Source organism: Allobosea sp. (genome assembly GCF_036675845.1).
In the GTDB taxonomy this organism is placed as follows: Bacteria; Pseudomonadota; Alphaproteobacteria; order Rhizobiales; family Beijerinckiaceae; genus Allobosea.
On the sequence record NZ_JAKFED010000025.1, the window covers coordinates 1 to 55,345 of the forward strand.

General features: G+C 68.1%; 56 protein-coding genes (1 of these 56 cut by a window edge). 40 read left to right on the forward strand and 16 right to left on the reverse strand.

All coding sequences use genetic code 11. The features are described 5' to 3' along the window. The 6 genes from V6M56_RS01405 to V6M56_RS01430 form a co-directional block, all read left to right on the forward strand. The coding region (locus tag V6M56_RS01405) for an anhydro-N-acetylmuramic acid kinase (RefSeq protein ID WP_332680780.1) at positions 1-219 on the forward strand (219 nt) is incomplete at its 5' end. A gap of 32 nt (positions 220-251) precedes the next feature. Then, on the forward strand, positions 252-830 hold the full coding sequence (gene rfbC / locus V6M56_RS01410) for a dTDP-4-dehydrorhamnose 3,5-epimerase (protein WP_332680781.1): 579 nt from the start codon (positions 252-254) through the stop codon (positions 828-830). After that, entirely contained in the window at positions 827-1,882 is a 1,056-nt protein-coding gene (gene rfbB, locus V6M56_RS01415; RefSeq protein ID WP_332680782.1) for a dTDP-glucose 4,6-dehydratase, read from the forward strand. The genes rfbC and rfbB overlap by 4 nt, the downstream gene beginning before the upstream one ends. Before the next feature lie 81 nt (positions 1,883-1,963). Beyond that, positions 1,964-4,129: a protein-disulfide reductase DsbD family protein gene (locus tag V6M56_RS01420; RefSeq protein ID WP_332680783.1), complete on the forward strand. Its 2,166-nt coding sequence runs from the start codon at positions 1,964-1,966 to the stop codon at positions 4,127-4,129. Positions 4,130-4,176: 47 nt separating this feature from the next. After that, positions 4,177-4,815 (forward strand): redoxin domain-containing protein, encoded by a 639-nt coding sequence (locus tag V6M56_RS01425; RefSeq protein ID WP_332680784.1) that lies wholly within the window; start codon positions 4,177-4,179, stop codon positions 4,813-4,815. A 149-nt stretch (positions 4,816-4,964) separates the two neighbouring features. Beyond that, a complete protein-coding gene (locus tag V6M56_RS01430) occupies positions 4,965-5,792 on the forward strand; it encodes a phosphogluconate dehydrogenase C-terminal domain-containing protein (RefSeq protein ID WP_332680785.1) in 828 nt (275 codons plus the stop codon). 183 nt (positions 5,793-5,975) lie between these two features. Here the strand turns inward: V6M56_RS01430 and ubiB are convergent, their stop codons facing one another. Both ubiB and ubiE read right to left on the reverse strand, forming a co-directional pair. After that, positions 5,976-7,532 (reverse strand): 2-polyprenylphenol 6-hydroxylase, encoded by a 1,557-nt coding sequence (ubiB, locus tag V6M56_RS01435; RefSeq protein ID WP_332680786.1) that lies wholly within the window; start codon positions 7,530-7,532, stop codon positions 5,976-5,978. 109 nt (positions 7,533-7,641) lie between these two features. Beyond that, positions 7,642-8,403 (reverse strand): bifunctional demethylmenaquinone methyltransferase/2-methoxy-6-polyprenyl-1,4-benzoquinol methylase UbiE, encoded by a 762-nt coding sequence (ubiE, locus tag V6M56_RS01440; RefSeq protein WP_332680787.1) that lies wholly within the window; start codon positions 8,401-8,403, stop codon positions 7,642-7,644. 127 nt (positions 8,404-8,530) lie between these two features. Between ubiE and V6M56_RS01445 the strand changes: the two genes are divergently transcribed. The 3 genes from V6M56_RS01445 to mutM are packed head-to-tail and all read left to right on the forward strand — an operon-like array spanning position 8,531 to position 10,535. After that, a complete protein-coding gene (locus tag V6M56_RS01445; protein WP_332680788.1) occupies positions 8,531-9,226 on the forward strand; it encodes a hypothetical protein in 696 nt (231 codons plus the stop codon). Continuing rightward, positions 9,223-9,645, forward strand: coding sequence for a PIN-like domain-containing protein (locus tag V6M56_RS22635; protein ID WP_442881053.1), 423 nt, complete (start codon positions 9,223-9,225; stop codon positions 9,643-9,645). Before V6M56_RS01445 ends, V6M56_RS22635 begins: the two co-directional genes overlap by 4 nt. Continuing rightward, positions 9,645-10,535, forward strand: a complete 891-nt coding sequence (gene mutM / locus V6M56_RS01450) for a bifunctional DNA-formamidopyrimidine glycosylase/DNA-(apurinic or apyrimidinic site) lyase (protein ID WP_332680789.1) — start codon at positions 9,645-9,647, stop codon at positions 10,533-10,535. The genes V6M56_RS22635 and mutM overlap by 1 nt, the downstream gene beginning before the upstream one ends. Before the next feature lie 72 nt (positions 10,536-10,607). Here mutM and V6M56_RS01455 read toward each other — a convergent pair whose 3' ends face one another. Continuing rightward, entirely contained in the window at positions 10,608-11,267 is a 660-nt protein-coding gene (locus V6M56_RS01455) for an SRPBCC family protein (RefSeq protein WP_332680790.1), read from the reverse strand. On the opposite strand from V6M56_RS01455, the gene V6M56_RS01460 reads away from it, so the two are divergent. The 9 genes from V6M56_RS01460 (at position 11,266) to V6M56_RS01500 (ending at position 20,036) form a co-directional block, all read left to right on the forward strand. Then, positions 11,266-12,039 (forward strand): enoyl-CoA hydratase, encoded by a 774-nt coding sequence (locus V6M56_RS01460; protein ID WP_332680791.1) that lies wholly within the window; start codon positions 11,266-11,268, stop codon positions 12,037-12,039. The genes V6M56_RS01455 and V6M56_RS01460 overlap by 2 nt on opposite strands. A 192-nt stretch (positions 12,040-12,231) precedes the next feature. Beyond that, positions 12,232-13,233: a threo-3-hydroxy-L-aspartate ammonia-lyase gene (locus V6M56_RS01465; protein ID WP_332680792.1), complete on the forward strand. Its 1,002-nt coding sequence runs from the start codon at positions 12,232-12,234 to the stop codon at positions 13,231-13,233. Beyond that, on the forward strand, positions 13,230-13,625 hold the full coding sequence (locus V6M56_RS01470) for a RidA family protein (protein ID WP_332680793.1): 396 nt from the start codon (positions 13,230-13,232) through the stop codon (positions 13,623-13,625). Before V6M56_RS01465 ends, V6M56_RS01470 begins: the two co-directional genes overlap by 4 nt. 173 nt (positions 13,626-13,798) lie before the next feature. After that, positions 13,799-14,065: a 30S ribosomal protein S20 gene (gene rpsT / locus V6M56_RS01475; protein ID WP_332680794.1), complete on the forward strand. Its 267-nt coding sequence runs from the start codon at positions 13,799-13,801 to the stop codon at positions 14,063-14,065. A gap of 784 nt (positions 14,066-14,849) precedes the next feature. Beyond that, positions 14,850-16,367 (forward strand): chromosomal replication initiator protein DnaA, encoded by a 1,518-nt coding sequence (gene dnaA / locus V6M56_RS01480; RefSeq protein WP_332680795.1) that lies wholly within the window; start codon positions 14,850-14,852, stop codon positions 16,365-16,367. Positions 16,368-16,526: 159 nt separating this feature from the next. Next, on the forward strand, positions 16,527-17,645 hold the full coding sequence (gene dnaN, locus V6M56_RS01485; RefSeq protein ID WP_332680796.1) for a DNA polymerase III subunit beta: 1,119 nt from the start codon (positions 16,527-16,529) through the stop codon (positions 17,643-17,645). A 169-nt stretch (positions 17,646-17,814) separates the two neighbouring features. After that, a complete protein-coding gene (gene recF / locus V6M56_RS01490) occupies positions 17,815-18,942 on the forward strand; it encodes a DNA replication/repair protein RecF (RefSeq protein ID WP_332680797.1) in 1,128 nt (375 codons plus the stop codon). A gap of 123 nt (positions 18,943-19,065) precedes the next feature. Further along, positions 19,066-19,680 (forward strand): LysE family translocator, encoded by a 615-nt coding sequence (locus V6M56_RS01495; protein WP_332680798.1) that lies wholly within the window; start codon positions 19,066-19,068, stop codon positions 19,678-19,680. A 17-nt stretch (positions 19,681-19,697) separates the two neighbouring features. After that, positions 19,698-20,036, forward strand: coding sequence for a cupin domain-containing protein (locus tag V6M56_RS01500; RefSeq protein WP_332680799.1), 339 nt, complete (start codon positions 19,698-19,700; stop codon positions 20,034-20,036). A gap of 6 nt (positions 20,037-20,042) precedes the next feature. On the opposite strand, the gene V6M56_RS01505 is transcribed toward V6M56_RS01500, so the two are convergent. Both V6M56_RS01505 and hrcA read right to left on the reverse strand, forming a co-directional pair. Continuing rightward, positions 20,043-20,651, reverse strand: a complete 609-nt coding sequence (locus V6M56_RS01505; protein WP_332680800.1) for an ankyrin repeat domain-containing protein — start codon at positions 20,649-20,651, stop codon at positions 20,043-20,045. 47 nt (positions 20,652-20,698) lie between these two features. Next, entirely contained in the window at positions 20,699-21,781 is a 1,083-nt protein-coding gene (hrcA, locus tag V6M56_RS01510; RefSeq protein WP_332680801.1) for a heat-inducible transcriptional repressor HrcA, read from the reverse strand. 140 nt (positions 21,782-21,921) lie between these two features. Between hrcA and rph the strand changes: the two genes are divergently transcribed. The 4 genes from rph to V6M56_RS01530 all read left to right on the forward strand — a co-directional run bounded on the left by rph (position 21,922) and on the right by V6M56_RS01530 (position 26,024). Next, positions 21,922-22,638 (forward strand): ribonuclease PH, encoded by a 717-nt coding sequence (rph, locus tag V6M56_RS01515; protein ID WP_332680802.1) that lies wholly within the window; start codon positions 21,922-21,924, stop codon positions 22,636-22,638. 151 nt (positions 22,639-22,789) lie between these two features. Further along, positions 22,790-23,437, forward strand: a complete 648-nt coding sequence (gene rdgB / locus V6M56_RS01520; RefSeq protein ID WP_332680803.1) for an RdgB/HAM1 family non-canonical purine NTP pyrophosphatase — start codon at positions 22,790-22,792, stop codon at positions 23,435-23,437. After that, the gene (gene hemW / locus V6M56_RS01525; protein ID WP_332680804.1) at positions 23,434-24,636 is read left to right on the forward strand and encodes a radical SAM family heme chaperone HemW; all 1,203 of its coding nucleotides are present in this window, start codon (positions 23,434-23,436) and stop codon (positions 24,634-24,636) included. Before rdgB ends, hemW begins: the two co-directional genes overlap by 4 nt. Before the next feature lie 161 nt (positions 24,637-24,797). Next, positions 24,798-26,024 (forward strand): SMP-30/gluconolactonase/LRE family protein, encoded by a 1,227-nt coding sequence (locus tag V6M56_RS01530; protein ID WP_332680805.1) that lies wholly within the window; start codon positions 24,798-24,800, stop codon positions 26,022-26,024. Positions 26,025-26,163: 139 nt separating this feature from the next. On the opposite strand, the gene V6M56_RS01535 is transcribed toward V6M56_RS01530, so the two are convergent. Continuing rightward, complete coding sequence (locus V6M56_RS01535) at positions 26,164-26,829, reverse strand: nitroreductase family protein (RefSeq protein ID WP_332680806.1); 666 nt, start codon at positions 26,827-26,829, stop codon at positions 26,164-26,166. Positions 26,830-26,970: 141 nt separating this feature from the next. Here V6M56_RS01535 and polA point away from each other — a divergent pair, with 141 nt between their 5' ends. The 5 genes from polA (at position 26,971) to V6M56_RS01560 (ending at position 33,816) form a co-directional block, all read left to right on the forward strand. Further along, the gene (gene polA / locus V6M56_RS01540) at positions 26,971-30,003 is read left to right on the forward strand and encodes a DNA polymerase I (RefSeq protein WP_332680807.1); all 3,033 of its coding nucleotides are present in this window, start codon (positions 26,971-26,973) and stop codon (positions 30,001-30,003) included. A 240-nt stretch (positions 30,004-30,243) separates the two neighbouring features. Further along, positions 30,244-31,425, forward strand: coding sequence for an AI-2E family transporter (locus V6M56_RS01545; RefSeq protein ID WP_332680808.1), 1,182 nt, complete (start codon positions 30,244-30,246; stop codon positions 31,423-31,425). An 87-nt stretch (positions 31,426-31,512) separates the two neighbouring features. Next, positions 31,513-31,875: a glycine zipper domain-containing protein gene (locus V6M56_RS01550; RefSeq protein ID WP_332680809.1), complete on the forward strand. Its 363-nt coding sequence runs from the start codon at positions 31,513-31,515 to the stop codon at positions 31,873-31,875. A 52-nt stretch (positions 31,876-31,927) separates the two neighbouring features. After that, complete coding sequence (locus V6M56_RS01555; protein ID WP_332680810.1) at positions 31,928-32,302, forward strand: hypothetical protein; 375 nt, start codon at positions 31,928-31,930, stop codon at positions 32,300-32,302. A 134-nt stretch (positions 32,303-32,436) separates the two neighbouring features. Then, positions 32,437-33,816 (forward strand): sensor histidine kinase, encoded by a 1,380-nt coding sequence (locus V6M56_RS01560; protein WP_332680811.1) that lies wholly within the window; start codon positions 32,437-32,439, stop codon positions 33,814-33,816. Positions 33,817-33,845: 29 nt separating this feature from the next. Here V6M56_RS01560 and V6M56_RS01565 read toward each other — a convergent pair whose 3' ends face one another. Both V6M56_RS01565 and V6M56_RS01570 read right to left on the reverse strand, forming a co-directional pair. Continuing rightward, positions 33,846-34,232 (reverse strand): response regulator, encoded by a 387-nt coding sequence (locus V6M56_RS01565; protein ID WP_332680812.1) that lies wholly within the window; start codon positions 34,230-34,232, stop codon positions 33,846-33,848. Between the two features lie 154 nt (positions 34,233-34,386). After that, positions 34,387-34,860, reverse strand: coding sequence for a DUF992 domain-containing protein (locus V6M56_RS01570; protein WP_332680813.1), 474 nt, complete (start codon positions 34,858-34,860; stop codon positions 34,387-34,389). A gap of 106 nt (positions 34,861-34,966) precedes the next feature. On the opposite strand from V6M56_RS01570, the gene V6M56_RS01575 reads away from it, so the two are divergent. Continuing rightward, positions 34,967-35,218 (forward strand): hypothetical protein, encoded by a 252-nt coding sequence (locus V6M56_RS01575; protein WP_332680814.1) that lies wholly within the window; start codon positions 34,967-34,969, stop codon positions 35,216-35,218. A gap of 7 nt (positions 35,219-35,225) precedes the next feature. Here V6M56_RS01575 and V6M56_RS01580 read toward each other — a convergent pair whose 3' ends face one another. Continuing rightward, entirely contained in the window at positions 35,226-36,056 is an 831-nt protein-coding gene (locus V6M56_RS01580) for an extensin-like domain-containing protein (RefSeq protein ID WP_332680815.1), read from the reverse strand. 199 nt (positions 36,057-36,255) lie between these two features. After that, positions 36,256-37,050 carry a response regulator gene (locus V6M56_RS01585; protein WP_332680816.1) on the reverse strand — a complete coding sequence of 265 codons (795 nt, stop codon included), beginning with the start codon at positions 37,048-37,050 and terminating at the stop codon, positions 36,256-36,258. 219 nt (positions 37,051-37,269) lie between these two features. Between V6M56_RS01585 and V6M56_RS01590 the strand changes: the two genes are divergently transcribed. From V6M56_RS01590 to V6M56_RS01600, 3 genes are read left to right on the forward strand one after another with little or no spacing between them, the layout of a single operon-like run. Beyond that, positions 37,270-37,485 (forward strand): NepR family anti-sigma factor, encoded by a 216-nt coding sequence (locus V6M56_RS01590; protein ID WP_332680817.1) that lies wholly within the window; start codon positions 37,270-37,272, stop codon positions 37,483-37,485. Continuing rightward, entirely contained in the window at positions 37,472-38,032 is a 561-nt protein-coding gene (locus tag V6M56_RS01595) for a sigma-70 family RNA polymerase sigma factor (protein WP_332680818.1), read from the forward strand. Before V6M56_RS01590 ends, V6M56_RS01595 begins: the two co-directional genes overlap by 14 nt. Position 38,033: 1 nt before the next feature. Continuing rightward, entirely contained in the window at positions 38,034-39,683 is a 1,650-nt protein-coding gene (locus V6M56_RS01600; protein WP_332680819.1) for a histidine kinase dimerization/phosphoacceptor domain -containing protein, read from the forward strand. A gap of 12 nt (positions 39,684-39,695) precedes the next feature. On the opposite strand, the gene V6M56_RS01605 is transcribed toward V6M56_RS01600, so the two are convergent. From V6M56_RS01605 to V6M56_RS01615, 3 genes are all read right to left on the reverse strand, one after another. Next, the gene (locus V6M56_RS01605; protein ID WP_332680820.1) at positions 39,696-40,580 is read right to left on the reverse strand and encodes a transglutaminase family protein; all 885 of its coding nucleotides are present in this window, start codon (positions 40,578-40,580) and stop codon (positions 39,696-39,698) included. A gap of 150 nt (positions 40,581-40,730) precedes the next feature. Then, positions 40,731-41,006, reverse strand: coding sequence for a hypothetical protein (locus V6M56_RS01610; protein ID WP_332680821.1), 276 nt, complete (start codon positions 41,004-41,006; stop codon positions 40,731-40,733). A 98-nt stretch (positions 41,007-41,104) separates the two neighbouring features. Beyond that, the gene (locus V6M56_RS01615) at positions 41,105-42,925 is read right to left on the reverse strand and encodes an ABC transporter ATP-binding protein/permease (protein ID WP_332680822.1); all 1,821 of its coding nucleotides are present in this window, start codon (positions 42,923-42,925) and stop codon (positions 41,105-41,107) included. A 253-nt stretch (positions 42,926-43,178) separates the two neighbouring features. Between V6M56_RS01615 and V6M56_RS01620 the strand changes: the two genes are divergently transcribed. The 3 genes from V6M56_RS01620 to V6M56_RS01630 all read left to right on the forward strand — a co-directional run bounded on the left by V6M56_RS01620 (position 43,179) and on the right by V6M56_RS01630 (position 45,562). Next, the gene (locus V6M56_RS01620; protein ID WP_332680823.1) at positions 43,179-43,940 is read left to right on the forward strand and encodes a Crp/Fnr family transcriptional regulator; all 762 of its coding nucleotides are present in this window, start codon (positions 43,179-43,181) and stop codon (positions 43,938-43,940) included. A 129-nt stretch (positions 43,941-44,069) separates the two neighbouring features. After that, positions 44,070-44,882, forward strand: a complete 813-nt coding sequence (locus V6M56_RS01625) for a class I SAM-dependent methyltransferase (RefSeq protein WP_332680824.1) — start codon at positions 44,070-44,072, stop codon at positions 44,880-44,882. Positions 44,883-45,001: 119 nt separating this feature from the next. Continuing rightward, complete coding sequence (locus V6M56_RS01630) at positions 45,002-45,562, forward strand: NADPH-dependent FMN reductase (RefSeq protein WP_332680825.1); 561 nt, start codon at positions 45,002-45,004, stop codon at positions 45,560-45,562. A 105-nt stretch (positions 45,563-45,667) separates the two neighbouring features. On the opposite strand, the gene V6M56_RS01635 is transcribed toward V6M56_RS01630, so the two are convergent. Then, positions 45,668-46,183 carry a hypothetical protein gene (locus V6M56_RS01635; protein ID WP_332680826.1) on the reverse strand — a complete coding sequence of 172 codons (516 nt, stop codon included), beginning with the start codon at positions 46,181-46,183 and terminating at the stop codon, positions 45,668-45,670. 132 nt (positions 46,184-46,315) lie between these two features. Between V6M56_RS01635 and recQ the strand changes: the two genes are divergently transcribed. The 3 genes from recQ (at position 46,316) to V6M56_RS01650 (ending at position 51,002) form a co-directional block, all read left to right on the forward strand. Further along, positions 46,316-48,154 carry a DNA helicase RecQ gene (gene recQ / locus V6M56_RS01640; protein ID WP_332680827.1) on the forward strand — a complete coding sequence of 613 codons (1,839 nt, stop codon included), beginning with the start codon at positions 46,316-46,318 and terminating at the stop codon, positions 48,152-48,154. 118 nt (positions 48,155-48,272) lie between these two features. Beyond that, positions 48,273-50,696, forward strand: a complete 2,424-nt coding sequence (gene gyrB / locus V6M56_RS01645; protein ID WP_332680828.1) for a DNA topoisomerase (ATP-hydrolyzing) subunit B — start codon at positions 48,273-48,275, stop codon at positions 50,694-50,696. 63 nt (positions 50,697-50,759) lie between these two features. Then, positions 50,760-51,002: a DUF3297 family protein gene (locus V6M56_RS01650; protein WP_332680846.1), complete on the forward strand. Its 243-nt coding sequence runs from the start codon at positions 50,760-50,762 to the stop codon at positions 51,000-51,002. Between the two features lie 12 nt (positions 51,003-51,014). Here the strand turns inward: V6M56_RS01650 and V6M56_RS01655 are convergent, their stop codons facing one another. Next, positions 51,015-51,497 (reverse strand): anthrone oxygenase family protein, encoded by a 483-nt coding sequence (locus tag V6M56_RS01655; protein ID WP_332680829.1) that lies wholly within the window; start codon positions 51,495-51,497, stop codon positions 51,015-51,017. Positions 51,498-51,581: 84 nt separating this feature from the next. On the opposite strand from V6M56_RS01655, the gene V6M56_RS01660 reads away from it, so the two are divergent. Beyond that, positions 51,582-52,025: a MarR family winged helix-turn-helix transcriptional regulator gene (locus V6M56_RS01660; RefSeq protein ID WP_332680830.1), complete on the forward strand. Its 444-nt coding sequence runs from the start codon at positions 51,582-51,584 to the stop codon at positions 52,023-52,025. Here the strand turns inward: V6M56_RS01660 and V6M56_RS01665 are convergent. After that, positions 52,022-52,555 carry a GNAT family N-acetyltransferase gene (locus tag V6M56_RS01665; RefSeq protein ID WP_332680831.1) on the reverse strand — a complete coding sequence of 178 codons (534 nt, stop codon included), beginning with the start codon at positions 52,553-52,555 and terminating at the stop codon, positions 52,022-52,024. The genes V6M56_RS01660 and V6M56_RS01665 overlap by 4 nt on opposite strands. Positions 52,556-52,793: 238 nt before the next feature. Here V6M56_RS01665 and V6M56_RS01670 point away from each other — a divergent pair, with 238 nt between their 5' ends. After that, entirely contained in the window at positions 52,794-53,561 is a 768-nt protein-coding gene (locus V6M56_RS01670; RefSeq protein WP_332680832.1) for a C40 family peptidase, read from the forward strand. A gap of 166 nt (positions 53,562-53,727) precedes the next feature. Further along, positions 53,728-55,345 carry the 5' portion of a translation elongation factor 4 gene (lepA, locus tag V6M56_RS01675; RefSeq protein WP_332680833.1) on the forward strand. Its footprint extends 188 nt past the window's final position, so only the first 1,618 of its 1,806 coding nucleotides appear in the window; the start codon lies at positions 53,728-53,730; the stop codon falls past the right edge of the window.

The window sequence follows — 55,345 nt, forward strand, 5'->3', positions numbered from 1 at the left end:
GGCGGCCGCCGCAACCCGGCGATCATGGCGGCCCTGAATGCCCGCAGCGGTGCGCAGGCGATTCCCGCCGAGGCCGTCGGCTGGCGCGGCGACGCGATCGAGGCCGAATTGTTCGCCTTCCTCGCCATGCGGGCCAAGGCCGGCCTGCCGATCAGCTTTCCGCTGACCACGGGCGTGCCTGAGCCTATGAGCGGCGGGCGGATCGCGGCGGGGCGTTGACAGCGGCGGCGCGGCGGGGCTGAACGACTGCCATGAACAAATTCGCCTTCGAGCCCCTCGCCATCCCGGCGGTCGTGCTGGTCAGGCCGAAGAAATTCGGCGATGCGCGCGGCTACTTCATGGAAACCTGGAGCGCCGAGGCTTTTGCCGCGGCCGGGATCAACGCCGTCTTCGTGCAGGACAACCAGTCGCTCTCGGCAACGCGCGGCGTGGTGCGCGGCCTGCACTTCCAGGCGCCGCCGGTGCCGCAGGCCAAGCTGATCAGGGTGCTGAAGGGCGCGGTCTTCGATGTCGCGGTCGATCTGCGCGCCGGCTCGCCGAGCTATGGCCAATGGTGCGCCGCGACGCTGACGGCCGAGGGCGCCGAGCAGCTTTTCGTGCCGCATGGCTTCGCCCATGGCTTCTGCACGCTCGAGCCCGGCACCGAGGTCGCCTACAAGGTCGACGGCCCCTATGCGCCGGAATGCGAAGGCGGCCTTGCCTGGAACGACCCGGCGCTCGCCATCGACTGGCCGGTGACGGCCGGGGAGGCGCAGCTCTCGGGCAAGGATGCGGCGCTGCCCGGTTTCGCCGGGTTCGCCAGTCCCTTCCGCTCCGAGGCAGCCCCGTGAAGCGCTATCTCGTCACCGGCGGGGCCGGCTTCATCGGTTCGGCCGTGGTGCGCCATTTGATCGGGCAGACTCCGCATCAGGTGCTGGTCGTCGACAAGCTGACCTATGCAGGCAATCGCGACAATCTCGGGCCCGTCGCCAACGATCCGCGCCTGTCCTTCCTGCAGGCCGATATCGGCGATGCCGAGGCGATGCGCAAAGCCTTCAGCGAATTCCGGCCGCAGATCGTCATGCATCTGGCGGCAGAGAGCCATGTCGACCGCTCGATCGACGGGCCGGCGGCCTTCATCGCGACCAATATCGTCGGCTCCTTCGTGCTGCTGCAGGAGGCGCTGCTGCATTATCGTGGGCTGCCGCCGGCGGAACAGGCGCAGTTCCGCTTCCACCAGATCTCGACCGACGAGGTCTTCGGCTCGCTCGGCGCGGAGGGGCTGTTCAGCGAGACCTCGCCCTATCAGCCGACCTCGCCCTATTCGGCCTCGAAGGCGGCGTCCGACCATCTGGCGCGGGCCTGGCACCACACCTATGGCCTGCCGGTGGTGCTCTCGAACTGCTCGAACAATTACGGGCCGTATCACTTCCCCGAGAAGCTGATCCCGCTGATGATCCTCAACGCGCTCGAGGGCAAGGAACTGCCGGTCTATGGCGCCGGCGCCAATGTCCGCGACTGGCTGCATGTCGAGGACCATGCCAGGGCGCTCGCGCTGATCGCCGAGCGTGGCCGGCTTGGGGAGAGCTACAATGTCGGCGGCTCGGCCGAGCGCAGCAATCTTCAGGTGGTGAAGGCGATCTGCGGGCTGATGGACGAACTCGCGCCGGATGCCGCGATCGGCCCGCGCGGGAAGCTGATCCGCTTCGTCGCCGACCGGCCCGGCCATGATCTGCGCTATGCCATCGACGCCGGCAAGATCGAGCGCGAGCTCGGCTGGCGGCCGCAGGAGAGCTTCGAGAGCGGCCTTGCGAAGACCGTGCGCTGGTATCTCGACAACCGCGACTGGTGGAGCCGCATCCGCAGCGGCGTCTATCGCGGCGAGCGGCTGGGGGCGGGCTGAAGGGGCGCGAGGCTGCGACCTCGCGCCGCTTTCACCGGCTTGTCATTGGCAATCCCGCGCGAAAGCGGGCATCAAACCGGCATGTCTACGCTCAAGATGACCGCCCATACCGGGCTTACGCTCGCCAGGCGCGCCGCGCTCGCCCTCGCCTTGCTGATCCCGGCTGCGGCGCTTGCCGCGGAATCGACTGCGGTCACCTCGCCGCGGGTCGTCGCCACGCTGCTGTCGAGCCGTGACGCCGTCGCGCCCGGCGAGCGGTTCCAGCTGGCGCTGGTCCAGAAGATCGCGCCGGGCTGGCATACCTACTGGCAGAACCCCGGCGATTCCGGCGAGCCGACGAAAATCGACTGGACGCTGCCGGATGGCGCCAAGGCCGGGCCGATCCAGTGGCCGGCGCCGAGCGCCCTGCCGGTCGAGCCGCTGCTCAATTTCGGCTTCGAGGGCACGGTCGTGCTGCCGGTCGAGATCAGCGTGCCTGCGCAGGCGAAGCCGGGCGAGCGCTTCACGATCACCGCCAACGCGACCTGGCTGGTCTGCGAGAAGATCTGCATTCCCGAGGAGGGCGTGCTGAAGCTCGACCTGCCGGTCGAAGCGGCCGGGATCGTCGATGCGGCGGCGCAAGGCCGGATCGACCAGGCGCTGGCCGATCTCCCGAAGCCGGCCGGCTTCAAGGCCAAGCTCACCGCCAATGGCGCCGACAAGCTCGCGCTCGCCCTGCCCGGTCTGCCCGCCGGCGCCAGCGAGCTGCGCTATTTCCCGCTCTCCGACACGCTGATCGAGCACGCCGCCGCCCAGCCGAGCGAAGGTGGCTCGCTCACCCTGACGCGATCGAGCGCCTTCCGGATCGCGGAGCCGACCGTCGAGGGCGTCGTCACCTTCCGCGAGGGCGGCGCGCGCCGGGCGCTCTTGCTCAGCGCCGAGGTCGAGCCCGGCCTGATCCAGCAGGCGAGCGCGCCGGCCCGGCCACCCGCCGCCGTCACCCTGCCCGCTCTGCCGGCCCTGCCGGCCGAGGACCTGACCATCTGGCTGGCGCTGGCCTTCGCCTTCGCCGGCGGCCTGATCCTCAACCTGATGCCCTGCGTGCTGCCGGTGCTGTTCATCAAGGCGCTCGGCTTCGCGCAGGCGGCGCGGGCGAGCCGCAGCCAGGTGCGCCAGCAGGGGCTGCTCTTCCTTTCCGGCGTGGTCGCGACCTTCATGGTGCTGGCCGGGCTGGCGATCGCGCTCGGCGCCGGCTGGGGCTTCCAGCTGCAATCGCCGCCGCTGGTCATCCTGCTCGCCGTGCTGATGAGCCTCATCGGCTTCAACCTGATCGGCGCCTTCGAGATCGGCGGCAGGGTCCAGGGGCTCGGCGACGGGCTTGCCAGCCGCAGCGGCCCGCTCGGCGCCTTCATGACCGGCGCGCTCGCCGTCGTCGTCGCGACGCCCTGCACGGCGCCCTTCATGGGCGCGGCGATGGGCTATGCGCTGACGCAGCCGCCGGCGGCTGCACTCTCGATCTTCCTCGCTCTGGCGCTCGGCTTCGCCGCACCGGTGGTGGCGCTGTCCTTCGCGCCCGGCCTGCAGCGGCTCCTGCCCAAGCCGGGACCGTGGATGGTGGTGCTGAAGCAGGCCTTCGCCTTCCCGATGTTCGCGACCGCGATCTGGCTGATCTGGGTCGCGACGATGCAGGCCGGCGCGAACGGGGCGCTCGCCGCGCTCGTAGCCATCCTCGTTGCAAGCTTTTCGCTCTGGCTCATCGGCGTGACGCGGCGTTCCGGCCTGGTCCTACGCGCCATCGCCGCCGCCGCGGCCCTGCTGCTGGTCGGAGCGACCTCGGCCTTCGTGATCGAGAGCGCCGCACCGACGCCGCCCTCGCAGGCGCGCGCCGAAGCAAGCGATGCCTGGTCGCCGGCGCGGGTCGCCGAATTGCAGGCGCAAGGCAAGCCGGTCTTCGTCAACTTCACCGCGGCCTGGTGCATCACCTGCCTCGCCAATGAGCGGGTCGCGCTGTCGCGCCAAGAGGTGAAGGACGCCTTCGCCAAGCTCGGCGTCGCCACTCTCAAGGCCGACTGGACCAATCGTAACGCGGTGATCGCAGCGACGCTGGCCGAACATGGCCGGGCCGGCGTACCGCTCTACCTGTTCTATCCGGCGAGCAAGGGCGCCCAGGCGGAAATCCTGCCGCAATTGCTGACGCCCGACATCCTGATCGGAGCCGCCGAACGCGCTGCCGGCCGCGAGGTGAAGACTGCCGCCAGCGAAGAATGAATGCCTGACAGAAACGCCCGCCTTCAACCCGGAAGATGGAGACAGACATGAAAGCCGTGACCAGACAGACTTTCATCGCCGGCCTTGCCGTCACCGCACTGACACTCGTCGCGGGCACAGCCTTCGCGCAAGGCCCGGCGAAGCCCGGCGCGCCGGCTCCCGCCTTCTCGGTCGTCGATGTCGACGGCAAGACGCAGAAGCTCTCCGACTATGCCGGCAAGACGGTGATCCTCGAATGGACCAACCATGACTGCCCCTATGTCCGCAAGCACTACAACAGCGCGACCATGCAGAATCTGCAGAAGGACATGGCCAGGGAGGGCATCGTCTGGCTCTCGGTGATCTCCTCGCCCGCCGGCGAGCAGGGCCATGTCGACGCGGCCAGGGCCAAGGCTCTGACCAAGAGCCGCGATGCGGCGCCGGCCTCGATCCTGCTCGACCCGAAGAGCGCGCTGGCGCGGGCCTATGGCGCCCAGACCACGCCGCACATGTACATCATCGACCCGAAGGGCAGGCTGGCCTATGCCGGCGCCATCGACGACAAGCCCTCGTCGAGCGCCTCCAGCCTGAACGGCGCCAAGAGCTATGTCCGCCAGGCGGTGGCCGAGCTCAAGGCCGGCAAGCCGGTCTCGGAGCCGGCGACCAAGGCCTATGGCTGCGTGGTCAAATACGCGCCGGTGAGCTGACGCCGCATCCGGCAGCAGGATGTCCCGCTCCGGCGGCAGCGTAGCGTGGCCGGAGTGCCCGCCACGACGTCTCTGATTGACAACGCCGTGCCACGGCGATGGGATCGTCTTCAACCCGGCGGCTTGACCGGGTGGCGGAGGAGCGCAGCATGACGGTAGTGGCCCTGTTCGGTGCCGGCGGCAAGATGGGGATGCGGCTCGGCCGCAACCTCGCCGGCTCGCGCTTCGAGACCCGCCATGTCGAGGTCAGCCCCGCCGGGCAGGAGCGCGTCCGGCAGGCCTATGGCGTCGATTGCCAGCCGGCCGAGCAGGCGGTGGCGGGCGCCGAGGTCGTGATCCTCGCCGTGCCAGACACCCATGTCGGGGCCGTGGCGCGCGATCTCCTGCCGAAGCTCACTACGGGCACGATCGTCGTCATCCTCGATGCGGCGGCGCCCCATGCCGGCCACCTGCCCGAACGATCCGACATCACCTATTTCATCACCCATCCCTGCCATCCGCCGATCTTCAACGACGAGACCGATCCGGCGGCAAAGGCGGATCATTTCGGCGGCGTCGCGGCAAGGCAGCACATCGTCAATGCGCTGATGCAGGGGCCGGAAGAGCACTACGCGCTCGGCGAGGAGGTCGCGCGGACGATCTGGGCGCCGGTGATGCGCTCGCACCGGGTCAGCGTCGAGCAGATGGCGATCCTCGAGCCCGGCCTGTCGGAGACCGTCTGCGCCACCCTGCTCGACGCGATGCGCGAGGCGATGGAGGAGGCGATCGCCCGCGGCGTGCCGCGCGAGGCCGCCCGCGACTTCCTGCTCGGGCACATGAACATCCTGGCCGCCGTCACCTTCGAGCAGGTTCAGGGCGTCTTCTCCGATGCCTGCAACAAGGCGATCGTCTTCGGCAAGGACACCATCCTGAAGCCGGATTGGAAGCGCCTGTTCGAGCCGGAGGAAATCCGCGACAGCGTGCGCCGGATCACCTGAGGCGTCAGGTAAGCCGCTACAGCATGCTACTTTTACTCGGAACCGCTGCCGTCATCCTGGACAAGCCGCGGAGCGGCGTAGATCCGGGATCCATCGTAGGGCGCCGGAGCCTTATGATGGATCCCGGGCCGAGCTTCGCTCGCCCAGGATGACGGCAGTGTTTCCGAGTGAAAACAGCAGGCGCTACCCAAGCACCGCATAGGCCAGCAGCGCGGCGATCAGCCAGAGCGCCCAGTTGCCCCAGCGGCTGCGCGTGGCCTCGGCCCGGCCGATCGCCTGCACGCTCGCCTCGTCGAGCGAGAAGCCGTGGCGCGAGGCGTCCTCGAGCTGGCCGAGCACCCTCTCCGCACGACCCACCGTCTCGGGCAGGTTGGCGAGGCTGGACGCCAGCGTGCGCACGCCGCGCCCGACATCCTCGATCTTGCCGAGCGGGCCAAGATTGCGGGTGATCCATTCGCGCACCACCGGCTCGGCCGTGGTCCACATGTCGAGATGGGGGTCGAGCGTGCGGGCGACGCCCTCGACCACCACCATGGTCTTCTGCAGCATGACGAGCTCGGTGCGCGTCGCCATGTCGAACAGGCCGGTGATCTCGAAGAGCAGGGTCAGCACCTTCGCCATCGAGATCTCGTCGGCGTGCTTGTCGTGGATCGGCTCGCCGACGGCGCGGATCGCCTGGGCGAAATCGGCGACCGCATGATGGCCGGGGACATAGCCCGCCTCGAAATGCACCTCGGCGACGCGCCGGTAGTCGCGGGTGATGAAGCCGAGCAGGATCTCGGCCAGGAAGCGCCGCTCCTTGTGCCCGAGCCGGCCCATGATGCCGCCGTCGACGGCGACGAGCCGGCCCTGCGCATCGACGAACAGGTTGCCGGGATGCATGTCGGCATGGAAGAAGCCGTCGCGGATCGCATGCCTCAGGAAGGACTGGATCACATTGCGGCCGAGCGCCGGCAGGTCATGGCCGGCGGCGCGCAGGGCCTCGACATCGGAGAGCCGGATGCCGTCGATCCATTCGTCGACCAGCATCTCGCGGGCGGTGAGCTGCCAGTCCGGCGCCGGAATGCGGAAATCGGCATCCTCCTTGGTGTTCTCGATGAACTCCGAGAGCGCGGCCGCCTCCAGCCGCAGGTCCATCTCCATGGTGACGGAGCGCGCCAGCGTCTCGACGATGGCGACGAAACGCAGGCGCCGCGCCTCGGGCGAACGCCGCTCGGCCAGTTCCGCGCCGAAGCGCATGGCGGCGAGGTCGCGATGGAAACGGTCGCGGATGCCGGGCCGCAGGATCTTGACCGCGACCTCGGAGCCGTCCTTGAGCCGGGCGCGATGCACCTGCGCGATCGAGGCGGCGGCGACCGGCTCGCCGAACTCGGTGAAGATCGCCTCGACCGGCTTGCCGTGCGCCGCCTCGATCGCGGAGCGGGCCTGCGCCATCGGGAAGGGCGCCATCCGGTCCTGCAGGGCCGACAGGTCCTCGGCGATCTTCATGCCGACGACATCGGGCCGCGTCGCCAGGAACTGGCCGAACTTGACATAGGACGGGCCGAGCCGGGTCAGCGCCGCGGCGAGCCGGGTCGCCGAGGAACCGGCGCCCTTGCGCTCGATCAGCCGGCCGAGACCGATCAGGGCGCGCGCTGCCGGCGGCAGCACCGACGGGTCGACCAGAGCGAGCGCGCCCTCCCGGGCCAGCACGAAGCCGACCCGCGCCGAGCGGGCGAGATGGGCAAGGGCGGAGATCATGCGGCGGGAGCGTCCGTCATGGTCGGGCTCGGCCCGACCATCTCATGCCGAAAAGGGCTTGCTTCAAGAGATGCTCGGCGCAAGGCCGAGCATGACGGGAGGCACATTCTCACAGCTTCCAGCCGGAATGCAGTGCCACCACGCCACCGGTCATCGGCGTGAACGAGGCACGGCGGAAGCCGGCGGCCGCAATCATGTCGGCAAAGACCTGCGGGCGTGGGAATTTGCGGATCGACTCGACGAGGTACTGGTAGGGCTCGGCCTCGCCGGTGACCATGCGGCCCATCGGCGGGATGACCTTGAAGGAATAGGTTTCGTAGACCTTGTCGAGCAAGGGCACGTCGACATGGGAGAATTCGAGGCAGAGGAAGCGCCCGCCGCGCTTCAGCACGCGATAGGCCTCGGCGAGCGCCTTGTCGATGCGCGGCACGTTGCGGATGCCGAAGGCGATCGTATAGGCGTCGAAGGCGTTTCCCGGCAAAGCCAGCTCCTCGGCATTGCCCTGGACGAAGTGGATGCGCTCATCGCCCGGAAGGCGCTTCTGCGCCCGTTCGCGGCCGACGCTGAGCATCTCGGCATTGATGTCGAGCACCGTGACCTCGGTCCGGGGGCCGCCCGCCTCCAGCACCTTGAAGGCGACGTCGCCGGTGCCGCCGGCCACGTCGAGATGGGCGAAGGGCCGGTCGCGCGGGACTTTAAGCGCCGTGATCAGCGCCTCCTTCCAGAGCCGGTGCATTCCCGCCGACATCAAATCGTTCATCAGGTCGTAGCGACCCGCGACCTTGTGGAAGACATCGTCGACCTTGGCCTGCTTCTCGGCAAGCGGCACGGTCTCGAAGCCGAAATGGGTCGAATCTGAGGCTGCTGTCACGGCTAGGCTGCTCTTGTGGTTCGCTGCCGCGATGAATAGCCGAGCTAGGCTGGCTGCGCCATCGCTCAAACGGCTTTGCATTGACGCACTTGTTTGAGCATGATTCAAACTCCGATGAGTTTTGGGAATGGACGGGGTGGGTAAGCACGATACATCTCTGATCGGCGTGGGGCTCTATGCCCCAGCGGATGCCGCACGCCTGATCAACGTTCCCGCTGCTAAGCTGGCGCGCTGGCTGAAGGGCCATGGCTCCGGCAATCGAAGCTACCCACCGCTATGGAATCGCCAGATCGAACTCATCGACGGCGGCCTTTATCTGGGCTTCCTCGATCTCATACAGAGTCGGATGGCCTCAGCTTTCATTGAAGCAGGCCTAAGCGCCCAAAAGGTTCGCCGGGCGCTGGTTCTCGCAAGGGAGCTGATCGACAACGAGCATCCGTTTGCCACCTCTCGTTTCAGGACAGACGGCCGGACATTGCTGCTCGAAGCGTTGACTGATGCCGAAGACGACCGGCCGCTGGTCGATTTGTTCAAGCGTGGCCAATACGTCATGCGGAATGTCATCGAACCCAGTTTGAAAGGGATCGATTTCGAAACCGACATCGCAGCGAGATGGTGGCCTAAAGGGCGCTCGAGTGACATCGTCCTCGACCCAAAACGGCAATTCGGACAGCCCATCATTGAAAGCGTTGGTGTTCCCACCGCGGTCCTCAGCGCCGCGGCTTCTGCCGAAGGCTCAGTGACCAGAGCAGCCGAGATGTATCGTGTCAGTCAAGAAGCTGTGCAGCGAGCCGTCGATTTCGAACTCGGATTGTCTGCGTGAGGGTCTTCTTCGACAATTGCACTTCTCCCGTGCTTGCCGAAGTTCTCGACGCTTACATTCGCTCTTATGAGGGATCGGCCCGCCACATAAGAGCGATGACGGACTACGGTCTAAGGCATGATTCCGCAGACGTCGATTGGATAGAGCGGCTTAATTCTGATCGCCCCGCGGACTGGATCGTTATAACAAACGATGGCCAAATTCGGAGAAACAAAGCAAATCGAGCGGCATGGCTCCGGGCCGGCCTCAAAGGCTTCGTATTTGCCACCGGATTTCAGAAGATGCCGACGCACCAAGTGGCATCAACGCTCATTTGGCGGTGGCCCGAAATGGAGACGTTCGTACGATCGGCCGCACCGCGCTCCCTATTTGAGCTGCCGGTTAAACGGTCCGCTGGCTTTAAACCTTTGACAATCTAATGCCTGAACTTCCCGAGGTCGAAACCGTCAGGCGCGGGCTCGAACCGGCCATGCTCGGCGAGCGCTTCGCCCGCGTCGAGCAGAAGCGGCCGGATTTGCGCTTCCCCTTGCCCGAACGCTTCGCCGAGCGCCTGACCGGGCGCCGGGTCGAGGCGCTGTCGCGGCGGGCGAAATACCTGATCGCCGATCTCGACGACGGCCAGGCGCTGGTCATGCATCTCGGCATGAGCGGGCGCTTCATCGTCGAGGCGCCCGGCACGCCCCCGACCGAACCCGGCGCCTATTACAACGAGATCGGACGGCACCTGCAGCACGACCACGTCGTCTTCCATCTCGGCTCGGGGGCGCGGGTCACCTATAACGACGTCCGCCGCTTCGGCTTCATGGACCTCCTGCCGCGAGCCGGGCTGGAGAACTCCAGGCACTTTTCCGGCATGGGCATCGAGCCGCTCGGCAACGAGCTCTCAGGCGAGCTGCTCGCCCGGCTGTTCTCCGGCAAGGCCGCGCCGCTGAAGGCCGCCCTGCTCGACCAGCGCCTCATCGCCGGCCTCGGCAACATCTATGTCTGCGAGGCGCTGTTCCGGGCCGGGCTGCATCCGCAGGCGGAAGCCGGCTCGCTGGCGACGCCGACCGGAAAACCGCGCGAAAAGGCGCATGCGCTGGCGCAGATCATCCGCGAGGTGCTGGAGGAGGCCGTCGCCGCCGGCGGCTCGACCCTGCGCGACTTCGCCCATGCCGACGGCTCGCTCGGCTATTTCCAGCACCGCTTCCGCGTCTATGACCGCGAGGGCGCCCCTTGCGTGACGCCCGGCTGCGGGACGCTGGTGAAGCGGCTGGTGCAGTCCGGCCGCTCGACCTTCTATTGCGAGAGCTGCCAGAGGCGGGGGTGAGCGCTCGCTCATCGGCAGAAGCCGTTTCGGCTCCGCAACAATCATCCTCACTCCCCGGATTGGCCGGCTGCCTCAAGCGGTTTCGACGAATTTCGCGAGGTTCTCCAGCGTCGAGCGCAAGCCCGCGTCATGATCCTCCTTGCGGATGCCGGCTGGCACGTTCTCGCAGCGGATCGTCACCTCGGTTCCGCCGCGGACCTCCGCGAGCCGCCAGGTCATCGTCATCGTGCCGGCGAAAGCCGGATCGTCCGAGACGAAGTCGACCTCCCAGACGATGTGCTCGCCCGGCACGAGCGCGACGAACCTGCCCTCGACGATATCGCTATGTGCCGAAGCCTTGCCGGGCGTGGTGCGGCCGGGATCGTTATGGGTCAGGACGATGCGGTAGCTCCCGCCGAGGCGCGGCTCGAAGCGCTCGATCCGCGCGGTCATCCCCTTCGGCGCCAGCCATCCGGCCAGGGAAGCCCGATCGACGAAGGCATGTGAGATCACGCCCCGCGAGGCCCTGATGGTCCGCGAGGCCGTGTCGGTTCTCGTCGCGCCGGACATGCGCCTTTCCTCTCGATCCGGGGCCGAGACTAGCAGGACGGTTTCGCCAGAATGGGGCGGGAAGGCTCCGCCGGCTGCGCGGCAAACGCGCAGCCCCATGCCGCCTTGCGCCGGCACGCATGGACTTGAGCCGGTCCCGCCCGCTAATGCTGGCCGCGACAGCAGCATCCGGGAGGCCGCCATGGCTTATGAGACCATTCTCGTCGAGGTGAAGGGCAAGGTCGGCGTCATCACGCTGAACCGGCCGCAGGCTCTGAACGCGCTGAACGGCCAGCTCATCGCCGAGATCAACGCGGCCCTCGACGGCTTCGAGAAAGATGCCGGCATCGGCTGCACCGTGATCACCGGCTCGGAAAAGGCCTTCGCCGCCGGCGCCGACATCAAGGAGATGCAGGACCGGACCTATCCCGGCACCTATCTCGACGACAAGTTCGCCGATTGGGACCGGATCGGCCAGCGCCGCAAGCCAATCATCGCCGCGGTCGCGGGCTTTGCGCTCGGCGGCGGCTGCGAGCTCGCCATGATGGCCGATTTCATCATCGCCGCCGACAACGCCAAGTTCGGCCAGCCCGAGATCAACCTCGCCGTCATCCCCGGTGCCGGCGGCACCCAGCGCCTGACCCATGCGATCGGCAAGGCCAAGGCGATGGATCTGTGCCTCACCGGCCGGCTGATGGACGCGGCCGAGGCCGAGCGCGCCGGGCTCGTCGCCCGCATCGTGCCGCTCGCCGAGCTGATGAGCGAAGCGCTCAAGGCGGCCGAGCAGATCGCCGCCAAGTCGCTGCCCTCGGTGCTCACCGCCAAGGAATCGGTCAACCGCGCCTTCGAGGTGACGCTGGCCGAGGGCCTGCGCTTCGAGCGCCGCGTCTTCTCGGCGCTGTTTGCAACCCAGGACCAGAAGGAAGGCATGGCCGCCTTCGCCGAGAAGCGGAAGCCTGAGTTCAAGAACCTCTGAGGCCCGGAGCTCATGCCCGGGCTCGACCCGGGCACCTCCTGCGAGAGCTTCCCGGCTCTCCGCTGCGCTCCGGCCGGGAATGACGCGCCCGGCCGATCAACGTCCATGCATGGCCGGCCCGACATGGTTTGACTTGAAGCGCGCCGCGGCGACGGACACGATGCGCGCTTCGAGCCAACGGGATTCGCCATCATGACAACCGCCGCCCGCAGCCCCTCCAGCAGCGGCCTCGCGCTGCCGACCTATGCCGATGTCGAGGCGGCGGCAGAGCGCATCCGCGGCGCCGCGCACCGCACGCCGGCCCTGACCTCGCGCACCGCCAATGAGCGCACCGGCGCGAACCTCGTCTTCAAGGCCGAGAACCTGCAGCGCATGGGCGCCTTCAAGTTCCGCGGCGGCTACAACGCCATCGCCGCGCTCACGGCCGAGCAGCGCAAGGCCGGCGTCCTGACCTATTCCTCCGGCAACCATGCCCAGGCCATCGCCTATGCCGGCAGGCTGCTCGGCGCGCCGGCGACGATCATCATGCCGCAGGACGCACCGGCGGCGAAGGTCGCCGCGACCAAGGGCTATGGCGCCGAGGTCGTCACCTATGACCGCTACAGCCAGGACCGGCTGGCGCTGGGCGCCAGCATCGCCGCCGAGCGCGGCCTGACGCTGATCCCGCCTTACGACCATCCGGACGTCATCGCCGGCCAGGGCACGGCGACCAAGGAGCTGATCGAGGACGCCGGCCCGCTCGACATCCTGCTGGTCTGCGTCGGTGGCGGCGGGCTGCTGGCCGGCGGCCTGCTCGCCGCCAAGGCGCTCAACCCCGGCTGCCGCGTCTACGGCGTCGAGCCCGAGGCCGGCAATGACGGGCAGCAATCCCTGCGCAAGGGCGAGATCGTCAAGATCGACGTGCCCAAGACCATTGCCGACGGGGCGCAGACGTCGTTCCTCGGCGACTACACCTTCCCGATCATCCGCGACCTGGTCGAGGACATCGTCACGGTTCCGGACGCGGCGCTGGTCGCGGCGATGCGCTTCTTCGCCGAGCGCATGAAGCTCGTGGTCGAGCCGACGGGCTGCCTTGCGGCAGCGGCGGCCTTCACCGGGGCGGTGCCGGTCGAGGGCAAGCGCGTCGGCGTCATCCTGAGCGGCGGCAATGTCGACCTCGCCAGCTTCGCGCGCTTCATCGGCGAAGGCGCATGAGCGAAATCGAGAGCATCCTGTCGCCGGAGGTCCCGGCCCCGGCCGGGCATTATTCCCAGGCCGTCGCCTATAAGGACCTGGTCTTCGTCTCCGGCCAGCTCGCCCCGCGCCCGGACGGCAGCCACACCGCGGCCGAGCCTTTCGCGGTGCAGGCGCGCCAGGCGCTCGCCAACCTGCTGGCGGTGCTCGCCGCCGCCGGCTCCGGGCCGGCCGAGGTGCTGAAGGTCACGGCCTATCTGGTCGGCGGCGCGCATTGGGCCGAGTTCAACGCGATCTACGCCGAGGTCTTCGGGCCGCACCGCCCGGCACGGGCGGTGGTGCCGGTGCCGGAGCTGCATTACGGCTATCTGATCGAGGTCGAGGCGGTGGCGATCCGGTGCGTCCCGGGCTGAGCTCACCAGGCCGGCTTTTCCGCGTTGACGGCGGCGCCGCCAGCGACTATAGCCTCAGCCCTCGCGACGGCCTGCTCCGGCAGGACCGTCGCTCGTGTTTTTCAATCAAGGTCCGCGGTCAGCGTCAGCCGGCGAGAAGCCAGGCGCCGCCGCGATGAGGACGAGGACGAACCATGGCCAATACGACTTCGGCCAAGAAGGCCACGCGCAAGATCGCGCGGCGCACCGAAGTGAACAAGGCGCGCCGCAGCCGCATGCGCACCTTCCTGCGCAAGGTCGAGGAGGCGATCGCCTCCGGCGACAAGGGGGCCGCCGCCGAGGCGCTGAAGGCCGCCCAGCCGGAGATCATGCGGGCCGCCCAGCGGGGCGTGGTCCACAAGAACACCGCTTCGCGCAAGGTCTCGCGCCTGGCCCACCGCATCGGCGCGCTGGCTTCCTGACCAGCCGTTCCGCAGAGCGGATTTGAACGTGTTTCAACCCGGCCCTTCGGCCGGGTTTTTCTTTTGCCGCGCCCGCCTTCGGCAGCGCCGCAACAGGCAGACGAAAAATTCCCTTCCAGCGCTGATTCCGCAATCTTTGCATGGCCTTCCGGGCTTGACTCGGCGCGCGTTTTAGGGGTCCGAAAACGCGTCCTGACGGGTTTTTGACCGCACAAAATTAGGCCATATTTATCATCACCTTAGCGGGCAAAGCATTTGCCGGAGGCGATTCCCGAGGCTTCCCGCACCCCCTTTCGGGGTGCCGGAAAAAAAAGATTCGGCTCCTTCGCGGTAGCCCATCGGTAAAGAAAACCTTAACTTCCCCAACCTATTGCAAGCCGTCTACCGGTAGGTCAGAGGCTGGGGTTCCCGGGCTGAATCCGGATAGCCGGCAGAGGGGGATATTGCCCCCGTTCGAGGCCTCCCTATAAGGTCTTTTCAGCGCCGGACGGACAGCGATGTCGGGCCGGAATTTCCGAAGATCGAAACTTGTTTTGGCTTGCAACCGGAGGGGGTTGGGGGAATGCGGCTCTTTATCTTGGTATGCCGACCGATTGAGATGAAGAGCGGTTTCGCCCCTCGAAGGGTCCGCTGGACCTGAGCTGAAGACAAGCGCCGGAACGGCCCGGGCCTCCGGCCTCTTTGGGCCTGCCGGACTTTACGCTTCCACCAGAAATAGCGCTGCCGACCGGTTCCGCCGGCGGGCCGAACACGCGCGCAACATATTGAACAGGGCGATTGAAAAATGTTGGAGCGGATCGAGACGGGCGATTTTGCCGATACAGCGACGGGTTCCGCCCTTGCGAGACTGACCCTGGCCAAGACGGGGGCCGCTGCCGCGGCGAAGGAGAGCTGGGATCGCGTCCGTCGCCGTCTGCGTGCCGAGCTCGGCGAGGACGTGTTCTCGAGCTGGTTCGCGCGCGTCGAGATCTGCTCCGTCGTCGAAGGCGTCGCCCATCTCACCGTACCGACCCGCTTCCTGAAGAGCTGGCTCGAGGCCCATTATGCCGAGCGCCTGCGTGCCCATTGCATGGCCGAGCTCGACGCGCCCCACGGCGTCTCGCTGAGCGTCCGCCAGGTGGCGCGCGACGGCGCCGAGCCCCGGCTGGAAAACCCGGCGCAGCGCGCAAGGGCTGCGGCCGTCCGCGCCCCGGCGCCCGCCCTTGCCGAAACCTCCGCCACCGCCGCGACTCTGCCGCCCAGCGAGCGCGACCTGATGGACGCCTGCGGCACGCTGCTCGACCGCCGGATGAGCTTCCAGAGCTTCGTCGTCGGCAAGTCGAACGCGCTCGCCTTCGCCGCCGCCGAGCGCATCTCGGCCGCGCCGGCCGGCGCGACGCCCTACAACCCGCTCTACATCCATGCCGGCGTCGGCCTCGGCAAGACGCATCTGATCCAGGCGATCGCCCAGGATGCGCGCCAGCACGGCAAGCGCGTCGCCTATTTCACCGCCGACCGCTTCATGTACGGCTTCGTCGCGGCGCTGAAATCGCAGACCGCCCTCGCCTTCAAGGAGAAGCTGCGCGGCATCGACCTGCTCATCGTCGACGACGTGCAGTTCATCCAGGGCCGCTCGATCCAGCAGGAATTCGGCCACACCATCAATGCGCTGATCGACGCCGGCAAGCAGATCGTCGTCGCGGCCGACCGGCTTCCGGGCGATCTCGAGACCATGGACGAGCGCATCCGCTCGCGCCTTGCCGGCGGTCTCGCCGTCGAGATCGGCGAGCTCGACGAGACGCTGCGCGTCAAGATCCTGACCAGCCGGCTCGACGCGCTCAAGGCGGCGCATCCGAGCTTCCAGGTCAATCCGGACGTGACCGCCTATGTCGCCCGCGCCGTCGCCACCAATGGCCGCGATCTCGACGGCGCCGCCAACCGCATCCTGGCGCATGCGACGCTGACCGGGGCGACGGTGACGATGGAGACGGCGGAAGCCGCGATCCGCGATCTGGTGCGGACGCGCGAGCCGCGCCGCGTCAAGATCGAGGAGATCCAGAAGCTGGTGGCGACGCGCTACAATGTCAGCCGGGCCGACATCCTCTCGGAGCGCCGCACCGCCGCGGTGGTCAAGCCGCGCCAGATCGCGATGTATCTCGCCAAGGCGCTGACGCCGCGCTCGCTGCCCGAGATCGGCCGCCGCTTCGGCGGGCGCGACCACACCACGGTGCTGCACGCCGTGCGCAAGATCGAGAAGGCGATCGGCGAAGACCGCCTGCTCCATGACGAGGTCGACCTGCTGAAGCGCATGCTGCAGGAATAAGGCCGGCCGGAAGCAAGCACCGCGCGTTAAGCTGCGCGCGCGTTAAGCTGTGGTTGCAGGCGCCGGCGCCCTTGCGCCGGCGCAGGCGCTCCGGCAATGTCGCGGGCCCATTCCGCCGCCCGCCTCCCGGCGAGCGCCAGCACATGCCAGAAGACGCCCATGAAGGTTACGGTCGAACGCTCCACGCTCCTGAAATCGCTGGGGCATGTCCATCGCGTCGTGGAACGCCGCAACACCATCCCGATCCTCTCCAACCTGCTGCTGCGCGGCAGCGAGGACGGGCTGAAGCTGAAGGCAACCGATCTCGACATCGAAGTGGTCGAGACGGTCGCCGCCGATGTCGCCGAGCCCGGCGCGACCACGGTCCCAGCGCATACGCTCTACGACATCGTCCGCAAGCTGCCGGACGGCGCCCAGGTCTCGCTGGAGACGACCGGCGAGACCGGCCAGATGGTGCTGCGCTCGGGGCGCTCGCGCTTCACCCTGCAGACGTTGCCGGAAAGCGATTTCCCCGACATCACCGCCGGCGAGATGGCGCATCGCTTCGTGCTGCCGGCCGGCGAGTTCAAGCGCCTGATCGACAAGACCCAGTTCGCGATCTCGACCGAGGAGACGCGGTACTACCTCAACGGCATCTACCTGCACGCCATCGACGTCGAGGGCCGCCCGGTGCTGCGCGCGGTCGCGACCGATGGCCACCGCCTCGCCCGCGTCGATACCGCCGCCCCGCAGGGCGCGCTCGGCATGCCGGGCGTGATCGTGCCGCGCAAGGCCGTGGCCGAGATCCAGAAGCTGCTCGAGGATGGCGAGAGCGAGGTCCAGGTCGAGCTTTCGGCCACCAAGATCCGCGTCGCGGCGGCGGCCGTAGTGCTGACCTCGAAGCTGATCGACGGCACCTTCCCCGACTACCAGCGCGTCATCCCGAGCGGCAACGACAAGCTGCTCACCGTCGACAGGGGCGATTTCGCCGCTTCCGTCGACCGGGTCTCGACCATCTCCTCCGAGCGCGGCCGGGCCGTGAAGCTCTCCATGGCCGATGGCCGCATGACGCTGTCGGTGACCAATCCCGATTCCGGCTCGGCGACCGAGGAGATCGAGGTCGACTATGATGCAAGCCCGCTCGATATCGGCTTCAACGCCCGCTATCTGATGGACATCGCCGCCCAGCTCGACGGCGACACCGCCTTGCTGAAGCTCGCCGACCCGGGCTCGCCGACGGTGATCCAGGACCGCGAGGGCGCCTCGGCACTCTATGTGCTGATGCCGATGCGGGTCTGACCTCTGCGCGGCTGACTTGATGTCGAAGCCCTCATCCTGAGGAGCGCCGCAGGCGCGTCTCGAAGGATGGTTCAGATGTCACCGGAGCCACCTGGAGCATCCTTCGAGACGCCGCTTCGCGGCTCCTCAGGATGAGGGCCTGAGATATGCTCGGAGAGGTTATCGCCCCTTGACCGCGGTCTCCCGCGTCACGCTGCAGAACTTCCGCTCCTATCCGGCCCTCGATCTTCCGATCGAGGGCCGGCTCGTTGCGCTCTGCGGCGAGAACGGCGCCGGCAAGACCAATCTGCTCGAGGCGCTCTCGCTGTTCGCGCCCGGCCGCGGCCTCAGGCGCGCCGACCTCGCCGAGATGGTGCGGGTGCCCGGCGATGGCGGCTTTGCCGTCTCGGTCGCGCTGGCCGATGACGGCGCCCGGCTCGGCATCGGCCTGGAGCCTCCCGATGGCGAAGGCAGGCGCGCCCGCCTCGCCCGGATCGACGGCGCCCCGGCCGGCTCGGCACTGGCCTTCAGCGAGTATCTGCGCCTGGTCTGGCTGACGCCGGACCTCGACGGCCTGTTCCGCGGCTCGGCCGGCGAGCGCCGGCGCTTCCTCGACCGGCTGGTGCTCGCCGTCGACCCGGCCCATGGCACGCGCTCGAACGCGCTCGAGAAGGCGCTGCGCTCACGCAACCGCATCCTCGAGGAAACGCCCTTCGAGCGGCGCTGGCTCGATGCGGTCGAGCGCGAGATCGCCGAGCTCGGCGTCGCGGTCGCCGCCGCAAGGGCCGAAACGGTGGCGCGGCTTTCCGCGATCATCGAGCAGAGCCGCGACGAAAGCTCGCCTTTCCCGCATGCGCAGATCCGGCTCGAAGGCGAGATCGATGCGCTGGTGGCGCAATGGCCGGCCCTCGACGCCGAGGACCACTATCGCGAGCTGCTGGCGCAGATGCGTCCGCGCGACAAGGCAGCCGGCCGGACGCTCGCCGGCCCGCAGGCCTCCGACCTCGTCGTCCGCCACGCCGTCAAGGACATTCCGGCCGGCCAGGGCTCGACCGGCGAGCAGAAGGCGCTGCTGATCGGCCTGATCCTCGCCCATGCAAGGCTGGTCGCGAGCATGAGCGATCTGCCACCGCTGGTGCTGCTCGACGAGATCGCCGCGCATCTCGACCCGCGCCGGCGCGCCGCGCTCTATGCCGGCTTAAGCGAGCTCGGCTGCCAGGTCTGGATGACCGGCGCCGACCCGGCCCTGTTCGGCGACCTGCCGCCACAGGCGCAGCGCTTCCTGGTCACGCCGGGAAAGGTGGCGGCGCTGCCGTGAACCGCTGCGGTGGCATGCGTCACGCGTCCTGATCGCAGCCATCACGCAAGCCGATGGGACATAGTCACGGCCCGCTGTTAAGCTTGCCGGCCAGAGCAGTGGCGCGACGCAGGGACGAAACGCATGGACATCGCCAGTTTCATGGTCTTCGCCGGGGTCTATTTCCTGGCGGTCGCCTCGCCGGGGCCCGGCATCGCGGCGCTGGTGGCGCGCTCGCTCTCGACCGGCTTCCGGCGCGCCGTGCCCTTCGTGCTCGGCATCGCCGCCGGCGACCTGGTCTGGCTCGCCTTCTCGGCGCTCGGCCTGTCGCTGCTGATGCAGAGCTTCCACACCGTCTTCGTCGTGATCAAGTACGCCGGCTGCGCCTATCTGATCTATCTCGCCTGGAAGCTCTGGACCACGCCGGTCGAGAGCCAGTCGGCGGCTCCCGCCATCCGTGGCGAGGGCCTGCGCCTGTTCTTCGGCGGCGTCGCACTGACGCTCGGCAATCCGAAGGTGATGGTGTTCTTCGTCTCGATCCTGCCGCTGGTGGTCGATCTCAGCGCGATCACGCCGGTGCTGTTTGTCGAGATCGCGGTCCTGACCATGGTGATCATCAACACCACGCTGCTGGCCTATGCCTTCGCCGCCGACCGGGCGCGGCGGCTGGTCTCGAGCCCGCGCGCCATGCGCCGGATCAACCGCGTCACCGGCGGCGTCATGGCCGGCGCCGCGGCGGCGATCGCCACCCGCGGCTGAGCGGGCAGGAAGACGCCATGCCAGGCCGCATCATCGAGCCTGCGAGCTGGGCCAAAACGCCCGGCGAATGGCGCGGCGAACTCCAGGGCTTCGGCGGCGGGCTGTCGCTGATCTTCGTTGCGGCCGGAATCGGCGAAGGGCCGCGCCTGCACAGCCACCCCTATCCCGAGACCTTCATCATCCGCGCCGGCCGCGCCCTCTACACCATCGGCGAGGAGACGATCGAAGCGGAGGCCGGGCAGATCCTGGTGGTGCCGGCCGGCGTGCCGCACAAGTTCCGCAATCTCGGGCCGGGTAAGTTGGAATCGATCGACATCCACGCCAGCGAGACCTTCATCACCGACTGGCTGGAGTGAGCGCTTTTAGCGCCCGCCCTTGGCGGCGATCAGCTTCGCGACTTCGCTCTGGCCACGCTTGCGGGCATGGGCGAGCGGCGTGACGCCGTCCTTGTCGGCGAGGTTGGGGTTGGCGCCGGCATCGAGCACGAGCTTGGCCACCTCCTGATGGCGCGGTCCGCCATCGCCGAGGATCACGATCTCGAGCAGGCAGGTCCAGCCGAGATGATTGACATGGTCGAGGTCGATGCCGCTGGTCAGGAGCAGCTTCACCGTCTCGACATGGGCGCGCTCGCAGGCCGGGATCAGTGCATTGCCGCCATAGCGATTGCGGATCGTAAGATCGGGCTTCAGCGGCAACATAGCGGCGACGATCTCGCTGCGGCCGCTGGCGCCGGCGAGCAGCCAGGGCGTGTCCTGGTTCGCGGCCTGGGCATTCGGGCTGGCGCCGGCCGCGAGCAGCGCCCTGGCGACTGCGACATGGTTGCCGGCGACGGCGCGCAGCAGCGGCGTCTGGCCTTGCGCATCGCGCTGTTCGAGATCGGCCCCGGCGGCGATCAGCCGGCCGACCTCGGTGGCATTGCCGGAGGCCGCGGCGGAGAGCAGATCGGTCCGGGCTGCGCCTGCGCTCGTCATCAGCATCGCTCCCGCTAGGAGGCCAGCCAGCAGCTGGCCGTTCCGTTTCACCGCCCGCCCTCGAGCAACCGGCCGACCACCCGGGCGGTATAATCGACCATCGGCACGATGCGGGCATAGTTCAGCCGCGTCGGCCCGATGATGCCGACGACGCCGACGATGCGCTGCTCGCCATCGCGGAAGGGGGCGGCGACGATCGAGGAGCCGGACATCGAGAACAGCTTGTTCTCGGAGCCGATGAAGATGCGCACCCCGTCGCCGGCCTCGGCGCGGGTCAAAAGGTCGATCAGCTCGGTCTGCGTCTCGAGATCGGCGAAGAGCAGGCGGATGCGCTCGAGATCCTCCTGCGCCTTCAGGTCCTCGAGCAGGTTGGCCTGGCCGCGCACGATCAGATGGCGGTCGCCGGAGGGGCCCGACGAGGTCGCGATCCCGCTTTCGACGAGCCGCGCCGTCAGCCCGTCGAGCTCGCTTTCCATCTGGGCGCGGCTCTCGTCGATCTCGCGGCGGATATCGGCCAGCGTCTTTCCGGCGATGCGGGCGTTGAGGAAGTTGCCGGCCTCGACCAGCGCCGAGGCGGGCAGGCCGGGCGGCAGCGCCAGCAGACGGTTCTCGACCGTGCCGTCATCGGCGACGAGCACGACGAGGGCGCGATTGGCGTCGAGCCGGACGAACTCGATATGCTTCAGCCTGGCATTGGCCTTGGTGGTGACGACGACCCCGGCGCCGCGCGAGAGCCCCGACAACAGGGCGGAAGCCTCGGTCAGCGCCCCGTCGAGCGTGCGGCCGCTGGCGGCGGCCTTCATCTGCGCCTCGATGCGGGCGCGCTCCTCCGAGGTGAGATTTCCCACCTCCATCATGGCATCGACGAAGAAGCGCAGGCCCCGCTCCGTCGGCAGGCGCCCGGCCGAGGTATGCGGCGCGTAGATCAGCCCCGCCGTTTCCAGATCGGTCATGACGTTGCGCACCGTCGCCGACGAGAGCGTCATCGGCAGCAGCCTTGCGATGTTGCGCGAGCCGACCGGCTCGCCATTGGCGAGATAGCCGTCGACGATCTGGCGGAAGATCTCGCGCGAGCGCTGATCGATCTCGACCAGACCGCCGGGCGAATCCGGGCGCGTATGGGCGCTCATCTAGCGGCGAAGGAGGTTCTGGACATGCCGCATTGTCCCTTCGCCGGCGCGGCGGATCAAGTGGGATGTGCAGCCCTCGCCTTGCCGCCCCCCTTTGAAGCGCCTACAAGCCGCCAACTCCGAAAAGCAGGACAATGATGATGAGACCCTCCAAGCGCGCCGCCGACGAGATGCGCAAGGTCACGCTCGAGCGCGGCGTGGTGCGCTATGCCGAGGGCTCCTGCATGGTGAGCTTCGGCGAGACCAAGGTGCTCTGCGCCGCGACCGTCGAGGAAAAGGGGCCGCCCTGGCTGCGCGGCACCGGCAAGGGCTGGGTCACGGCCGAGTATTCGATGCTGCCGCGCGCCACCCATGAGCGCACCCGCCGCGAGGTCACCTCCGGCAAGCCCTCTGGCCGTACGCAGGAGATCCAGCGCCTGGTCGGGCGTTCGCTTCGCGCCGTGGTCGACCTGACCGCGATCGGCGAGCGCCAGATCGTGGTCGATTGCGACGTGCTCCAGGCCGATGGCGGCACCCGCACCGCCTCGATCACCGGCGCCTGGATCGCCCTGCACGACGCGCTGAAATGGATGGAAGGGCGCGGCATGCTCAAGGGCACCAATCCGCTGAAGGACCATGTCGCCGCCGTCTCCTGCGGCATCGTCGCCGGCAATCCGGTGATCGATCTCGATTATGTCGAGGATTCGGGCGCGCAGACCGATGCGAACTTCGTCATCACCGGCACCGGCGGCCTGGTCGAGGTCCAGGGCACGGCGGAGGGCGCGCCGTTCTCGGAGGACGAGCTGATGGCCCTGCTGAAGCTGGCCAAGGACGGGGTCGGCAAGCTGGTGACGCTGCAGAAGGCGGCGGTGGCGTAAACGCTGTCATATTTGAGCTGGGAAACATCGCGTCATCCCGGACGCAGCGAAGCGGAGATCCGGGATCCATCGAAGGGCGCCGTGTTCTACGATGGATCCCGGGGCAAGCCCGGGATGACCACGCGTTTCCGAGCCAGGAAAGGCAACAACAGTGAGCACCTACCGCCCCCTCACCGGCAAGGTCGTGATCGCGACCCATAACCAGGGCAAGTTGCGCGAGATGCGCGAATTGCTGGCGCCCTATGGCGTCGAGCTGGTGTCGGCGGGCGAGCTCAACCTGCCCGAGCCCGAGGAGGACGGCCACATGTTCGCCGAGAACGCGGCGATCAAGGCGGCGGCGGCGGCGAAGGCTTCGGGATTGCCGGCGCTGGCCGACGATTCCGGCATCTGCATCGACGCGCTCGACGGTGCGCCCGGCCTGTTCTCGGCCAACTGGGCCGGTCCCGGCAAGGATTTCGCCCCGGCGCTCGCCCGGGTGCAGGCGGAGCTGGCGAAACGCGGCGCGACCGCACCGGAGCAGCGCCGCGCCCATTTCGTCTCGGCGCTGGTGATCGCCTGGCCGGACGGGCATCAGGAGCTGTTCGAGGGCCGCGTCTTCGGCGTGGTCGTGCACGCGCCGCGCGGGCTCTCCGGCTTCGGCTACGACCCGATCTTCCAGCCCGCCGGCTATCACAAGACCTTCGGCGAGATGACGGCGGACGAGAAGCACGGCATTCCGGCCGATGGCTCGCCCGGCCTGTCGCATCGCGCCCGCGCCTTCCATGTGCTGGCCGCGGCCTGCCTTAGGAAACCCGGTTGAGCGCGGCGGCCGCCCTCGCCGCGCGGTCCGGCGTGCCGGAGCATCCGACCGCGGATGCGGGCTTCGCCGTCTATGTGCACTGGCCGTTCTGCCTGGCCAAATGCCCCTATTGCGACTTCAACTCCCATGTCCGGCACACGCCGCCGGACCAGGCCCGCTATGTCGCGGCCTTCCGGCGCGAGATCGCGCATCGCGCCGCGCTGGCACCGGGACGGACCGTCTCCTCGGTGTTCTTCGGCGGCGGCACGCCCTCGCTGATGGAGGGCCGCACCGTCGGCGCCATCCTCGAGGCGATCGGCGAGCACTGGGCGGTCGACCCCAATTGCGAGGTCTCGCTGGAGGCCAACCCGACCAGCGTCGAGGCCGGGCGCTTCCGCGATTTCAGGGCAGCGGGGGTCAATCGCGTCTCGCTCGGCGTGCAGGCGCTGAACGATGCCGATCTCAAGGCGCTCGGCCGGATGCATTCGACGCAGGAAGCGCTCGATGCGGTGGCGATCGCGCGGAAATATTTCGAGCGCTATTCCTTCGACCTGATCTATGCCCGCTCGCCGAATCAGACGCCGGCGCTGTGGCGGGCCGAGCTCGAGCTGGCGATCAGCCATGCCGCCGAGCATCTCTCGCTCTACCAGCTCACCATCGAGCCCGGCACCGCCTTCGACCAGCTCTTCCGCGCCGGCAAGCTCGCCATCCCCGATCCCGATGCCGGCGCCGTGCTCTACGAGATCACGCAGGAGATCACCGCCAGGCACGGCCTGCCGGTCTACGAGATCTCGAACCATGCGCGGCCTGGCGCCGAATGCCGGCACAACCTGGTCTATTGGCACTATGGCGAATATGCTGGCATCGGCCCCGGTGCGCATGGAAGGCTGGTGACGGCGGACGGCCGGATGGCGCAGTCGACCGAGAAGCGGCCCGAGAGCTGGCTGGAGCGGGTCGAGGCGGACGGCGACGCCCTGGTCGAGAACGAGCTGCTCAATGCCGAGGCGCAGGGCGACGAGTATCTGCTGATGGGGCTGCGCCTGGTCGAAGGCATCGATCTTTCGGTGTTCGAGAAGCTCGCCGGCCGGAAGCTCAACTCGAACCGGATCGGCAGCCTGATCGCGGAAGGCTTCCTGACCGCCAAGCCCGGCGGCCGGCTCGCCGCGACCCCGGAAGGCGCCCTCCTGCTCGACGCGCTCGTCGCCGATCTCGCCGCCTGACCGGCGCGACTCTCGATCATTCAACCGATTTAAATCGAGGGGAAGACCCGCAAGGGCGGGATCGGCCATGACCATAGGTCAGGGCCGTGCCACGCCGCCGCCGCAATCGGCGCCCCCGATGCCCGGGCAAGGACGGGACAGTCCAGCTCAGGGAGGTCGAGATGAAACACGAGACCATCGAGGATCAGGCACGCCCCTCGCTTTCACGCCGCCGGTTGCTGCAGGTCGCAGGCGCAGGCGCTTTGACAGCAAGCGCTGGCACGGCACTCGCGCAGGCGCCGGCCGGCCCGGCGGCGCCGCCGAGCACGGTGACCAGCCCGCCGCGGGATTTCAGCCGGCACGGCGCCCCGACGACCTATTTCTGGGATCCCGACGTCATCGCGGTCGATCCTTCCTTCAATGGTCTCGCCCAGCCCAATGCGCCGATCCAGCGGCTCTGGACCGGTGCGCTCTGGAGCGAGGGCCCGGCCTGGAACGCGCAGGGGCGCTATCTGGTCTGGAGCGACATCCCCAACAACCGGCAATTGCGCTGGCTCCAGGACGATGGCCGCGTCAGCGTCTTCCGCACACCGTCCGGCAACAGCAACGGCAACAGCTTCGATTACCAGGGGCGCCAGCTCTCCTGCGAGCATCTCAACCGCCGCGTCGTGCGCTATGAGCTCGACGGATCGGTGACGATCCTGGCGGAGAAGTTCGACGGCAAGCGCCTGAACTCGCCCAACGACATCGTCGCCCATCCGGACGGCAGCTACTGGTTCACCGACCCGCCCTATGGCGGCCAGCTTTATGAGGGCGCACCCGACGCGGCCGGCGGGGCGAGCAACGCCAATGGCAAGATCAACCCGCGCCTCGGCCAGCCGCCCGAGATCGGCTTCTTCAAGCGCGAGCTGCCGACGAACTGCTACCGGATCGACCCGAGTGGCCGCATCGACCTCGTCGTCACCGAGCAACAGGTTCCGGACCCGAACGGCCTGTGCTTCTCGCCCGACCACAAGAAGCTCTATGTCGCTTCGACCGGCAAGGGCCCGGGCGATACCGGCCCGGGCGGCAAGGGCGACATCCACGTCTTCGATGTCGGCGCCGACAACAAGCTCTCGAACGGCAAGCTGTTCTCGGACTGCATGGTCGACGGGGTGAAGTGCGGGCCGGACGGCTTGCGCTGCGATGTCGAGGGCAATCTCTGGGCCTCATCCAATGCCGGGCGCGCCGTCGGCTATAGCGGCGTGCTGTGCTTCAGTCCGGAAGCCAAGCTGATCGGCCGCATCCGCCTGCCGGAAATCTGCGGCAACATCTGCTTCGGCGGCCCCAAGCGCAACCGGCTGTTCATGGCGGCGAGCCAGTCGCTCTATGCAGTCTACCTTGCGACGCAAGGCGCCGCGCCGGCGTGAGGGGCGCGGTATTCGCAGTCATTGCGAGGAGCGAAGCGACGAAGCAATCCAGGGAGACGAGAGCACTGCCGCCCCTGGATTGCTTCGCTCACGCTCGCAATGACGGCCAGCTCACACTCCGACGCGATCGGTACGGCCCTCACAGGAAGCTCGCGATCTCCTCCAGCGGCTTCTTGCCGATGGCGGGGACGACGCAGCCTTCGGCCGGATAGCCGACGACGAGCAGGATCAGCGCCTTCTCGTTGTCGGGCCGGCCGCAGAGCTGGTTGAGGAAGTTCATCGGCGCCGGCGTATGGGTCAGCGTCGCCAGGCCAGCCTGATGCAGCGAGGCGATCAGGAAGCCGGCGGCGATGCCGACCGATTCCGGCACGTAATAGTGCTTCACCTTGCGCCCCTGCGCGTCATGGCCCCAGCGCTGGGCGAAGATCGCGATCAGCCAGGGCGCACTCTCCAGGAAGGGCTTGTTCTCGTCGGTACCGAGATGGCTGAGCGCATCCAGCCACTCCTCGCCGGCGCGGCCGGCATAGAAGGCGCGCTCCTCTTCCTCAGCGCCCTCGCGAATCTTCCGCTTCAGCTCCGGATCGGAGATGCAGACGAAGGCCCAGGGCTGCTGGTTGGCGCCAGAGGGAGCCGTGCCGGCGGTGCGGACGGCCGCCTCGATCAGCTCGCGCGGCACCGGCCGGTCGGAATAGTCGCGCACCGTGCGGCGCTTGCGCATCGTCGTCAGGAAGGCTTCGGCGCGCGCCTGCCTCTCATCCTCGGGGCAGCCCTCGAAGGCGAGCGGCATGGTGGCGTAGACATTCATCGCTTTCCTCCTGACAGCTTCTTGCGGGAGCAGGATGCGAAAAAGTGGAATCCGGTTTTTCGCATGAATCCTGCTCCGATCGCCCATGCGAGCCTGCTTGCACAATAGACCATCCCGACCCGCCGCCCTATGGTCCCGCGCATGACGAACGCCAGCCCCGACCTGAAGCCCGGTGACCATCTCTTCCTGGTCGACGGCTCGAACTTCATCTTCCGTGCCTATTTCCAGTCGATCAACCAGGACCGGAAATACAATGCCCGCTCGGACGGGCTGCCCTCGGGGGCGGTCCGGCTGTTTGCGACCAAGCTGTTCCAGTTCGTCCGCGAGGGCGTGCTGGGGGTCAGGCCGACGCATCTCGCCATCGTCTTCGACAAGAGCGAGAACTCGTTCCGCAAGGAGATCTACCCGGCCTATAAGGGCAATCGCTCCGACCCGCCGCCGGACCTGATCCCGCAATTTCCGCTGATGCGCGAGGCGGTACGCGCCTTCGGGCTGATCCCGGTCGAGCAGGACGTCTACGAGGCCGACGACCTGATCGCGACCTATGCGAAGCAGGCCCGCGAGGCCGGCGCCGACGTGCTGATCGTCTCGGCCGACAAGGATCTGATGCAGCTCGTGCGGCCGGGCGTCGCCATGTACGACCCTGCCTCCGGCGATGCCAAGAAGGGCGCCGGCTTCCGGCCCGAGCGGCGCATCGGCGAGCCCGAAGTGGTCGAGTATTTTGGCGTCCTGCCGGACAAGGTCACCGATGTGCAGGCGCTCGCCGGCGATGCCACCGACAATGTCCCGGGCGCGCCCGGCATCGGCATCAAGACCGCGGCGCAGCTGATCGGAGAATATGGCGACCTGGAGAGCCTGCTGGCGCGGGCCGGCGAGATCAAGCAGCCCAAGCGCCGCGAGACCCTGACCAATCCCGAAGTGGTCGAGAAGGTCCGTATCTCCCACAAGCTCGTCACCCTGGTCGACGATGTCGCGGTCGAGACGCCGCTCGCCGACCTGACGCTGGCCCAGCCGGAGCCCGGCAGGCTCATCGCCTTCCTCAAGGCGATGGAGTTCACCACCATCACCAAGCGCGTCGCCGAGGCCTATGACGCCGATGTCGGCGCGGTCGAGGCCGATCCCGACCTCGCCCCGGGCGGTGCCCGCGCCGCCGCGCTCAAGGCGCTCTATGTCGGTGCCGACGGGCTCGAAATCGCCGCCGGAGCCGCCCCGGTTGCCGTGGCTGCGAGCGCGACAGCGGCCAATGGCGCCGCCGCGCCCGCCGGCGATGGCTGGCTGAAGCCGGCCGACCTCGCGCTGGCACGCAAGGACGAGGCGATCCAGCTCAAGGTCGACCGCTCGGCTTATGAATGCGTGCGCAGCCTCGCCGATCTGACGCGCTGGATCGGCTGGGCCTATGAGGCCGGCCAGGTCGCGCTCGACACCGAGACCAATTCGCTCGACGCGATGCAGGCCGATCTCGTCGGCTTCTCGCTCGCCGTCGCGCCCGGCAAGGCCTGCTATGTGCCGCTGCTGCATCGCGGCGGCAGCGATCTGTTCGGCGGCGGCATGCTCGAAGGCCAGATCCCGCTGACGGACGCAGTCGAGGCGCTGAAGCCGCTGCTCGCCGATCCCGGCGTGCTGAAGATCGGCCAGAACCTGAAATACGACCTGCTCGTGCTCGCCCGCCACGGCCTTGCCGTGGCGCCGGTCGAGGACACGATGCTGATCTCCTACGCCCTCGACGCCGGCAAGAACAATCACGGCATGGATCGGCTCTCCGAGCTGCATCTCGGCCACAAGACGATCCCCTATTCGGAGGTCGCCGGTACCGGCAAGGCGCAGGTCACCTTCGACAAGGTCGATCTGGAGAAGGCGACCGCCTACGCCGCCGAGGACGCCGACATCACGCTGCGGCTCTGGCGCGCGCTGAAGCCGCGCCTCGCCGCGGAAGGCAAGACCGCGGTCTACGAGGTGCTGGAGCGCCCCCTCGTCGCCGTGCTGGCCAAGATGGAACAGCGCGGCATCGCCATCGACCGCCAGATCCTGTCGCGGCTCTCGGGCGAGTTCGCCCAGTCGCTGGCAAGGCTGGAGGACGAGATCCATACGCTCGCCGGCGAGAAATTCACCATCGGCAGTCCCAAGCAGCTCGGCGACATCCTGTTCGGCAAGATGGGGCTTTCAGGCGCGCAGAAGACCGCGACCGGGCAATGGGCGACCGGCGCCGGCGTGCTCGAGGACCTCGCCGAGCAGGGCCACGAGCTGCCGGCCCGCATCCTCGACTGGCGCCAACTCGCCAAGCTGAAATCGACCTATACCGACTCGCTGCCCGCTTACGTGAATCCGCAGACCAACCGGGTCCACACCTCCTATGCGCTGGCGGCGACGACCACGGGGCGGCTCTCCTCCTCGGAGCCCAACCTGCAGAACATCCCGATCCGCACCGAGGCCGGGCGCAAGATTCGGACCGCCTTCGTCGCCGACAAGGGCAACAAGCTGATCTCGGCCGACTACAGCCAGATCGAATTGCGCATCCTCGCCCATATCGCCGAGATCCCGCAGCTCCGGCAGGCTTTCGCCGACGGCGTCGACATCCATGCGATGACGGCTTCCGAGATGTTCGGCGTGCCGGTCGAGGGCATGCCGAGCGAGGTTCGCCGGCGCGCCAAGGCGATCAATTTCGGCATCATCTACGGCATCTCGGCCTTCGGCCTCGCCAACCAGCTCGGCATCTCGCGCGAGGAGGCCAGCGCCTATATCCGCAAGTATTTCGAGCGCTTCCCCGGCATCCGCGACTATATGGACCAGGCCAAGACGACGGTCCGGGCCAACGGCCAGGTCACCACCATCTTCGGCCGCGTCTGCCATTTCCCGGCGGTCGCCTCGAAGAACCCGTCGGAGCGCGCCTTCGTCGAGCGCCAGGCGATCAACGCGCCGATCCAGGGCTCGGCCGCCGACATCATCCGCCGGGCGATGATCCGCATGGACGATGCGCTGGCCGAGGCGAAGCTCGATGCCCGCATGCTGCTGCAGGTGCATGACGAGCTCGTCTTCGAGGTGCCGGAACACCAGGTCGAGGCGGCGCTGCCGGTGATCCGCAGGGTGATGGTCGAGGCGCCGCATCCGGCCGTGCAGCTCAAGGTGCCGCTGGTGGTCGATGCGCGCGCGGCCGGCAACTGGGACGAGGCGCACTAGAGAAGCATTCGATCTGTGTGGATCGCGAGCCCGTCATTGCGAGGAGCGCAGCGACGAAGCAACCCAGGGCGGCAGAGCTCTGCATCCCCTGGATTGCTTCGCTACGCTCGCAATGACGGTTCAGTCAGATCGAAAGCCGCGCTAGGCGCGAAGGCTGCCGCTCCGGAACCTTCCCGGCTGCCTTCGCGTTTAGCGCATGAAGTGCGCCGGGGGGCGCCGAACGCGCGCTGGACCGTCGCCATGCTCAATGTATCCGCCTGGAAGCCCTTTCCGCGCTATATGGCGGAGCCGGAGGAGGAGACATCGGCCGGCAGCGATATCTCGCCGCAGGACCATGACCTCATCGTCCGCTATGCCATCATCGGCATCTTCGTCATCCTCGCCACGACGGCGCTTTATCTCACCAGGGTGATCTCGCTGCCGGTGACGGCCGGCGTGATCTTCGGCCTGGTGCTCGGGCCGCCGGTCGACGCGATGGTCCGGCGCGGCGTGCCGCAGCATCTCGCCGCCGCCGTCGTGGTGCTGCTCGGCGTCCTGGTGCTGCTCCTGCTGGTCGCGACCCTGACCGTGCCGATCGCCGCCTGGAGCGACCAGTTCCCGAAGATGGTCGCCGCGCTGAAGCTGAAGCTCGTCGGCGTGCTGGCCTTCATGGAGGAGTTCAAGCAGGTCGCCGGCGACCTCTCCGGCGATGACGGCGCCAAGGTCAGCGTCTCGGACGGCAACCCGCTGGTCTCGATCGCGATCTCCTCGACGGCCGCCGCCGGCGGCCTGCTGATCTTCGTCGCCACCGTCTATTTCTGGCTGGCGACGCGACGCGATCTCAAGGCGCGAACCCTGCGGCTCTGCCTCGGACGCGGGGCGCGCAAATCCGCCGGCGCCTTCTTCGAGGAGATCGAGACGCGTACCGCCCGCTATTTCGGCCTGGTGACGGTGGTCAATCTCGGCATGGGACTGATCAGCGTGGCGATCGCCTGGTTCGCCGGGCTGCCCTATCCGGTATTCTGGGGGGCGCTCGCCTTCTTCCTCAACTATCTCGCCTTCATCGGCCCGATCATCGTCGCCGTCGCCTTCTTCGCGGCCGGCCTTTTGTCCTCCCCGCACATCCTCGTCGCAGTCTGGCCGGCAACCGCCTACTACGTCGTCCATCTGATCGAGGGCAATGCGGTGACGCCAGTCTTCGTCGGGCGCCGGCTGACGATCTCGCCCTTCCTCGTCTTCATCTCCTTCATCTTCTGGCTCTGGCTCTGGGGGCCGATCGGCGCCGTGCTCTCGACACCGATCCTGCTCGTCGCGCTCGTGGCGCGCGAGGAGTTCGTGCAATACCGCCAGGCGATGCGCGAGCTTGAGCAGGCGGAAGGCGAGGGCGAGGGCGAGGGGGCGAAAGGCCAGCCCGCCGGAACCGCAACCGCCTTGGCGCGTTGAAGATTCGAGTTGCGCCATGCACGAGGCGCCGCAATGTAATTCCCGCACACCTGACCTGTAATTCCCACGCACCGAAGGAGCTTACTGATGGCCGCCACCTCCACTCCCGCCAAGCGTCAGGCCGCGGCCTCGGTCAAGCGTGCCAAGGACGACGTCGCCGAGGGCGCCGCCGAAGTCGCCGGCCGCGCCAAGGCGACCGGCCGCCGCCTCCGCGGCGAGGCGAGCGAGATCGAGGACAGCCTGGCACGCGGCGCCGAGGATCTGGCCGCAACGGTCAGCAACAGGCTCAGGGCGGTCGGCGTCGACACGGACAAGATGGTCGATGTCGCCAAGGAGCAGGCGGGTGACCTGCAGGATCTGATCGTGCGCGAGATCCAGGAGCGGCCGCTGCGGGCGCTCGGACTTGCCGCCGCGGTCGGCCTCTTCGTCGGCTTCCTTTCGGCGCGCTAAGCCAATGCTGGGGGGGATTCCGGCTCTACTCGCAAGCGAGGTCGGCGGCGCCGTGCGCCGCAACGCGGCCGTCTATGGCCTCTATCTGGCGGCAGTGTTGCTGATAGCATGCGCTGCCGGCTACGGGCTCGACGCCCTGCACACGGTGCTGGCGCTGCATTATGGCGCCGTCGCTGCCAGCCTGTGGATCGCCGGCGGGCTGCTGCTGGCCGCTGCGGTTGCCTTCGCCGCCGCTGCCTACATCAAGAGCCGGCGCCGGCCGAGCAAGCGCCTGGCGGCGGCCATGGCCGCCGCTCCGGTCGCCGCCAGCCTTGTCGGCAGCGGCAAGATCGGCTGGCGGGCCGGGCTGGTCGGCGGTCTCGTCGTGCTCGGCCTCGTCCTCGGCAGACAGCTGGCGCGGGGCCGGGACGACGAGGAGGAACATTAGCCCGACACGCCGTCTTTTCTGCCGCTACCGCAGCCGGCGCGCTTCCTGCGCGAGCCGGGTGTCTTGGCGCGAGCTGTCTTTTTACATTGGGCTATGACAGGCTAGCGTCTATTCAAGGTTCGATGAACGCCCAGGTGAACTCCCGTCCACACTGGCTGGTGCCGGCTTGGCCCGCTTTCGCGGCAAAATTGCGCACCGCCTCCTCGGCCGCGATCGCCATCGGCGTCGTGGCCATTGCCGTGGTGATCGCGGCCTGGATCAATCTTCAGGCGATCGAGGCCTCGCGGCTGGTCGCGAAGTCGATCGACATCCGCGAGCGCAGCGAGAGTTTCCTCAGCAAGCTGCTCGATGCCGAGACCGGACAGCGCGGCTTCCTGCTGACCGGCGACGAAGCCTATCTCGCCCCCTACAACGAATCGCGCTTCAACGTCCTGCCGGGTCTCGATGCGCTCGAGGGCCTGGTCGCCGACAATCCGGCTCAACTCGCGCGCCTGCGCCAGGCGCGCGAGTTGAGCCGGCGCAAGCTGGCCGAGATGAACACGACCATCACCCTGATGCGCGAAGGCAAGCGCGACGAGGCGCTGGCGGCGCTCCGGCAGGGCGACGGCAACCGCCTGATGCAGGAGCTGCGGGATACCGCCGGCGCGATCCAGGCCCAGGAGAACCGCCGGCTGCGCGAGCGCAGCCGGCGCGAGACGCGCCGGCGCATCTTCGCCAGCATCGGCATCCTGGTCGCCCTCGCCGGCCTCAGCTTCGTCGCCTGGCTGCAGCTCCGCAGCCGCGGGCGGCGCAACATCTTCCTGTCCAGCTCGAACCTCGAACTCGAGCAGCGGGTGACCGAGCGCACCCAGCAGCTCGAGAACGAGCGCCTGCGCATCGAATCGCTGCTGCGCGACGTCAACCACCGCGTCGGCAACAACCTCGCCATGGTCTCGGCGCTGCTCAACGTGCAGAGTCGCCAGACGCGCGAGCCGGTGGTGAAGCAGGCCCTGGCACAGGCGCAGTCGCGCATCCAGGCGATCGCCGCCGGCCAGCGCCGCCTGCGCCTCGACATCGAGGCCGACGAGGTCGACGCGCGCCCCTATATGGAAGATCTGCTGGACGAGATCGGCAAGCAGGCCGAAGGGCGGCCGATCACCATCGAGCTGGCGATGGAGCGGATCCGCCTGCCCGGGCGCGACGCCGTCTCCTTCGTCGTCATCATCAACGAACTGGTCACCAACGCCATCAAGCACGCCTTCCCGGATGGGATGGCCGGCAAGATCACGATCCGCCTGACGGAGAGCCCGGATGCGCCCGGTGGCCTCGTATTGGCGGTCGAGGACGACGGAGTCGGCATGCCCGCCGATGAGGCGACCGCGGGCCTCGGCAAATCGGTGATCAACAGCCTGCTACGCAGCATGCGCGCCAGGATGGAGACCGGCCCGCTCACGGCCGGCGCGACGAGGCCGGGCACGCGCATCGCGCTGACGTTCCCGAAACGGAGCGAGCCCGCCGACGAGGCTTCCGAATAACAAGGCGGAAGGGCGCCCCGCGCGGCGGCTCAATTGCCCTTGACGGCGCCCCAGACGAACCGGACGATCTCGCCGGTCGAGAACGGTTTGCGCACGAAGCGGATGTCGCGCAGTTCGGCTGGCACCTCGCTGGGGGCCGAGCCCGAGACGAAGGCGAGCGGCGTGCCGTTGGCGCGCAGGACGGCGGCGATGCCGAAGGTCTTGCCGCCGATCACGTCGATATCGAGAAGCGCGCAGGAGAGCGGGGTGTCGGCGGCGCGGCGCGCCTGCGACAGCGAATCGACGACGATCAACTCGGCCTGATCGCCGAGCTTCTCGCTCACCGCAGTCTCAATATCCATTGCGATGAAGGGATCGTCCTCGACGATGAGGATCCGGATATCGGACATGATCTCCAGGTTACCTTCCAACTTCACGACGCGGCTCCACACTAGTTTCTGCCTGTGAGCCGGATGAACGCCCTCTCGGACGATCTTGTTCCGATCTGACGTGTTTTCCGAGCAGAAACGTGTCGAATTCGACTTAAATTGTGCGCGTAAGGTTAGCAAAAGGTAATCGAAGCGGCGCTGCTCAGCGCCGGCGCGGCTTCCGCATCAGGTTGAGCTCGAAGGCGGTGACGCCCAGCGCGACATTGGCGCCGCGCTGCAGGGGCAGCGCCCTGGGCTCGAGCCGCACGTCCTGGTCGATCCCGCCGACCAGGGATGGGCCGCTATTGGCTGGCCGGGCATAGCGGCCGTTGAGCGCCCCCAAGGACGCCCGGGCATAGGGCCCGTAGACGCGCCAGGCGATCAGGCTGCGGCTGACCGACTTGGGATCGAGCGCGAAGCCGCGAATGATCCCGGCATAGACCTGCAAGGGACCGCGGCGTGGCCGGAAACGGCATTCGAGCGGGCGCTGCGTGGCGACGGCCTGGGCGAGACCGGTCCCGATCGTACAGGTCAGCCTGCCCGCCGGAGCCCGGCTCTGCGCCGCCGCCGGGGCCGCCGCGAACGAAAGCCCGGCCGCGGCGGCCAGCGCTACGATGGCGCCGATCAATTGTCCCATTGCGCTCCCCCCATATCCGAAACCTCGCCTGAACGCCCCAATCGCTCCACAGTTCCCGAATAATCCGGAACCTCAATCCGGTGCGCTGCGTTATGGGAACTGAGCAGTGGAAGCGCAAATGCCAAACCATAACAATCCGAATCGGGCACCGATCTTTCCCGCGCCGCGCCTGCCGCGCGATCTTCCGCCATTCTGGGAGCTCGAACAACTTCTGAGCGCGGGAAACGACCTCGAATCGGCCTTGCAAGAGCTCGGCCGCCGTCGCGAGGCTCTCAGCTGCGGCCGCGCCCTGCCACCGATGCTGGTGCAGGTGCAATCGGCCGGCTTGCCCTCGGGCATCTTCACGATCGCGTCATAATCGCCGCTCACTGGCAGAAGCGCGACGAACTCGCCCGGCGCTGCTGGATGTCGACGTGCAGGTGATTGGCGTGCGCGGCATCCGAGCCCGGCCCAAGAGCCGTCATGAAGGCGCCGCAGGCCGATTGCCTGACCGCGTCGAGGAAGCGGGTCTGGTCCAGACCGTCGGGCTTCTCCACCGAAACCGCCAGCCCACCCTGCTGCTTCTCGCCGCCCTGCCGCTCCTCGCCGAGCTCAAAGGCGAAGATGTCGAGGGCCCGGCCGGTCGCATGCTCGCTCATCGGCGTCTGCGATTGCCCGTTGCGCCGCCGGCATTCATGACCGCCGCCGACGCGCAGTGCGGTCAGTTCCTTGGCCAGCGCCCCGCGCGCCAGCGGCACCAGCGCCGTGTCGAACCAGACCGAGAGCGCACGCGCCATCTCGCAGCTGACGGTCGGCGGCGGCAGCAACCTGATCGCGCCCGCCCCGTCCGGCCGGCGAACGGCGAACGCCTCGACGATCACCGGTTCGACGACGGTGCAGCCCTCGGTAGCGAGCGTGGCCGATGGCGGCGCGGCGCGGACCTGATTGCCGGCCACGCCCGCGAGCGCGCTCAGGCAGGTGCCGGCGGCTTCCTCCTTCTCAGGTGGTGAAACGCTGGCCGGCGCCGCCGGCGGCTGCGGGGCGGGAGGAGTTGGGGTCGGAGACGGCGACGTTGCCGGCAAGCCCGGCGGGCGCGGTGGCGGGAGGCGCGTGGAGACTGGCCTGCCGGAAACCGCCTCCCGGGCGAGGGCAGCGGGGATCCCAACCGTGATGGCCGCGAGCAACCATATCGTCAGGGCCGCCAGCGCCAGGGCCATCGGCGTCCTGGCGACGCCGGTCCTTCGCCGAGGCAGGCCCCTCACGCGCCGAGCACCGCGTAGAACAGCGATGCCAGCGAAACCGCGGTAATCAATGCGGCAAGCAGGGCCATGACCATGCCGGTTCTCCTTCGCGTCGCCCGGACCGGGATAACGCGAAGCGGAGCGGGCTTGTTCCCGGCTCCGGCGCCAGAGGCGCTCAAGCCGCCTTGCGGCCGGCGCGGCGGTCGAAGAACAGCGCCTGGCTGATCGCCGCCTTCACCGCCTCAGGCTGGAACGGCTTGGTGATCAGGAAGGCCGGCTCGGGCCGGTCGCCGGTAAGAAGCCGCTCGGGATAGGCGGTGATGAAGATCACCGGCACGTCGATCGAAGCGAGGATCTCATTGACCGCATCGAGGCCGGAGCTGCCATCGGCAAGCTGGATATCGGCGAGGACGAGGCCCGGCCGCTTCTTGGCGACGAGCGCGATCGCCTCGCGATGGGTCCGCGCCACGCCGGTGACGCGGTGCCCGAGTTCCTCGACCATGGTCTCGATGTCGAGCGCGATGATCGGCTCGTCCTCGATGATGAGGACGTCGGTCGCGACCTGCTCGGCGATCTCCTGCCCGGCGGACTGGACCAGGGCGGCCGCATCGACTGTCGAGATCATCATGATCTCGCCGACCTCCTCGATCGGGAAGCCCTCGACCGTGCGCAGCAGGAAGGCCTGGCGCGGGCGCGGCGTCAGCGCCTCGAGATTGCGCTCCACCGCCGAACGCTCGACATCGCGCGGCGTCGGCTTGTCGTTGAGACCGACCGAGGACCAGAGCTGGAGGAACATGCGGTAGAGCCCGAGCCTGGGGCTGACGTCGCGCGGGAAGGATGCCGGATCGGCGACGAGCGCTTCCAGCGTTGCGACGACATAGGCGTCGCCGCTCGTCTGCGTCCCGCTCAAGGCGCGGGCGAAGCGGCGCAGATAAGGCAGATGCGGTGCGATTTCCGTGGCAATGGACATGGTTCGACCCCCGTAGAAAGTTGCCGGAACAGAGCATCCAAGTTACTGTTCTGACAAGAAAATTATTTTTTTAGATGATTGGAACCTTTTTCATTCAGGGTCGTTGTTAGGCCGGATAAGTGTCTTGTTGGGGGCTGCCACGCGTAGCGAAGCGTTTGCGTGTGGAGAGTGTGGGCGCGGCCGCCGGCGCGCCACTGGAGCGAGGAAGCGATGCATACAATGAACTCCGAATTGCCGGAGAGAGACGAGGTCGACCCCGAATTCGAGACGCTGCTCGACCCGAAAGTGCAGGAATCGATCGGACGCTCGCTCAAGGCCCATTACGACGACCTGATCAACGCGCCGATCCCGGACAAATTCCTTGTGCTGCTGGCCCAGCTCGAAGCTACGGAGCGTCGCCTGCCGGTCGGGGGTGAGTCCGATGAGTGCCGATGATTTCAAGGACGGCCTGATCGCCGAGATTCCGAATCTGCGCGCCTTTGCGGCGTCGCTTTCGGGCTCGATGCAGCTCGCCGACGATCTGGTGCAGGACACCCTGCTCAAGGCTTGGGGCAATGCCGAGAAGTTCCAGCCCGGCACCAGCCTGCGCGCCTGGCTCTTCACCATCCTGCGCAACACCTATTACTCGCTCTACCGCAAGCGCGGGCGCGAAGTGCAGGACAGCGACGGCGCCTATGCCGACCGCCTGGCGACGCACGGCAACCAGGAAAGCCATCTCGACCTGGCCGACTTCCGCAAGGCGCTGGCGAAACTGCCGGAAGAGCAGCGCGAGGTGCTGATCATGGTCGGGGCCACCGGCCTTTCCTATGAAGAGACCGCCGCGATCTGCGGCGTGGCCATCGGCACGATCAAGAGCCGGGTCAACCGGGCACGCTCCCGCCTCGCGGAGCTTCTCTCGATCGGCGGCATCGACGATCTGGGCCCGGATCACCGGATCACTGCGGCGGTGCAGCGGGCGGGGCCGGAAATCGTCAACGGGTGAGATGGCTCTCTCGCTGTTCAGGACGGTCCGGGGCCGCCTGCTGGCGCTGATGGTCGCAATCGCGCTGCCGATCGCCGCGCTCACCGCGGCGGCGGCAGTCTCGACCTATCGGACGGTGCTGGACGCGATCCAGACCTCGCAGGCACGCACCGCGGATGACTACGCCGTGCGGGCGCGGGTCTGGTATCGCGGCGCCCTGCGCTCGCTTCTGTCGACGAGCGCGGCCTTCGCGGCGCTGCCGCCCGAATTGGCGCCGGATTGCCGGCGCCTCGGCGATGTGCTGCGCAGCACCACCGGCTATCTCGCCTTGCATATCGCCGTCCCGGGAAGAGCGCCCTGCTCCGCCTCGCTCGACCCGCAGGTCAGCGAGGCCGATCTCGCGCGGATCTCGGCGCAGATGCAGGAGAAGCCGGCGGTGCCGGTCTGGGGCGGCAGCGAAACGGCCGAGGCGCGCTACGGCCAGGTCGATCTGCACGGCAGGCACTTCCTCGCCATCCACGCGCGACATCCCCATGCCGGCTCGGACGGGGCGGCGCTGCTGCTCGCCAGCCCCGACCTGCTCAGCAATGTCTTCGACCTCGGCACGGCCGATCCCGGTCTCATCGTCGGCATGGTCAGCCGGAGCAGTGGCATCGTGAGCCAGCGCGGCGGCAGCCAGGGCGACGAGAACTGGCTGCCCCGCGACGAGGTGGCCCCCGAGGAGATCCAGCGCTGGCGGGGCGCCAGCCGCGCCGGCGGGGGACATTCCTATGCCGCCCGCATGGTGGTCGCGCCCGACCTCTACGTCATCGCCAGCTTCGACCAGGCGGCGGAGAGGGCCGCGACGCTGCAGTTCTATGCGCTGCTGCTGGCGCCGCTGCTGACGCTCGCCTTGCTCTGCATCGTCTATCTGAAGGCGGTCGACCAGCATTGCGTGCGCTGGCTGCGCGGCATCGAGGCCGCGGCGCGGGCCCGCCATACGCTTTCCAGCGCCCACGCGCCCCTGTCGGAAGAGATGCCGCGCGACATCCGCAGCGTCGCCGAGGCGTTCAACACGATGGTGGACGAGCAGGAGATCCGGCAGCGCAAGCTGCAGGCGGCACTCAACGACAACCGCTTCCTGGTCCGCGAGTTGCATCACCGCGTCAAGAACAGCCTGCAGGTGGTGCAGAGCTATATCGGCCTGACCAAGCGCGACCACCGCGGCGAGGCGAGGCTGGCGCTGTCGGACGCCGAATGCCGCGTCCATGTGCTCTCGGCCGCCTATCGCTTCACCCTCGCCGATGGCGAGATGCAGCCGGTGCGCATCGACCTGTTCCTGGACGATGTCGTGGCGATGATCGCGAGCCTGGTCCGCAGCCGCACGCAATGGGTCACCGGCCAGGTCGAGACCGTCGCCGCCCTGCCGATCGACCGGATCATTCCGCTGGGCTTCCTGATCGTCGACGTCGTCTCGCGCACGCTGCGTGCCGTGCCGGGCATCGGCATCACCATCGCGGTCACCGATTTCGACGAGGACACCATCGAGGTCGCGATCACTGCCGACCGCGAAACCCCGCCGATCCCGCCGCCCCGGCTCTTTGCCGGCCTCCTGACCCAGGTCGAGGCGGTCGAGGTCAGCCCGGCCGAGGGCGCCAGCCTCGGCATCTGGCGCATCCGGCACCGCGACTAGGGCCGGCCCCGATCAGTCGGCCGCCGGCTCCGGCGCCGCGGCCGGCGTGATCGAGACGCCGACCGCCAGGCCGAGGAAGGAGCCGGTGGGCCCGACATAGCTGCCGGCGACCGGCGAGGCGTCCTCCGGCACGCGTGCCACGGCGACGCGCAGCAACTGCCGGTCGGCGACGAGATCATTGGTCGGATCGAACTCGATCCAGCCATCGCCGGGAATGAAGACGTCGGCCCAGGCATGGGTCAACCCGACCAGCGAGGTCAGGGCGCCATCTGCGGCCGAGCGCTCGTGGATGTAGCCAGTGACGAAGCGGGCGGCGAAGCCGAGGCGGCGGGCGAGCTCGATGAACAGCCAGGCATAGTCGCGGCAGGAGCCGGACTGCATCTGGAGCGTATCGACCGGGTGCTGCGTGCCCTCGTCATAGCGCAGGGAATAGCCGAGGCTGCGGTTGATCGCGCCGGCCAGCTCGCGCAGCAGGTGGCCGGCATCGATGCCGGCCCGGAAAGCCTCGAGCCAGGCGTCGAGCACGCCACCGGGATCGGCTGCGGCAAGCTCGAGATAGGGCTGCAGCACGGCGCGCTCGGCGGCGCTGTAGCTGATCGCCGCGCAGGCGATGTCAGGCTCGACGGGGTTGGACGGGACGGCGGAGCCGAAGCGCTGCACCAGCAGCTCGCTGACGATCTCCAGCGTGTCGGCAGCGGTTTGGAAGGCCGCGGTGGCGACCGGGTTGCCATAGGCGTCGTGCATCCAGCGCAGGCTCGCCGGCGGCGAGATCGCGATCGCGGTGTCGAGGACGCGCAGGTCGAAGGAATCGCGCGGACGCAGCATCAGCCGGTGCGGCCCGAACGAGACCGGGCAGGCATAGCGATAGGTCGTCGCATGGCGAATGCGCAGATACATCTGGTCCCCCACGGACGGTCACGGCCAAAACCTGCGCTTGGCGGCCGCCGGGCAGCATCGCGCCGCCATGGAAAAAGCCGCCTCACGGCGGCTTCGTGTTTCGGCGCTCCGCATATACGCACGAGCGATGCTGCGGTTCCCGCCGCTCGCTCAGCGCAGGACGGTATCGCCCTTCAGGCGGGCTTCCTGCTGCGAGGTCGGAACCACGCGATGGGCGAGATCGCGGCGCATCTCGGCCGGGTTCACCGCGGCGAGCTGGATGTCGCTCGGGATGCCGCGCTGGACCTTGGCCTCGGCCACCGCCTGCGAGCTCTCTCCGACGCCGTTCTGCAGAGCGGCGCCCGTGGTTAGCGCGGTCACGACCAGCGCCATCGCGCCGAAGAAGGTGGCAGCGCGCTTGAGGGGGGCAAGGCTGGTGGTCGTCATCTTCGCTCTCCCGATTCGCATGGACCGCTCGCGGCGGCTTCGGCTTGTCAACCCGTTCGGCAGGGGTTTGTTCCAGCGAGGGGCCGAATCGCTCGGAGCTAAACTTTTTCCCGAGCGGCCGGGTCATTGGCTGCCGACCGGCCGCGGAACAGCCGCCAGAGCGACTTGCCGAGGCGCTTCGAGGTCAGTTGCGCACCGGCCTGGCGCTTCTCGAGCGTGATCTTGCGGTCATGGAAGTCCTCCAGGCCCGGCCGGTGTCCGACGCTGATCACGGTCGCCTCGGCGAGGTCGTCCTCGAGCAGACCGAGCAGCGAGTTCTGGCTGTCCTCGTCGAGGGCCGAGGTCGCCTCGTCCATGATGATGATGTCGGGCTTCTGGATCAGCAGCCGCGCGAAGGCGACGCGCTGGCGCTCTCCCCCCGAGAGGGTATGGTCCCAGCGCTCCTCCTCGTCGAGCCTCTTGGCGAGATAGGACAGGCTGCAGCGCTGCAGCGCGGCGACGACGACCTCGTCCGTCACCCGGCTCTCGGCCTCCGGATAGAGCAGCACGTCGCGCAAGCTGCCCATCGGCAGATAGGGTTTCTGCGGCACGAAGGCGAGGCGCTTGCCCCGCGGCAGCTCGATCGAGCCCGACCCCCAGGGCCAGAGCCCGGCGAGCGCCCGGATCAGCGTGCTCTTGCCGGTGCCGCTCTCACCGGTGATCAGCACCTTCTCGCCGAGCCCGATCACCACCGAGGCATCGGCGATCACCATGCGGCCATTGCTGTGGGCGATCGACAGATTCTCGATATGGATCGCGCCGTCGTCGCTCTCGCCGAGGGATATCCGGGTCTCGCCTTCCATGATCGTGCCGATATCGAGGCCCTCGAGCGCCTCCGCCAGCTCGTCGACGCGCGTGACGGAAGCGAACCACTCGGCCAGCCGCACGAAATTGTCGACGAACCAGATCAGCGCCGCCTGCACGGCACTGAAGGCGGCGACGACCTGCATCACTGCGCCCAGGGTGATCTCGCCGGAAAGGTATTTCGGCGCAATGAGGAGCAGCGGCACGATCGGGAACAGCGCGCCATTGGTGTTGAGCACGATCGCGATCACGCCCTGCTGACGGATGACCTTGAGCCAGGCGGCGACGACGCGGCCATAGTTTTCCCCGACAGAATCGCGCTCATCGGCATCGCCCTTGATCAGCGCGATGCTCTCGGCATTCTCGCGCAGGCGCGTCATCTCGGCCCGGAACTGCGCCTCCGCCTCGTTCTTGGCGGCGATGCGCGGCACCAAAGGCCGGCCGGCGAAATAGGCGGCCAGCGAGGCGACCACGGCATAGAGCACGGCGGCGAGCGCCATATAGCTCGGGATCACGAACGCGGTGCCGCCGAGCGTGAAGCGGGCCGAGCCGGCGACATGCCAGAGGATGGCGGCGAAGGTCGTCGCCGTCACCGCCGCGCTGATCAGTCCGATGGCGAACTCGACCAGCGGCTCGATGGCGAGGCGGACATCGTCGGCGATGCGGTATTCCGGGGCGGATTGCTCGCGCGCGACGAACTGCAGCCGGTAATAGCGCTGGTCGGCGATCCACCAGCCGGCGACATGGCGCGTCAGCCATTCGCGCCAGCGCGTCTGCAGCAGCATGCGGCTGATCACTAGGCAGGACAGCGTCAGCGCGGAAGCGGCGACGAGCAGCGGCAGCCAGGCGACCGCCGCCCAGACGCCGGGGAGGTCGCGCTTCTCGAGCGCATCGAAGAACAGGCGGTTCCAGGCATTGACGCCGACGGCGGCGGCGAGCTGGGCCGCGACAAAGAACAGCACCAGCAGCGTCAGCAGCCAGGCGCGCAGCCGGCTCTCGCCGGTCCAGAACCGCAGCGCCACGCGAAAGAACTGCCGCATGCGCGAGCGCCGCGGCACGGGGGAAGGCTCGGTCATGCAGGCGGCTCCAGGTCGCTACCGCCCGCGCCGCATAACATTGCTAAGCGGCAGCTTTCGCGGCACAGAGGAAAACGCGAGGCGCGGGCGAGAGTTCCGGGCGGCTCGCCGGTCATATTGCGATGCACAAACGTGGTCGCCCGAGCCCGCCGGGAGCCGGGTCCGATCAGGTTCGATCAACCTGATCGGTGAACCCGCCTCTGAACCATGATAGAGCGCGCGATCGAAGACGGGACGGCAGGGAAGCGACGCGATGGTAATGGTCTCGACGACCAATCGGAGCCGGGCGGCTGTGCCCTGCCTCGCCTGTCCCTTGCGCCTCAAGCCCGCCTTCAAGGACAAGCGCGACGAGGAGGTCCGCTTCATCCAGTCGATGAAGCTCGATCATCGCCAGTTGCCGGCCGGCACCGACATCATCCATCCGGGCCAGGAGGATGCCGAGCTCTACACGCTCTTCTCGGGCTGGGCCTTCCGCTACAAGTCGCTGCCGGATGGGCGCCGCCAGATCCTCAACTTCCTGCTGCCGGGCGATCTCGTCGGCCTACAGGCTTCGCTGCTCAGCGCCGCCCAGCACGGCATCGAGTCGGTGACCGAGGTCGAGCTCTGCGTCTTCCCGCGCAAGCGCATCTATGAGCTGTTCTCTCACATGCCGGCCCTCGCCTTTGAGCTCGCCTGGCTCGGCTCGCGCGAGCAATCGCTGATCGACGAGAACCTGACCTCGGTCGGCCAGCGCAGCGCGCCGGAGCGCATCGCGGCGCTGCTGATCTCGCTCTACCGACGGGCGGAAGCACTCGACCTGGTCAGCGAGGACAGCTTCGCCTTTCCGCTGACCCAGCAGCATCTCGCCGACGCGCTCGGTCTCTCGCTCGTCCACACCAGCAAGACCTGGTCGCGGCTGCGCCGCGCCGGCCTGTTCTCGCTCTCGGGCGGCCGCCTGACCCTGCTCAATCCGCGCCTGACCGAGCGCATGGCGCTGCTCTTCGACAGCGAACGCAGTCAAAGACCGCTGATCTGAGCGGGCGCGCGCGCCAAGAAAGCGCTGGATTCGCAGGCCTCTTGACCCCATATGACAGCGGCGTAACGTCACAGTTCCGTCGCGGCCATCCCGGCACCGACGGATCCGCGACGCGTCGTTCGAGGTTCTATGGTCCACTCCGCTCCCGGCTCGCGGCCGCGCAACGTCTCCCTCGCCACGCGCCTCGGGCATTCGTCCGTCGCGGCGAGGCTCGAGGACGAGGTGCGCCTGACCGCGGCCGATCTGGCCGACAGTGTCGCCGAGGCCAGGCTGCGGGTGGCGACGGCGCGCTACAAGGTCGAGGACGAGGTCCGCAATACCGCCGGCAAGCTGAAGACGCGCGTCCGCAAGGCTGCCGACGAGGCCCGCGCCAAGTTCGGCGACGATGCCCGCTTCCTGAAATCCTGGATCGATTCGCCCGGCCGCACCGGCGCGGTGGCGCCCTCGAGCCCGTTCCTGGCCAAGCGCATGGCCTCCTATGTCGACCCGCAGGCGGAAGGGCCGGTGGTCGAGATCGGCCCCGGCACCGGGCCGGTCACCGAGGCGCTGATCGCCCGGGGAATCGACGAGGCCCGGCTGATCCTGGTCGAGTTCAGCCCGGAATTCTGCGAGTTGCTGCGCCGGCGCTTTCCGCGCGCCGTGATCGTCGAAGGTGACGCCTATGCGCTCTCGACGACGCTCGGCGGGCATCTGCCCGAAAAGGCGAGCGCGGTGGTTTCCTCGCTGCCCCTGTTCAACAAGCCGCCGGCGGAGCGCACGGACCTGGTGCAGGACGCCTTCGACAACGTCCTCAAGCCCGGGGCGCCCTTCATCCAGTTCACCTATGCGGTGATCTCGCCGGTGCCGCGCAAGGGCTCGGGGCTCAAGGCCCAGGTCTCCGACTGGGTGCTGCGCAACATCCCGCCGGCGCGCGTCTGGGTCTATCGCCGCGCCAGGGCCTGAGCCCTCCCGCCATTCCATCGCTGGGCATGCCGCCATCGCCGGCGCATGCTGAAGGGACGCGCTTGTGCGCCCTGCCTGCCCTTTCGTGCCTGCCCTTGCGCGCCTGCCGGAGCCCGACCATGCCAAGAATCCTCGTCTTCGCCGGTTCCTGGCGACCGGGCTCGATGAACACGCGACTGGCGACGCTGGTCGCGAAGAAGCTCTCCGCCGCCGGCGCCGAGGTGACGCAGATCTCGCTCGGCGATTACCCCCTGCCGCTGGTCGATGCCCGCGCCTTCGACAACGATCCGCCGCCGGAGGCGAAGGCGCTCGCCAAGCTCGTCGAGGAGCATGACGGGCTGTTCATCGCCAGCCCGGAATACAATGCCGGCTACCCGCCGGCGCTGAAGAACGCGCTCGACTGGATCAGCATCGTGCGCTCCGGGGGCCCCGGCCTCAGGGGCAAGGTGGTCGCGATCGGCGGCGCCTCGGCCGGCAGTCTCGGCACCTATCGCTGCCTGACGCAGCTGCGCACCGTGCTCGAGCTCGGCTTCGGCGCCCTGCTGGTGCCGGAGATGCTGGCCGTCGCCGGAGCCGACAAGGCCTATGGCGAGGATGGCGAGCTTGCCGACCGGCGCACTGCGAGCTTCCTCGACAAGCTGGTGGCGAGGCTGGTGAAGGTCGCGGGCATGGCGCCTTGACACCGGCCGTCATTGCGAGCGTCAGCGAAGCAATCCAGGAGGTCTCGCTCGGCCGCTTCTGGATTGCTTCGTCGCTTCGCTCCTCGCAATGACGGCGGCGCTGGTTCACTCCAGCTCGCACTTCCCGCTCGCCGGCGACAGCCGCCAGGTGCCGTCATCGGGCCTGGCGGGAATGCGCACCGCCCCGTCGGCCACCTCCTCGGCGTCGTAGGGGTTGGGATTGGCGATGATGCCGGCATTGCGGATGTCGAGCGTGCCGTTCGGCCCGCGCCCGATCCGCCAGCTGCCCGCCTCCCATTCCGGCACGCAATGCAGACCCTGTCCCGCGGCGCGGCAGAAGCCGCTGAGCTGATAGTCGAAGCCCTGCGCCGGTTTCACGCGCTCGCGCAGATTGATGTAGAGCATGACGTAGACGCTGCCGCCCTCGCCCGGCTGCCAGATCTCCGGACTGTGCAGCAGCCGGATCTTCGCGAGCTTCTGCCGCGGATGGCTGGCGAGATGGACCGCGTCGTAGCTGCGCTCCCAGCAGGCCGCCTGCTTCGGCGGCAATTCCAGTTCGAGGGGGCGCGCCTGCGCCGTCATGGCGGCAAGCATCAGGGCGAAGATCAAGGGCAGGCGCATGGCAGGCTCTCTTTCCCGGAACAGGCAGCGTGGGGCGCAGCCGCCTTGCGATCAAGCCGCGTCTTGCATGGGTCGGGGAGAAAATCGCGGCGCGGCTGGCCTTCCGCCGCCGAATCCGGCACATCCGGGACCATGTCGTCGCCCAGCGAATCAAAGGCCCGCGCGATCCTCAAGTCGGCCTTCGGCTATGACGATTTCCGCCCCGGGCAATGGGAGGTCATCGAAGCCGCGCTGTCGGGCCGCGACGTCTTCGCGGTGATGCCGACCGGCTCCGGCAAGTCGATGTGCTACCAGCTGCCGGCGCTGGTCACCGGCGGGCTGACGCTGGTGGTTTCGCCCTTGATCGCGCTGATGCGCGACCAGGTCGGGCAATTGACCCGCGCCGGCGTCGCCGCCGCCTCGCTCAACTCGATGAACAGCGAGGCCGAGGCGGGTGCGGCCTGGGACAAGCTCAATGCCGGCGAGCTTCGCCTGCTCTTCGTCTCGCCCGAGCGGCTTGCCGGCGAGGGGCTGGTCGGGCGCCTCCGCCGGCTCGGCGTCACAAGGCTCGCCATCGACGAAGCCCATTGCGTCTCGCAATGGGGCCACGACTTCCGGCCCGAATACCGTCTGCTGTCCCGGGTCCGCGAGGCGCTCGGCAATGTTCCGGTGACGGCGCTGACCGCGACCGCCGACCGCCAGACCCAGGCCGACATCGCCCAGCAGCTCTTCCCGCAGCCGCCGCATCTGGTGCTGCATTCCTTCGACCGGCCGAACCTCAAGCTCGCCTTCGCGCCGAAGGACCAGCCGCGCCGGCAGATCGCCGATTTCCTGAAAGGCCATCGCGGCGGCTCGGGCATCGTCTACTGCTCGTCGCGCGGACGCACCGAGCGGCTGGCCGAAGGGCTGCGCGAAAAGGGCTACAAGGCCTATGCCTACCATGCCGGGCTGGAGCAGGCCGAGCGCAACCGCAACCAGGACATCTTCCTGCAGGAGGACGGCGTCGTCGTCTGCGCCACGATCGCCTTCGGCATGGGCATCAACAAGCCCGATGTCCGCTTCGTCGTGCATGCCGACATGCCGGGCTCGATCGAGGGCTATTACCAGGAGATCGGCCGCGCCGGCCGCGACGGACTGCCGGCCGACACGCTGACCCTCTACGGCATCGACGATATGGCGCTGCGCCGGCGCCAGATCGACGAGAAGGCGATCGACGAGGAGCGCCGCCGCATCGAGCACAAGCGCCTCAACGCGATGATCGACCTGTGCGAATCGGCGCTCTGCCGGCGCAGCGCGCTGCTCTCCTATTTCGGCGAGGAGACGCCGCCTTGCCGGCATGGAGCCGCGCCGTTCCGCTGCGATCTCTGCGGGCCGGAAGCGCCCGAGCTGACAGATGCCACGCTCGATTCGCGAAAGCTGCTCTCGGCCGTGGCGCGCTCGGGCCAGCGCTTCGGCGCCGCACATCTCGCCGACATCCTCACCGGCACGATGACGGACACCATCCGCCGCCAGAACCATGACGGGCTGAAGACCTTCGGCGTCGGCAACGACAAGCCGAAGAGCGCCTGGACCGCGCTGACGCGAAAGCTCTTCGCCGCCGGCGCGCTGGCCGAGGCCAGCGTCGAGCATGGCGGCTTCTGCCTTACGGGCAAGGGCGAGGACATCCTGTTCGGGCGCGAGCCGATCGCGCTCAGGGTCGATCCGCATGCCGAGCGGCGCTCGCGGCGCGGCGCCCGCGAGGCGGCCCGCGCCGACGGGCTCGACGAGGGCACCGCCGCGCTGTTCGAGCATCTGCGCCAGCTGCGGCTCTCGCTCGCCCGCGAGGAAGGCGTCGCCGCCTACATCATCTTCACCGACCGGACGCTGATCGCAATGGCGCGCGAGCGGCCGCTCGGGCTGGAGGAGATGCGCGCCATCGAGGGCGTCGGCGAGCGCAAGCTCAGCCAATATGGCGAGGCCTTCGTGGAGGCGATCGCGACATTCGCTGGCTAAATCGGCACCGCTCGCGTACGCACGCGCACGCACGTGAAAAAGCCATCCTGAACGCCTATATTATCCTGACGAATCAAGATCATCGCGGGCGCGTGCTCGCCCGCCGAAGGACCTCATTATGAGCGATGCTGCCCGCGACCTCGAGGATGCCGCCTATGGCGCCGATTCCATCAAGGTTCTCAAGGGCCTGGACGCGGTGCGCAAGCGTCCCGGCATGTATATCGGCGACACCGATGACGGCTCGGGCCTGCACCACATGGTCTATGAGGTGGTCGACAACGCCATCGACGAGGCGCTGGCCGGCCATGCCGACCTCGTCACGGTGACGCTCAACGCCGAGGGTTCGGTCACGGTCACCGACAATGGCCGCGGCATCCCGACCGATATCCACAGCGAGGAAGGCATCTCGGCGGCCGAGGTCATCATGACCCAGCTCCATGCCGGCGGTAAGTTCGACCAGAACTCCTACAAGGTCTCCGGCGGCCTGCACGGCGTCGGCGTCTCGGTGGTGAACGCGCTCTCGATCTCGCTGAAGCTCCGGATCTGGCGCGGCGGCAACGAGCATTTCATCGAGTTCCATCACGGCGACGCGGTCGCGCCACTCAAGATCGTCGGGCCGGCCGGCGACAAGCGCGGCACGGAGGTGACCTTCACCCCGAGCCAGCAGACCTTCACGATGATCGAGTTCGACTACAAGACGCTGGAGCACCGGCTGCGCGAGCTCGCCTTCCTGAACTCCGGCGTGCGCATCGTCCTGACCGACGCCCGCCATGCCGAGGTCGTGCGCGAGGAACTGATGTACGAGGGCGGCGTCGAGGCCTTCGTGCGCTATCTCGACCGGGCCAAGACGCCGATCGTCGCCAACCCGATCATGCTGTCCTCGGAGAGGGACGGCATCACCGTCGACGTCGCGCTCTGGTGGAACGATTCCTACCATGAGAACGTGCTCTGCTTCACCAACAACATCCCGCAGCGCGACGGCGGCACCCATCTCGCCGGCTTCCGCGCCGCGCTGACGCGCCAGGTCACCGGCTATGCCGAAAGCTCCGGCATCTCCAAGAAGGAGAAGGTCTCGCTCACCGGCGACGATTGCCGCGAGGGCCTGACGGCGATCGTCTCGGTCAAGGTGCCGGACCCGAAATTCTCCTCGCAGACCAAGGACAAGCTGGTCTCGTCGGAAGTTCGCCCGGTCGTCGAGAACGTCGTCAACCAGGCGCTGTCGACCTGGCTCGAGGAGCATCCGAACGAGGCCAAGACCATCGTCGGCAAGGTCGCCGAAGCGGCCGCCGCGCGCGAGGCGGCCCGCAAGGCTCGCGACCTCACCCGCCGCAAGGGCGCGCTCGACATCGCCTCCCTCCCCGGCAAGCTCGCCGACTGTCAGGAACGCGATCCGGCCAAGTCCGAGCTCTTCATCGTCGAGGGCGACTCGGCCGGCGGCTCGGCCAAGCAGGGCCGGGCGCGCGAGTACCAGGCCGTCCTGCCGCTGCGCGGCAAAATCCTCAATGTCGAGCGGGCGCGCTTCGACAAGATGCTCTCCTCCGAGCAGGTCGGCACGCTGATCACGGCGCTAGGCGCCGGCATCGGCCGCGAGGAGTTCAACATCGAGAAGCTGCGCTACCACAAGATCATCATCATGACCGACGCCGACGTCGACGGCGCCCATATCCGGACCCTGCTCCTGACCTTCTTCTACCGGCAGATGCCGGAAGTGATCGAGCGCGGCCATCTCTTCATCGCCCAGCCGCCGCTCTACAAGGCGGCGCGCGGCAAGTCGCAGACCTATCTCAAGGACGAGCGCGCGCTCGAGGACTACCTCGTCGATTCGGCGCTGGACGGCGCCGTCTTCCGCACCGGCGACGGGGCGGAGCGCGGCGGCCCGGACCTGCGCGCCCTGATCGAGGAGGCGCGCGGCGTGCGCAACACGCTCTCGCAGCTGCATTCGCGCTATGACCGCCGCGTCGTCGAGCAGACCGCGATCGCCGGCGTGCTGCGCCCACAGGATGGGCAGAGCGAGACGGAGCTCAACGAGGCCGCTTCCTATGTGGCGCGCCGGCTCGACGCGGTTTCGGACGAGATCGAGCGCGGCTGGGAGGGCAAGGTGGCAGATGGCGGCTTCGTCTTCTCGCGGCTGGTGCGCGGGGTGAAGCAGGTGGCGACGCTCGATGCCGGCCTGCTCGCCAGCGCCGAGGCGCGCAAGCTCGACGCCGCCGCAGCCTCGCTGCGGGAGGCCTATGCCAAGCCGGGCGTGCTCAGCCGCAAGGGCGACGACCATCTCGTCAACGGCCCGAGCGACCTGTTCGACGCGGTCAATTCGATCGGCAAGAAGGGCGTCTCGCTGCAGCGCTACAAGGGCCTCGGCGAGATGAACCCCGGCCAGCTCTGGGAGACGACGCTCGATCGCGACGTGCGCTCGCTGCTGCGCGTCAAGAACGACCAGAACGACGAGGCCGACGACCTCTTCGTCAAGCTGATGGGCGACGTCGTCGAGCCGCGCCGCGAGTTCATCCAGGCCAACGCCCTGAACGCGACCGTCGACACCTGATTTTGCCATCGGGCCCCGGGCCTGCTACCGGCCCGGCAGCAACGCCGAACGAAAGACCGCATGATGACCGATACCCTGCCCGACCGGCTCTCCTCGAATCCCAACAGCCCGTTCTATGACGAGGAGTTGCTCGCGCGGGATATCGGCGTGCGCTTCAAGGGCGTCGAGAAGAACAATGTCGAGGAGTATTGCGTCAGCGAGGGCTGGGTGCGCCTGACCGCCGGCAACGCCAAGGACCGCCACGGCAACCCGATGACGGTCAAGCTCAAGGGCGATGTCGAGCCCTATTTCCGCAAGGCGGAGTAGTAGGCAGCCGCCTCAGCGCGCCCGGATCAGTGCGCCCGCGTAAGCCGCCAGTGCCAGCAGGGCGAAGCCGGCGCGCCAGGCATGCAATGAGCCCCAGCGCTCGATCAGCGCCCGGCTGGCCGTACCGGCCTGATCGAGCGATGATGCCAGCAAGGCGTCGTTGACCGGCGCGATGACGATCAGCGTGAAGGGCAGGTTGGCGAGCATCAGCACCGCCCCGACGAGCCAGAGCGGGTCGCGGCTGCGCCAGAAGGCAAGACCGCCGACAATTCCGGCCAGCACGGCGAGCCCGGCCTGCATCCGCGCCGCGCGCGGATAGCTTTCCTGCCATTGCAGCAGCAGCGGCGCCTCGTCGAGCGCGAGCCGTGCCGGTTGCTCGGCCACCAGGATGTAGACCGCCGCGCCGGCGAACAAGGTCGCGAGGATCAGCGCCGAGAGCCCGGCAAGGCTGCCGCGGGACCGGTCGGTATGGACGGAGGAAGCTGCCTGGATCATGGGCATAACTCCGATGAACAGCATGCTATGTATCATTGCATAGCATGCTGTTCAACTGCACTCTGGGCGAAACGCGATTCCCCGATGACCTCCTTCCAGACCGGCTCGGCCGGATATCTCGCCAATCACGTCGCCCGGCTGTTCGCGCGCGAGCTCGCCGAGGCGGTGCGCCCGCTCGGCCTCGCCCCGGCGCAGTTCATGGTGCTGCTCGAACTCTGGCGCGAGGAAGGCCTGACCCAGAAGGGCCTGGTCGGGCGGCTCGATGTCGAGCAGGCGACCATGGCGGCGACGCTGGGGCGGATGGAGCGCGACGGCCTGATCGAGCGCCGCCCCGACCAGAGCGATGCCCGCACCCGCCGTATCCAGCTCACGGCCCGGGCCCGTTCGCTGGAGGAGCCGGCACTCGCCGCCGCCAAGGGCGTCAATGCCCGGGCACTCGCCGGCTTCTCCGAGGCCGAGCGCGAGGCTCTGCTCGCCGGCCTGCGACGGATCGTCGGTTCGCTCTCGCGGAGCGCGGAGCTCAGCTAACCCAAGGCCTTGTAGAAGAAGGTCGAGCCGCAATCGCGGCCGTCCGGCATCAGCGCATAGCGCGGGATCGTGCCGATCTCGGTCCAGCCGAGACGGTTATAGAGGCGCCGCGCCGGGCCGGACTCGTCGGTGTCGAGCACCAGCAGGTCCCGCCCCATGGCGAGCGCCGCCGCCTCGGCCGCCCGCATCAGCGCCTCGCCGATGCCCCGCCGCCGGGCGCTCGAATGCACCAGCACCTTGGCGATCTCGGCCCGGTGCGGCTGATTGGGTTTGGCGATGGGGTGAAGCTGCGCCGTGCCGACGATGCCTTCGGCGCTGCGGGCCACGAAGAGCAGGACGCGACCGGCCCGGACCTCCTCGGCAATGCCCGCCCAGAAGCGCTCGAAATCGGCCGGAGTGCTGGAAGCCATGAAACCGACCGAGGCGCCGTTGGCCACCACGTCGCGCAGGATCCCGGTCAACGCCGGAATGGCCGCATCGGCCCCGGCGCCATCCAGATTCTCGATCGTCACCGCCTGATGTTCCGCCATCGCTTCCCCTTCCGATCAGCCCGCACACAGCTCGCGCGATCTACTATGCAGGATTTATTCCAACATGATGGACATGGCATGTGCCGAGGCGGTGCCGGCGTCAACGCGGATTTTACGACGTTTGGCGATTCCGGTCCTTCCGCAAGCAAACCCGTCAGGTGATTTTCGAAAAAGTCACGTCGCTGCGGTTTGCTGGACGCGGAAGACGCCGGGACGGCGCCAGCGCAGGGAGGCGTCGATGAACAGGGGGCTGGAATATCTCGGCCGCTCGGTGGTGCGCTTCATCACCCGCGGCCGGCCGGAAAGCGGCCCGGTCGACGCCAAGGCGCTGGCGCGGATGAGGGCGGCGCTCAGGCCCGGCGACGTGCTCCTGGTCGAGGGCAGCATGAAGGTCTCGGCCGCGATCAAGTACCTGACGCAGTCGACCTGGTCGCATGCCGCGCTCTATGTCGGCGAGACCGGGCAGTTCAGCCCCGAGGGCGAGCCGCTGGAGCTGGCCGAGGTCGAGATGGATGTCGGCTGCGTGCTCTCGCCCCTGTCGAAATACGGCGCCTTCGGCACCCGCATCTGCCGGCCGCAGGCGCTCGACCGCGAGGGCCGCGGCATCGTCGTCGACTACGTGCTCGCGCGGCTCGGCACGCGATACGACCTGAAGAACATCCTCGACCTGGCGCGCTGGCTGATCCCGATTCCCTGGGCGCCGGCCGGCTGGCGCAGGCGGATGATCGCGCTCGGCTCCGGCGATCCGACGCGGGCGATCTGCTCGACGCTGATCGCCAAGGCGTTCGAGGCGGCGCGCTACCCGGTCCTGCCGACGGTCGAATATGCCCGGGCGATGGACGAGCAGGACTACCAGGAGGTCCTGCACATCCGGCATCATTCGCTCTACATGCCGCGCGATTTCGACATTTCGCCCTATTTCGCCGTGGTCAAGCCGACGCTGGAATCCGGCTTCGACTACAAGGCGCTGAACTGGGCGCAGGAGCAGTTGCTCGCGGCGGAGTAGAGCGGCCGCGCCGAAGCAACCGTATTTGAACTCCCTGAGCCCTCATCCTGAGGAGCAGCCGCAGGCTGCGTCTCGAAGGATGAGGGCTGGCGGGTAAATTCGCCGAAACCTCCACGAGGCATCGCAAACCCTTGGCGCAACGGGCTTACGCTGCTATCTGCGGCCGATGAGCACCCGCAGCTTCGACAACATCCGCAACTTCTCGATCGTGGCCCATATCGACCACGGCAAGTCGACCCTCGCCGACCGGCTGATCCAGCAGACCGGCACGGTCGCGGCGCGCGACATGAGCGAGCAGATTCTCGATACGATGGACATCGAGAAGGAGCGCGGCATCACCATCAAGGCGCAGACCGTGCGGCTGGACTACCAGGCCAAGGATGGCAAGAGCTACATCCTGAACCTGATGGACACCCCCGGCCATGTCGACTTCGCCTATGAGGTCTCGCGCTCGCTGGCGGCCTGCGAGGGCTCGCTCCTGGTCGTAGACGCCTCGCAGGGCGTCGAGGCGCAGACGCTCGCCAATGTCTACCAGGCGCTCGACGCCAATCACGAGATCGTCACCGTCCTCAACAAGATCGACCTGCCGGCGGCCGAGCCCGAGCGGATCAAGCAGCAGATCGAGGACGTGATCGGTCTCGACGCCTCGGAAGCCGTGCCGATCTCGGCCAAGACCGGCCTCAATATCGAGGGCGTGCTCGAGGCGATCGTCCAGAAGCTGCCGGCGCCGAAGGGCGATCTCGAGGCGCCGCTCAAGGCGCTGCTGGTCGACTCCTGGTACGATGCCTATCTCGGCGTCGTCGTGCTGGTGCGCATCATCGACGGCGTGCTGAAGAAGGGCATGACGATCCGAATGATGCGGGCGAACGCCTCCTATGGCGTCGACCGCGTCGGCGTGTTCAAGCCGAAGATGCTGGAAGTGAAGGAGCTCGGGCCCGGCGAGGTCGGCTTCTTCACCGCCTCGATCAAGGAAGTCGCCGACACCGCCGTCGGCGACACCATCACCGACGACAAGAAGCCGGTGGCCGAGCCGCTGCCGGGCTTCAAGCCGGTGCAGCCGGTCGTGTTCTGCGGCATCTTCCCGGTCGACGCCGCCGATTTCGAGATCCTGCGCGGGGCGATGTCGAAGCTGCGGCTGAACGACGCCAGCTTCTCCTATGAGATGGAGACGTCCGCCGCGCTCGGCTTCGGCTTCCGCTGTGGCTTTCTCGGCCTGCTGCATCTGGAGATCATCCAGGAGCGGCTCGAGCGCGAGTTCAATCTCGACCTGATCTCGACGGCGCCCTCGGTCGTCTACCATCTCAAGCTGCGCGACGGCTCGAAGCTAGAACTGCACAATCCGGCCGACATGCCGGACGTGATGAAGATCGAGTTCATCGAGGAGCCGTGGATCCGCGCCACGATCTTCACCCCGGACGAGTATCTCGGCTCGGTGCTGAAGCTTTGCCAGGACCGGCGCGGCCTGCAGATCGACCTCGGCTATGTCGGCTCGCGCGCCAAGGTGGTCTACGACCTGCCGCTGAACGAGGTGGTGTTCGATTTCTACGACCGGCTGAAGTCGATCTCGAAGGGCTATGCCTCCTTCGACTACGCCATCACCGATTATCGCGAGGGCGATCTCGTGCGGATGTCGATCCTGGTCAATGCCGAGCCGGTCGACGCGCTCTCCATGCTGGTCCACCGCTCGCGTGCCGACGCCCGCGGCCGCGCCATGTGCGAGAAGCTCAAGGAGCTGATCCCGCCGCATATGTTCCAGATTCCGGTGCAGGCTGCCATCGGCGGCA

Excerpts from the sequence above, each read along its gene's own strand:
- rfbC (WP_332680781.1), top strand. The coding sequence starts at position 252 with ATGAACAAATTCGCCTTCGAGCCCCTCGCCATCCCGGCGGTCGTGCTG.
- V6M56_RS01420 (WP_332680783.1), top strand. The coding sequence starts at position 1,964 with ATGTCTACGCTCAAGATGACCGCCCATACCGGGCTTACGCTCGCCAGG.
- V6M56_RS01425 (WP_332680784.1), top strand. The coding sequence starts at position 4,177 with ATGAAAGCCGTGACCAGACAGACTTTCATCGCCGGCCTTGCCGTCACC.
- V6M56_RS01430 (WP_332680785.1), top strand. The coding sequence starts at position 4,965 with ATGACGGTAGTGGCCCTGTTCGGTGCCGGCGGCAAGATGGGGATGCGG.
- ubiB (WP_332680786.1), bottom strand. The coding sequence starts at position 7,532 with ATGATCTCCGCCCTTGCCCATCTCGCCCGCTCGGCGCGGGTCGGCTTC.
- V6M56_RS01445 (WP_332680788.1), top strand. The coding sequence starts at position 8,531 with ATGGACGGGGTGGGTAAGCACGATACATCTCTGATCGGCGTGGGGCTC.
- mutM (WP_332680789.1), top strand. The coding sequence starts at position 9,645 with ATGCCTGAACTTCCCGAGGTCGAAACCGTCAGGCGCGGGCTCGAACCG.
- V6M56_RS01460 (WP_332680791.1), top strand. The coding sequence starts at position 11,266 with ATGGCTTATGAGACCATTCTCGTCGAGGTGAAGGGCAAGGTCGGCGTC.
- V6M56_RS01455 (WP_332680790.1), bottom strand. The coding sequence starts at position 11,267 with ATGGCGGCCTCCCGGATGCTGCTGTCGCGGCCAGCATTAGCGGGCGGG.
- V6M56_RS01465 (WP_332680792.1), top strand. The coding sequence starts at position 12,232 with ATGACAACCGCCGCCCGCAGCCCCTCCAGCAGCGGCCTCGCGCTGCCG.
- V6M56_RS01470 (WP_332680793.1), top strand. The coding sequence starts at position 13,230 with ATGAGCGAAATCGAGAGCATCCTGTCGCCGGAGGTCCCGGCCCCGGCC.
- rpsT (WP_332680794.1), top strand. The coding sequence starts at position 13,799 with ATGGCCAATACGACTTCGGCCAAGAAGGCCACGCGCAAGATCGCGCGG.
- dnaA (WP_332680795.1), top strand. The coding sequence starts at position 14,850 with ATGTTGGAGCGGATCGAGACGGGCGATTTTGCCGATACAGCGACGGGT.
- dnaN (WP_332680796.1), top strand. The coding sequence starts at position 16,527 with ATGAAGGTTACGGTCGAACGCTCCACGCTCCTGAAATCGCTGGGGCAT.
- V6M56_RS01495 (WP_332680798.1), top strand. The coding sequence starts at position 19,066 with ATGGACATCGCCAGTTTCATGGTCTTCGCCGGGGTCTATTTCCTGGCG.
- V6M56_RS01500 (WP_332680799.1), top strand. The coding sequence starts at position 19,698 with ATGCCAGGCCGCATCATCGAGCCTGCGAGCTGGGCCAAAACGCCCGGC.
- V6M56_RS01505 (WP_332680800.1), bottom strand. The coding sequence starts at position 20,651 with ATGACGAGCGCAGGCGCAGCCCGGACCGATCTGCTCTCCGCCGCGGCC.
- hrcA (WP_332680801.1), bottom strand. The coding sequence starts at position 21,781 with ATGAGCGCCCATACGCGCCCGGATTCGCCCGGCGGTCTGGTCGAGATC.
- rph (WP_332680802.1), top strand. The coding sequence starts at position 21,922 with ATGAGACCCTCCAAGCGCGCCGCCGACGAGATGCGCAAGGTCACGCTC.
- V6M56_RS01530 (WP_332680805.1), top strand. The coding sequence starts at position 24,798 with ATGAAACACGAGACCATCGAGGATCAGGCACGCCCCTCGCTTTCACGC.
- V6M56_RS01535 (WP_332680806.1), bottom strand. The coding sequence starts at position 26,829 with ATGAATGTCTACGCCACCATGCCGCTCGCCTTCGAGGGCTGCCCCGAG.
- polA (WP_332680807.1), top strand. The coding sequence starts at position 26,971 with ATGACGAACGCCAGCCCCGACCTGAAGCCCGGTGACCATCTCTTCCTG.
- V6M56_RS01545 (WP_332680808.1), top strand. The coding sequence starts at position 30,244 with ATGCTCAATGTATCCGCCTGGAAGCCCTTTCCGCGCTATATGGCGGAG.
- V6M56_RS01550 (WP_332680809.1), top strand. The coding sequence starts at position 31,513 with ATGGCCGCCACCTCCACTCCCGCCAAGCGTCAGGCCGCGGCCTCGGTC.
- V6M56_RS01570 (WP_332680813.1), bottom strand. The coding sequence starts at position 34,860 with ATGGGACAATTGATCGGCGCCATCGTAGCGCTGGCCGCCGCGGCCGGG.
- V6M56_RS01580 (WP_332680815.1), bottom strand. The coding sequence starts at position 36,056 with ATGGCCCTGGCGCTGGCGGCCCTGACGATATGGTTGCTCGCGGCCATC.
- V6M56_RS01585 (WP_332680816.1), bottom strand. The coding sequence starts at position 37,050 with ATGTCCATTGCCACGGAAATCGCACCGCATCTGCCTTATCTGCGCCGC.
- V6M56_RS01590 (WP_332680817.1), top strand. The coding sequence starts at position 37,270 with ATGAACTCCGAATTGCCGGAGAGAGACGAGGTCGACCCCGAATTCGAG.
- V6M56_RS01595 (WP_332680818.1), top strand. The coding sequence starts at position 37,472 with ATGAGTGCCGATGATTTCAAGGACGGCCTGATCGCCGAGATTCCGAAT.
- V6M56_RS01600 (WP_332680819.1), top strand. The coding sequence starts at position 38,034 with ATGGCTCTCTCGCTGTTCAGGACGGTCCGGGGCCGCCTGCTGGCGCTG.
- V6M56_RS01605 (WP_332680820.1), bottom strand. The coding sequence starts at position 40,580 with ATGTATCTGCGCATTCGCCATGCGACGACCTATCGCTATGCCTGCCCG.
- V6M56_RS01610 (WP_332680821.1), bottom strand. The coding sequence starts at position 41,006 with ATGACGACCACCAGCCTTGCCCCCCTCAAGCGCGCTGCCACCTTCTTC.
- V6M56_RS01615 (WP_332680822.1), bottom strand. The coding sequence starts at position 42,925 with ATGACCGAGCCTTCCCCCGTGCCGCGGCGCTCGCGCATGCGGCAGTTC.
- V6M56_RS01620 (WP_332680823.1), top strand. The coding sequence starts at position 43,179 with ATGGTAATGGTCTCGACGACCAATCGGAGCCGGGCGGCTGTGCCCTGC.
- V6M56_RS01625 (WP_332680824.1), top strand. The coding sequence starts at position 44,070 with ATGGTCCACTCCGCTCCCGGCTCGCGGCCGCGCAACGTCTCCCTCGCC.
- V6M56_RS01630 (WP_332680825.1), top strand. The coding sequence starts at position 45,002 with ATGCCAAGAATCCTCGTCTTCGCCGGTTCCTGGCGACCGGGCTCGATG.
- V6M56_RS01635 (WP_332680826.1), bottom strand. The coding sequence starts at position 46,183 with ATGCGCCTGCCCTTGATCTTCGCCCTGATGCTTGCCGCCATGACGGCG.
- recQ (WP_332680827.1), top strand. The coding sequence starts at position 46,316 with ATGTCGTCGCCCAGCGAATCAAAGGCCCGCGCGATCCTCAAGTCGGCC.
- gyrB (WP_332680828.1), top strand. The coding sequence starts at position 48,273 with ATGAGCGATGCTGCCCGCGACCTCGAGGATGCCGCCTATGGCGCCGAT.
- V6M56_RS01650 (WP_332680846.1), top strand. The coding sequence starts at position 50,760 with ATGACCGATACCCTGCCCGACCGGCTCTCCTCGAATCCCAACAGCCCG.
- V6M56_RS01655 (WP_332680829.1), bottom strand. The coding sequence starts at position 51,497 with ATGATCCAGGCAGCTTCCTCCGTCCATACCGACCGGTCCCGCGGCAGC.
- V6M56_RS01660 (WP_332680830.1), top strand. The coding sequence starts at position 51,582 with ATGACCTCCTTCCAGACCGGCTCGGCCGGATATCTCGCCAATCACGTC.
- V6M56_RS01665 (WP_332680831.1), bottom strand. The coding sequence starts at position 52,555 with ATGGCGGAACATCAGGCGGTGACGATCGAGAATCTGGATGGCGCCGGG.
- V6M56_RS01670 (WP_332680832.1), top strand. The coding sequence starts at position 52,794 with ATGAACAGGGGGCTGGAATATCTCGGCCGCTCGGTGGTGCGCTTCATC.